Origin of the sequence: Gracilimonas sp., assembly GCF_031581265.1 — a bacterium.
Taxonomy (GTDB): Bacteria; Bacteroidota; Rhodothermia; order Balneolales; family Balneolaceae; genus Gracilimonas.
The window spans coordinates 1-48,666 of the sequence record NZ_JAVLBQ010000022.1 but is presented as its reverse complement, the minus strand read 5'-3'; the positions used below and the strand labels follow the sequence as shown (position 1 = coordinate 48,666).

The following is a 48,666-nucleotide window of genomic DNA, read 5'->3' as shown; positions in this document are numbered from 1 at the left end:
AGTATCTTTTTCAGCTTTGGCACCGGAAGTACCTTAGATGCAATGGCCACAAACGATTACGAAGCCACAATGCTAAACGCCAATACCAACTATACAGAAGATCCGCAGCTAAGAGGAATCTCAAGAACCGTAGATGGTGGACTTGATCCTCGACCTGCTTCTGATGCTCCTGTATATGGTAAGGCTGTAAATCTTGACGATAGCTGGTTCACTAATGTGAACTATGTTGGAGCCTTTGACGGTTCAAACTGGCTGGCAGGATGGACTGCCCTTGATGCTTATGGTTTCTTGGGTGAAGGACTTGTAACCGATATTGAAGATGTTGTGACTGAAGTACCAACGAGTATTGAGTTGAAACAAAATTACCCGAATCCATTCAACCCAACTACACAAATCAGCTTTACTCTGCCCCAGGCACAGCAAGTAACGCTGAAAGTGTATGACATGTTGGGACGGGAAGTAGCAACGCTTGCTAACCGTGAGAATTTCTCAGCCGGTAGTAACACCATCAACTTTGATGCTGCGAATCTGTCAAGTGGTATTTATATCTACCGATTGACTGCAGGAGATATTTCAATGACAAGACAAATGACTTTGATTAAGTAGTTTGTAGCTTTTTAGTCAAAATATACGTCTCACATCACTGTGAGGTGTGCTGATCAAGGAGAGCCCCGAGGAATTGGGGCTCTCTTTTTTTTGATCGCAGATTTTTGGGATTGCACAGATTTCACTGATCATATATCAAAAAAATCTTCCGGCAATGTTGATTATAAATGGAAAGAGCCATATATTTATCGTATAATTACGATATACGATTATGGCAATTACAAAAGCAGATTTATTCAACGAAAAACAAATTAAAGCAGCAGAGTTTGCGAAAGCTATTGCACATCCGGCAAGGATTGCGATATTGCAGATTTTAGCTAAGACCAATGCCTGCTATTGCGGAGACATTACCGAAGAACTACCACTTGCTCAGTCAACGGTATCTCAACACCTGAAAGCATTGAAATCAGCCGGCATTATAAAAGGTGAGATCGAAGGAATACGTACTTGTTACTGTTTTGATGAAGAAAATCTGGCTGAATTTAAATCCGTGATGGAAGCTATGATTGATGAAATTTCAATACCGGACGCTAATTGTTGTTAATGTTATTAGAACCAGCAGATCAGGTATGTATGTATTCCACATGGAATGTTCGCAACAACAATAACTGGAAGCAGGAGCCTGCCTTTGTTGGCAGACAGGCTTTCAACTATGCATTACCCAGCGGAGCTTGGTAACGAGTAACATCGAGATTAGAATTCAATCAATACATTTTTCAAAATTAATACCAACTTAGCTATGAAATCCCAAGTAAAATCACCCGAAGAACTCAAAGAAACCGTTCGTAAAAAATATTCAGAAATCAGTGAGCAAGGGAAAGATTATAATGCCCGTAGCTGTTGTGGTACCGGTGGAGAATCCACCAAAGTGTATAATATAATGACAGATGACTATAGCGAAATGAAAGGCTATAACGCTGATGCAGATCTTGGTCTGGGATGTGGACTTCCTACCCAATTCGCAAAAATCAAAAAAGGAGATTATGTGATCGATCTGGGTTCCGGTGCCGGTAATGACTGCTTTGTAGCCCGACATGAAACGGGCGAGAAAGGAAAAGTGCTCGGAATCGATTTTGCACAACCCATGATAAAAAAAGCCAGGGAAAATGCAGATAAACTCGGATTCAACAATGTGGAATTTCGTTTTGGCGATATCGAAGACATGCCTGTTTCCGATAACGTGGCAGATGTAGTGGTAAGTAACTGCGTACTGAATTTGGTACCCAATAAACCCAAAGTGTTTACAGATATTTTCAGGGTACTTAAGACGGGCGGTCATTTCAGCATCTCAGATATTGTATTGGAAGGAGAACTGCCTGAAGCTCTCCGCGAAGACGCTGAGATGTATGCAGGTTGTGTAGCAGGAGCCATTCAAAAAGAGGATTATCTGAAGCACATAAAAAAAGCAGGATTTGAGAACATTACCATCCAAAAACAGAAACCAATTGAGATCCCGAATGACATCTTGAGTATTTATTTGGATGAGCAAGAAATGGCTGAATTCAATGAAGGTGGGCCGGGTATCTATAGTATTACGGTGTTTGCTCAAAAGCCGGGCGGTGCAAAGGATAAAGTAACTATGCTTGGGTCTGAATCCGCGGGAATCTGTGAGCCCGGCTCAGGATGTTGTTAATAGTGTGGAAACCAGCGGTTCCATCATGTATTTCGAATGGGATGTTCGGAATGAGCCTGAAAGTCTCTTTGATGAGGTTTTTAAACAGGCTGTGTGATTGGTAACGGGAGGATCGGAAGGAGTTTAACTGGAAGCAGGAGCTTCCCAATATGCGTTACCAAGCAGAGCTTGGTAACGAGTAACAATGAGAATATTAATGAGTAGTATGTATCCAAAACTAAAAACATGCATCGATGAGGTGGAATTAAATTTCGATTCTGTTCCAACGGAAAGAAAAGAACAGCTTAGGGAGGTAGCCAATTATATTCATTCCAAAATTGAGAAAAATGAAATAGCTAAACTCAACTTTATCTGCACGCATAACAGCCGTCGCAGCCATCTGGCACAAATTTGGGCGGCAACAGCGGCTCAATATTGTGAAATTGAAAACATCGAAACATATTCAGGTGGAACTGAAGCCACGGCTTTCAACCCCAGAGCAGTAGCAGCTATTGAAAGAGCGGGATTTAAGGTAGAAAACCCGGGTGGCAATAACCCGATGTATGAAATTTCATTTAGTGAAGATGTTGCTCCCATAGTCTGTTTTTCAAAAAAGTTTGATGATGACTTCAACCCAAACAAAAACTTTGCTGCTATTATGACCTGCTCAGATGCCGACGAAAACTGTCCGTTTGTGCCGGGAACCGAATTTCGAAAACCAATCACTTATCGCGATCCAAAAGAAGCAGATGGAACCGATCGGGAAGCTGAAACTTATGATGAACGCTGCAGGCAGATTGCCACGGAAATGTTTTACATGATGAATGAAATTCAATCCAAGAAATAATAACCTAATGAGGTTAAAACCATGAATACCCAAACTTTTATAAACACCTTAGTTTCCAATACCAACAAAAACCTGTCTTTCATTTTACCCGATGATACCCGTCTTTCAGGCGACCTGCATATCACAGAAATTCAAAATCATAAGGTAGATTCTGTAGATTGCGGAGGAAATCCTCATCAGTATGATGAAACAGTGGTTCAGCTTTGGATCAACGAAGCTTCGAAAGATGTAGCAGAATGGAGAACCGAGAAAGCACTGAAGATCTTTGAGATTGTTGGCAAGAAAATTGAGTATAAATATGATGCAGAACTCTACATTGAATTTGGAGATTCAGATCACCCAACCATTCGCTATTCAGTTGGGCGTATTGTAAAAACATCACAGGATGTAACTATTATGCTCAAGGTAAAACCCACCGTTTGTAAACCCCGCATTGATACCACCGGGGAATTGGCCGCCTGCTGTTGATTTTTAGGCTAAGGCAGTTCGTATTTATATTTTCTTAAAATTAGGATTGTAATTTATATACAACGTTCACAATCCAACTGTAGGAGGTTCATTATGAAATTTACTCACGCAATGCTTGCCCTGGATCTGTCACCTTCCAGTGATGATTTAGTCCACGGCATATCAGATCTTAAAGAAATTGGTATTCAAAAAGTGACTCTATTTACGGTAGTCACCAAAGAATATCCAAATGGAAGAGAAAAGTTTGAAAAAGCAGCCTATGAAACGAAGTTAGCTGCCTATGCCCAGAAACTTCAGGAAGAGGGTATAGATGCGGAATGGAAATTAAAAGAAGAAATGGGCTCTTTTGAACCAAAAGAAATACTCTCTGAGGTGAAAGGAGTTGGCGCAAACTTTTTAGTGATCGGTAACAAAGGACACAATTTATTAGCTGATATGTTGCTGGGAAGTGTAGCCTCAGAAGTTATTCACAGTGCCGATGTTCCGGTACTATTGCTACGTATTTCTGATAAACCCGGTACAGGAGATGTATCCATTTGCAAAAATGTTCGGAGAAATATTTTGCTGCCCATTGATTTTTCGGAAGCAGCCGATGGGGCGATGAAAGCTTTTGAACAAAAGGAGTTGAGGGAGTCTACAGTTACTGTATTTAATGTTCAAACTATGCCTAAAGAAGCTGAAAAAGATAAACTTCAGGAAAGAGTGGATTATCTCAAACGCATAGGTGTGAAAGAGGTTAACAGCGAAACTAAACACGGTAATATCTGGATTGAAATCACGGAGTATGCTGACAAAAAAGACATGTCTATGATTGTGATGGGATCACAGGGAAAAGGATATTTGGAGGATGTCTTTATAGGCAGTAACAGCCTTCGTGTAGCCCGACATACTTCAAAACCACTTCTATTAATGCCATTCCAAAAATAAATACCAATAGAATAACTATAGAAACAACTCTAAAATATATTAATGGCTGATAAACAAATTGCGTTCTTTGAAAAATATTTAACCCTGTGGGTGTTGTTATGCATTGGCATTGGAATCGGGGTTGGTTATGTAGCGGGTGATTCTATTCAAATCATAAGTGACTGGGAGGTTTATAAAGTAAACATCCCGGTGGCCATCCTCATTTGGCTGATGATTTACCCCATGATGCTTCAGGTTGATTTCGCCTCGCTCAAAGAGATTGGGAAATCTCCAAAAGGGGTAGTTTGGACTGTTATCATCAATTGGGCTATCAAACCCTTTACGATGGCCTTTTTTGCATGGATCTTTTTTGATCAGATTTATGCAGCGTGGTTATCTCCCGAACTGGCCGACCAATACATTGCCGGAGCCATTTTATTGGGAGCTGCTCCCTGTACCGCGATGGTATTTGTTTGGTCGTATTTGTCGGATGGTGATCCAAATTATACCTTGGTCCAAGTTTCGGTAAATGATATTCTAATTCTTATCCTTTTTATTCCAATTGTGGGATTGTTATTGGGTATCACCGATATTACCATTCCCTGGAATACGCTGGCAGCCTCCATTATTGTTTTTGTTGTGATTCCTTTGGTTGCAGGTTATTTAACGCATAAAGTCGCTATTCGTCAAAAAGGACAGCAGTGGTACACCAAGACATTCCTCCCAAAATTTAAGCCGGTTTCTATTTCAGCATTATTAATCACGCTTATCTTATTATTTGCTTACCAGGGTGAACGTATAATCGATAAACCTATTGATATTCTGCTAATTGCCATTCCGCTAATCATACAAACCTATTTCATCTTTGCACTTGCATGGTATGGAGGAAAGAAGATCGGGTTGCCGTATCAGGTATGTGCCCCAGGCTCTATGATTGGCGCCAGTAATTTTTTTGAGTTGGCCGTAGCGGTAGCGATAGCTTTATTTGGCCTTCAATCCGGAGCAGCTTTAGTAACGGTTGTAGGAGTGTTGATCGAAGTGCCGATCATGCTCTCGCTGGTGAGTTTTGCGAATAAAAGCAGACTAAAATATTAAGTAAGAATTCAGAATTCAGAACTCAGCGAAGCCCATCTGAATTCTGAGTGGTGACTCCTGAGTTCTCTAAATAAAAAAACTTTCCACTTGCAGAACTGTTTATAATTTCTAAATGTTAGGCTAATCAGAAATCCAAACAAACAGGCTGAACCATTGATATTTGTAACACGAAGAGCTCACTTTAACGCTGCTCACCGACTTCATAATCCCAATAAAAGTGATGACTGGAACCGGGACACCTTTGGGAAGTGCAATCTCCCCAATTGGCATGGTCATAACTACGTAATTGAAGTTACAGTAGTAGGCGAGCCTGATCCTGAAACCGGTTTTGTGATTGATTTGGGACAATTGAAAGCTATCATCAAAGAAAAGATTTTGGATCCCTGTGATCATCATAACTTGAATCTGGATGTGCCTTTTTTGAAGGGAATAATTCCCACTACGGAGAATTTGGTTCGGGCTTTTTTCGAACAACTTAGACCTGAAGTAGAGCAAGCTTGTACAAACGGGGGGAAACTTTATATGGTGAAATTATTTGAGACGGAACGAAATATTGCAGAATACTGTCCATATAGAAGAATTTAAAAGACTATTCATTATCCAATTAGCAGTAAGAGAAGACCTATGATCGCAAATGAAGTACAGCGTTTTTACGACCCCACATTTACGGTAACCCCCGAATACAAAGAATCTTTACCAGATCTGCAGAACGGTCCGGCCTCACTCATCGAAGGAGCAAATGTGCCCATTCAACAAGTGGGTATTTCTAATTTTAAGCTGCCGCTGAAGTTTAGGCGAAGGGAAGGAGACCCCATCACCCTTGAAGCTTCTGTAGATGGCTACGTAAGCCTTGAAATGGATAAAAAGGGTATTAATATGAGTCGTATTATGAGGACCTTTTATAAATTTCAGGATAAGGTTTTTCATCTCGACCGACTTGAAGAAATACTAAAAGCTTATAAAGAAGATCTTGAAGCACAAGAAGCTTTTCTGCAAATTTCTTTTAACTACCCAATGTTGATGGATAGCCTTCGCTCTGACATGAAAGGCTACCAATATTACCAGGTGAAGTTTGAGGGGCGGCTCGATAACTACAATCAGTTCCACAAGCACATGCACCTCGATTTTGTGTATAGCAGTGCATGTCCTTGCAGCTACGAGTTGGCAGAACATGCCCGGGAAACCAGAGGGGTGGCTTCAATCCCGCACAGCCAAAGGAGTGTAGCAAACGTAACGGTTGCCTTAAAAGATGAATTTTTTGTAGAAGACTTGGTCCAAATTTGCCGAAACGCTTTAAAAACGGAAACCCAGGTTATGGTAAAGCGCGAAGATGAACAAGCCTTTGCCGAGATGAATGGTGCCTATCAAAAATTTGTGGAAGATGCCGCGCGCCTGCTTTACGATGAACTCGACAGCTACAACAGCATCCGGGATTTTGTGGTACGTTGTGTACACATGGAAAGCCTGCACAGCCATGATGCAGTAAGCAGAATTTGCAAAGGACTGCCCAACGGCCTGAGATAAGCTACTTCACCATTCGATCTATTGACTTGTTGTTCACTCGTAATTCAATTCCTTTGAGGTGCGATGGCACGAAAAATTGTTTGCGATCATGGGTTGATAAACCATGAAATGCTACCCGGCTGCTGCCTGTTGAAATAATGAAGATTAACAAAGAAACTTCATTTATGGAAAAGCAAGAAGCACCCATTAGAAACACTCCATTCTCAGAAAAAGAATTAGATCACTTTCGACATTTGCTCGAAGTAGAAAGAAAAAAAAGCCAAGAGAAAGTTGAAAGCTATGAATCTCAATTAGAGGATATGGAGAAGAATTTGGATGATACCAGTTCTTCAGCATCTCATCATCAGGGCAATATTGGAACGTCAGAGGATGAACGGGAAAAGTATTATATCATGATTGAGAAAGAAAAAGAAAAACAAGAAGAGATTAACATGGCATTAAATAGAATTGAAACCGGTAATTACGGAATTTGTAAAGTGACCGGTAATCCTATTCAAAAAGAACGACTTGAAGCCAAACCCTATGCTAAATACAGCATTGATGCCAAAAAAGGGGACAATTAAGATTTCTCATCCCTCAAACATTATTATTTAAGGATTATATTAGAGCCCTGCAGATTTAGCAGGGTTTTTTCTTTGTAAAACTTCCCGTTCTGTTTCGCACATGGACAGTAAAAAGCCTAACTTCAATTTTTTACAAAATATTTATAAAACCAATCTATGAGAAATCTCTACTATTCATTTCTGACCACAATTGTACTACTCTTAACTTTCGATGCCGCCCATGCCCAACTCTTCGAAGATTTTGAAGATGGAAGCAAAGGCAGTTATGCCGCCAGCTCGGTCACGCTTTCCACAGGTGATTGGTACATGGAAGAAGCACTTTTAGGAAGCTTGCCCAACGATAAATACAATGGCAGTCAGGGAGTCCGGATGGACCGTCGGGATGGCATCGCTGCGAATATTTATATGCAGTTTGATAAGCCTAATGGCGCCGATGAGGTTTCTTTTTACTTGGCACATTATGGAGACCTGGCTGAAGATGCCGCTTTACAGGTTCAGTATTCCGTGGATAGTGGATCAAGTTGGACCAATATTGGGGACGAAATAACTGCACCTGAAGAGCTAACTGAGTATTCCATTCCAGTAGAAATAGATGGAGATATTAGATTTAAATTTATTCAGTCATCCGGAACTGATCGCATGAATATCGATGATATTCGCATCACCGATTATATAGAACCGGCTGATGATGCGACAATTGCAGTGACTGTTGATGGTAGCGGAGCAGAAGCAAATGCAACTATTGATTTCCCTACTACAACAATTGATGCTGAAAACTCAAAAACACTGGAAATTAAAAATGTCGGAAATGAATCACTGAACATCTCAGAAGTATCAGTGAGCGGAGCCGGGTTTACGGTGTCAAATCTTAAGGATTCTTCTTTAGCATTTAATGAAACGACTGAGCTAACCCTCACTTTTTCACCGGGTAGCGAAGGTGCTTTCCAGGGAAGTGTAACCATTGAAAGCAATGCAGTTAATTCTTCCTCTTTTGGATTAAATTTACAAGGTAACGGCATAGCTACTGATGAGGTAATTCCTATTGCTGAAGCCCGGGAACTTTCTTTTGGTACACGAGTTACGGTAGCCGGACGGGTAACCGTTGCAGATGAGTTTGGGGGACCTGCCTTCATCCAAGATGGTACGGCGGCAATTGCGGTTTATTGGACTCCTTTGCACGCAGCAGCTGAAAGAGGAGATTCCGTGGTTGTAACAGGCCCGCTTACGGAATTCAATCCGGTGGACGGTCCCGAAGGAGATTTCCTGACTCAAATTGCAGAACATGAAGGGGATGATGATATCAGTTACGAAATTATTGACACTGAAAAACGCGAGATTGAACCGGCAGTTATCACCATTTCACAAATGAATGCAGGTGGATTCGAAGCTGAGTATGTATTAATTCAAGATGTAAGTATCGATCATTCCGGAGCATTTCAGGGCGAGCAAAACTATGATATTTCTGATGGAAGCGGACAGGGAACTATCCGAATTGATGGAGATGCTGAAAGCTTGGTTGGTACGTCAGCACCTGACGGAACCGTAAACATTGTTGGAGTTATAGACCAGTTTTTTGGCACCTATCAGTTAAAGCCAAGAGATGCGGATGATTTAGGAGTTGAAGAAGTCACTTTTCCCGGTGAGGATATATCTAAAGATCAAACCTTTGAAATTGCTACCTGGAATATTGAATGGTTCGGCTCAACCAGTAATGGACCTGAAGATGAGGAAACACAATTTGCTAATGTAAAACAGGTTATTGATAGCGTAGATGCTGACCTTTATGCTTTCCAGGAAATTTCAAATGCTACTCAGTTCGCTGATCTTGTGGCAGAGTTGGAAGAATATGGTGGTGTTATTGCCGACTTCTCCCAGTCGCAAAAAACCGCTTATCTATTTAAAAGAGCAACGATAGATTCTCTTGATTCAGATGTAGTAACCGGAGATTTCTTTACCCAACAATACTGGGCCAATGGGCGATATCCGCTTATGTTTCAATTTAATGCAACGGTAAATGGAAAAAGCCGGGAAATGTATGCATTTAATATTCACGCCAAAGCTTTTGATGATGCCGGATCTTACAACCAGCGCGAGAATGCTGCCCGGGAATTAAAAGGTTATTTAGATAATCTGCACTCTTCGGATAACGTCATTTTTATTGGAGATTATAACGATACAATTACAGGGTCTATTACCGCAGGAGAAGAGTCACCTTACAGCGAATTTGACAGTGATCAGGACTATACCATTATCACTAAAAATCTGGAAGAGAAAGGATTTGATTCTCAGTCTTCAGGGTCTATGATTGATCATATCACTATTTCAGACGAGTTAAACGATGAATACATCCCTGGAACCGAGAGGGTGGAAAATACATCCTACATCGGCAGCTATATAAGCAGTACTTCAGATCACTTCCCAATTTGGACTCGATTACAGTTTGAGACTATCGTGACGAGTAACGATGAGGAATTGGCTGCAACACCACGTTCTTTTGAGCTGGAACAAAACTATCCGAACCCTTTCAACCCAAGTACAGTGATCAGTTATCAGTTGTCAGATAACAGTACTGTGACGCTGCAGGTTTTTGATATGCTTGGAAGAAAAGTGGCCACCCTTGTTAACAACGAAAGAGTAGCATCCGGAAGCCATGAAGTGACTTTTGATGCAAGCAATCTCTCCAGTGGAATGTATATTTACCAACTCTTCACGGACAGTGGCTTACAGCTGACGAAGAAGATGATGCTTATCAAATAAAATGAAAAGGCTTTGCGAATAATTACTTATTTGTAAAGCCTTCTTTCATATGTATAAACTCTATTCAATAATAGATTTTATAATCTGTACTGAACAGAAACAAAGGTTCCTACCGAATATAATTTCACATTTCCCCAACCAACATTTTGGACGGGCACTTTAATGAAAGGTTCTGCACGTAAACTGAAGTTTTTGTGGATATCCAGTTCATAACCCAGTGAAAAACCGATGTTGCTCATGAAATGAGCTTTCCCTGATTGCACTGTTTTTTGCTCAATTTGGCCGGGATTGGGATAGTCATAATTAAACCGGTAATCCTCATTGAGCATGATATAGGTAGAAACACCGGTTTTGAGAAAAAATCTGGAAGAATTAAACTCCCGAAAATTATACTCCAGGTTGATCGGGATATCTAAAATGATGCATTCAGCAAAAAGCTGACTTGGGTTACTCCCATTTGTTGGAACAGAGTATGGATCATAGCCTTGTGAATTTACATTGTATCGGACTTTGGATTGAATGATACCGGTGGATATGGTGAATTGACTATTGATTGCGTATCCTACATTCAACCCAAATTTATATCCCGGCTGGTCAAAGTTGGAGAGTTTGCTTACTGTACTCAAATCAGGCGAGCCGGTAATTCCTATTGAAAAGCGGGAAGATGTTCTCCTTTGCACTGAAGAAAAATCCTTATCAAGTTTTTTGGTAAAATGGGGCAAGTAATTAGTATTGGCAGAGGCATTTGCAATCAGTTGATTTCTGCGGACCGGGTTGCTGTTATCTGAAGAAATTTTTTGAATTTCAACCTGCTTAGTGAAGAGATCTTGGATAAAAGCTTCGGCAATTTGTGTATCAGGAACCTCCTGCGGCAGCTCGTTTTTGTCTGTAAGCTGATCAACATCAGCAATTGTGGTATTTATGGTATCATCACTTTCAATTGATGAAGAATCAGCGGTGGGTTTCGCAGGCTGATGTTCAGCAATATCATCAAAGTCATCTTCATTCGGAACTATCGGGATATTATTACTACCAACAGATGAATCCTGGGTAGTTTCAGTTGGCTTAACCTGACTTATTTGTCGATTCAGGTCATTGATCTTATTGGCATTGTTGTAGATAAAATATCCCAAAACTGAAAAAATCAGGAAGGCTGCTGCTGCGGCAAGCCGTGTTTTTCTCTTGTAGGAAAGGATAGTTTGTTTATGGTCTAATCGTTTTTCAAGATCTTGCCAATCCTTTTCCCTGAATTCAATATCAAATTCTTCTGCTTTATCGCGGAAGAACTGCTCCAATGGGTCATTTTCATTATTCTTGTCAGTCATGACGATCAGGTTGGGTTAAATTTTGTTCCAACAAATCTCTTAGGTTACTTTTTGCTTTATGAAGGTTCGATTTTGAAGTTCCTTCCGATATCTCAAGTTTTTGCGCGATCTCTTTATGTGTGAAACCTTCAATCACAAAAAGGTTAAAAACGGTTCTATAAGCCGGACTTAATTTTTGCACCATTTCAATCAGTTCATCATAAGAGATTCCGCTTATGATCTTTTCTTCGTTTCGAAGTGGTTCTTTATCGGAAATGGCATCTGTTAGCTCCCGGCGTTTTTTATTTTTATGAAATTTATTGATGGCAGTATTAATGACAATACGGCGAAACCAAGGCTTAAAAGATCGATTCGTATCAAATGTCTTGATGTTATCAAACACTTTCATGAAAGCATCATTTAGAGTTTCAGCTGCTTCATCTCTGGAATCAGCATACCTGAGAGTGATACTCATTCCATATCCATAGAACATTCTGTAAAGTTCTTTTTGGCTTTCCCGGTGTTGCTTGCAACAACCATGTATAATTTCGTCCAGCAAAAGAAGATTATTTTGGAATAACTATTATGATTGCCTGTATAGAGTTATACCATTTCTAAAATTTTATATCAAAACTATTTTTTGGCAGATATAATTATAGGTCAATTTCTGCCTAAACCGTAAACACGATGAATATTGAATCCAAACCGGAAACTACCTTCCCAAAGTTTGTCACGGTTATTGGCCATAATAAAAGCTTCGTTGTGCCATTGGGAACTGGCAAAAAACAGCTGAAAAATATGTCCGCCTGTATCAATATTTAATGCTAAGGCCATAGCATTTTCAGATAAACGGTTTCGCTCTCCTAAAACAGGCAAGTATTCTGCACTTAACGCATACCTGTTGTTCAATTCATAGTTTAAGAGCATCCCAATTCCAAAAAGCTGATCGGGGTTACCGATCGATGGATTATTAAAATGAGCTATCATCGGAGATAATTGTACACTTAAATGGTCAAATTTTTTAGCTGCCATGACTGAAGCAAAGTATGTGAGTCGATCATTGAATGTGAGTCCAACTCCTGAAAGCGTACTTATATTAAGGGAAGTCTTGAGGGCAACATCGACCGGTATATTTTCTGATCTATTTTGCCGAAGCAGGTTTACTTTAGTGCGAAAGTCAACAACTTTGTTGAATGTCATTCTGCCAATGCCAACCGACCAACGATCATTGATACCATAATCCAGGCTGATTTTAGTGTTGGCCCCATCATCCATCCCAAAGAAACGATCGATACCACCTTCAACCAATCCAAAAGTATGAATCACAGAGCTGCGAAGATTTTGTCCATCCACGTTAAAAACGGTACCGAGTCCTACATTCGTAGGCGCCCAAAACGTACGTTCTATCACAGTATTTTCTTGAACACGTTCTCTTGGAAGTTGAGCTTTTGCGTCAACGCAAAACTGTAAAAGTAAAAAGGCGGCAACGTATATGAGGTATTTCATAATTAGTAATAGATTTTGATTGAAACTGACTCATTGATCAGAGTAGAATGCTTCTTTTGATTGAGGCTTTAGTTCGATATTCAGCGAGATTTCTTGAATATCATCCACCTTGTAAAAGAGGACACCTGGTGGTTCGATGTTATAGTCGCTGAGTAAAAGTGACCACCCGGCTTCCAAAACAAGGTTTTCGTTTATCCAACTTAAAGCACCATCAATACTTACAGTCTGGGTTTTTCCATTGATCGTAAACTCACCAACAGTTGTTACCGGTTGCTTATCGGAAATATTTCTGAATTCGAGATCTTTGAAAGAACCTGTAAATTCCGCAAATGGATGATCTTGGGTATTTAGGGTTTCGTACATATCCCTGTCACGTTTTCCAATCCCGGTTTTAAGAGTGTTTAAGTCAATGTAGAAGTCAATCAGATTTTCCTCAAAATCAATCAATCCGGTTAAATGGTTTGATTCTCCGGTAAAAGAGTGAAGCGGAACATTGGAAGAAAATTCTACATATCCTGAGTTTGAATAATAGAGGGTATCGGTGCTGGTGGTATCAGGATTTTCAGCAACTAATACTGAAAGACACAGTAGCAGGGCTTTAATAATCATTACTATCACTATCTGATTCTACAACGGTGACTGTTCCAACCATTCCATTGTTTACATGGGGTCTGCAGAAGTAATCAAAGGTACCAACCTCTTCAAAGGTATAAGAGAATTCTTCATTCTCAGCAATATTACCACTGTCAAATATTCCATCGTGATCTCCATTGGAGCCACTGGTTACCGTATGAATTAAAGTGCTTTCATTCACCCATGTAACGGTAGTTCCAACTTCAACTTCAATATTCTGTGGGGAGAAAGACTGTCCAACCATTTCAACCTCGGTACCGGAAGGCTCGCTTCCTCCATTACCATTTCCATTGTTGTTATTATTGTTATTTGTTGTGCCTGATGAGTTATCACTGCATCCAATCATTGAGAAACTAATCAAAACAGTAAAAATGAAAAGCAGTAATGGATTTTTATTTATTGATTTCATGGCTAAAAATATTTTATAGTTAATGCTCTATTTTTTAGCCAATACAGTGTAAAAAGCGAAAGGGTTGCCTCGGTTATAGAGATTTCTAAATTACTTCAACCAACAGTTTTGTATTCCTGAGTTTGATAGTACTTGGGAGTGGAGTCGATACGGGCATGCAGCCAAAAAACGCCCAGCCCTGAGGTACTCAGCCATTTTGGTTCTGAACCGATTTCTTTTACCATTTCCTGTCCAACCATTTTCCAAAACTCCTGGATTTGTGATTCGGGAGCCTCCCTCACAAAATTTCCAATCTGTGTGTAAGTAGAATGGTCTGAAAAAGGACAGGGGACAACGAGTTTTGCATCTCCACCTAAATTTGGAAAAGTGACTACTTCTTTATCAGACTTGAAATATGAATTGAATGTATTTGAGTCAGGTTGTACGGTGGATAAATGATCGCTTTTCACCAGGTTACACTCGTACGGTTCCTTTAGATGCTGTTCTGTGAAAGGTTTGTTTTCCCAAAAGAAAGCATCGAAAGTACATTCAACTAATTGCTTGTTATAAAATTCTACAAAATTGTCGTTATCTCTTAAAAGCGATAGAAATTTTTTATGACTGATTGTTGATTTCTCTTCGAAGACTTTAAATCTAAAATGATTAGAAGAAGAGGAGATCTTCTGAATAGTCCACATAGCCTGATCGGAGTTTATCCTTGCGTTAAAAGCACCAGGCTGTCTTCTAAAGCAGCTACAGAATGTTCAACTTTAGCAGGGATATCAATTTCATCAAACTGCTTTAGCCGCTCGTCTTTTTTGGATTGATGATAAATGACCTCGCCTTCAAGCACTAACAATTTTGTAGGGTGATGAGCAGTATGATCATCCAGCTTCATGCCTTTTTTAAAACCGAATACCAACACTTTAAAGTGATCTCCGGTGTGAAATGATTTTGCAATCGGACGATCTGCATTTTCAAGTTGTTCTTTGATAGCTTCTACGGTCATACTCATAGGATTTATTTAGTGTTTGCTATATCCTACAAAATTCAAAGCACTTTTGCAGAATGAGAGATTTAACTCCCTGCCGGTTATCAAGTTATTCCCCTTTATAAATTTTTCCACCCTTCATCACGAAAGAAACATTCTCAAGCGTGCTGATATCTTCCAGGGGATTGGAATCCGTAGCTACAATATCCGCCATTTTTCCGGCTTCAATGCTGCCGATCTGATCCTGCATCCCTAAAACGGTAGCTGCCACAGTAGTGGCACTTTTAAGGGCTTCCATGGCCGGCATTCCAACTTCCGTCATATAGCCGAACTCTTTACCATTGAGTCCATGTGGGAAAACGCCTGCATCCGTCCCAAAAGCTATGGGAACGCCGTATTCGTACGCTTTAGCAAAAGTATTTTGAATTTTGGGGCCAATTTCCAATGCTTTTGGTACTACGAGATCCGGATAATACCCTTCTACTTTAGCTTTCTCAGCCACCCATTTACCGGCAGAAATAGTGGGGACATAATAGGTTCCATTTTCAATCATTAAATCCATGACTTCTTCCGTCATATGCGTGCCGTGTTCAATAGTAAGTACCCCGGCTTCAACAGCTCTTTTCATTCCTTCGGCACCATGGGCGTGTGCTGCTACATGCATTCCATATTCATTGGCCGTTTGTACGATCGCATTTAATTCATCCATGAAAAACTGTGGTGCATCACCCGACTTAGCTACACTTAATACGCCACCGGTTGCGGTTATTTTGATGTGATCAGCTCCATTTTTGTATCGTTGGCGAACCGCTTCACGCGCTTCAGCTACTCCATTTAACACTCCATCAACAGGATCGGGACTGCCCATAAGGTCGTTTTTCCATCCGTTGGTAGGATCTGCATGTCCGCCCGTAGTAGCTAAAGATTTACCTACTGTGATGATTCTTGGCCCGTCTACAAACCCTTGGTTGATTGCGTTTCTCAATGAGATATTGACGCCTGATCCACCAAGTTCACGAACAGTCGTAAAACCGGCCATCAGGGTGCGTTTGGCATAAGCAGTAGATCGGAGGGCAAAATCAGCTTCATTAAAAGTGTATTGTTCCAAGTATTTTTGTGGATTGGTTTCACTCTCAAGATGAACATGAAGATCAATAAGGCCGGGAAGAACCGTTTTGGATGTAAGGTCGATAATCTCATCATTCCCATTTCCGGTAATATATCCATCCCGAATGCCAGATATTACTTGGTCTTCGATAATGATACTTACCTGATTTCGGGCTTCATCAGAAATACCATCTATTAAAGTTCCGGCGTGAATGATGGTTCGTTGTCCAAAAGCAGAAAGGGAGGTCAGAAAAACAAAACTTAGTAGTAGGAATAATCGCATTTTCATGGTGCTGGTGAATGAAGAGTTAAAGATATGTGATGAATATAGTGAAATGAAGTTAAATATCACGATCATCAAAAATCACGAAAACAGTGAAAAAAATCTTTGCTAAAAAATTCATTTACAGTTTTAATTATCATAGTTTTGAGCTTTTAAAAGTGACCAACAGATATCAATGATATTAAGTTTTTTATTATTCATAGCAGGATTGCTCATATTAATTGGGGGAGCAGAACTTTTTCTAAAATCAGTAGATAAATTTGGTGTTGCATGGAGTGTGTCGCCGGTGGTAATGGGACTAACCGTTGTTGCTTTTGCCACTGGTGCTCCGGAATTAGCGATCAGTTTGCAGGCGGCTGTTGATGGTAAACCTGACTTGGTGGTGGGTAACATCCTGGGAAGTAATATTGCAAATATCTTATTGATTTTGGGGATAGCTGGATTGGTGAGCCCCCTAAAAATAACCAACCGTATCATCAAAATTGATGTGCCTATGGTCATCGGGGCAAGCGTTCTTTTGTTTCTGTTGGCTCGAGACGGATTACTTTCTCCCCTGGATGGCGGTATCATTTTAGTTGGTTTGATTCTCTACTCGTTGTTTATGTATTTCCAAATCCGCAAAGACCGGGCAGATAATATTTTACAAAATGGGGGGGGAGTTGAACTCAAAGAGCCGGTTTCAACAGGTTTTTATGTGAAGTATGTTTTGATACTGCTTGGGGGGTTAATCATGATTGTAGCCGGATCTCGGTTTATGGTGCATGCCGCAGTAGAAATTGCCGGCACCCTTGGAATTTCTGAGCTGATTATAGGACTTACTATTGTCTCTATAGGAACTTCCCTTCCTGAAGTGGCAACTTCAGTTTCTGCGGTAAGGCGGGGTGACTCCGACACGGCCGTAGCCAATGTTATGGGGAGTAACTTATATAATATTTTACTTACTCTAAGTCTTACCGTGCTGATTGCTCCCGGCGCCATTGACGTTTCTGCTGAGGCCATCAAATTGGATTTTCCATTTATGATTATTGTGGCAGCCGGTTGCTTGCCGTTGTTTTGGCCGGGAAAGGTATTGGGAAGACCGGAAGCCTTTGGGTTTTTAACGTACTATGGTTTGTATCTGGGATATTTGGTACTCATTGGACTCCAACACCCATTCAAAGAACAGTTTGAGGGCATCATGGTTTGGGTGGTGATTCCAATAACCATCTTGTTGATTATCATTAAGTTTGTGCTGGATTATAAGAGAAAGCTGCTGTAGGTTCTAACCTGAGTTTGAGTTATACTTAGTATTTGATTGTCACCCTGAGCGCATTTGACTTATATTAGGTTTTACTGTATTCCGCGACCCCGAATGCTCTGGGCAAAGTTCTAGATATCCGGTAGTGTTAAACATTGAGACCCTTCGCGTTCAAGAAAGGTGATATTTTTTGCTTTTTTAAGCGCTCAGGGCAACAGGTTCAGAGAGCTTTTATCTCAAGCCCAGGTTTTTATATTCTTCCGTCATAACAAAACTTGCAACAATGAATCTAAGCCATATAAAATGTAGCGCCCTTCTGCTATTTGCTGTAATTGGGTTTTTAATCAGCTCTTGTGGAAATAACTCCTCCCAAAATTCAGCACCTGATATTGATGATATTCTATCCTTCGAAGCACAGCTCATACATTCTTTTGATCATACCGGAGATCGATATTTTGATCATTTGGGGTATGACAGTGTGGTTTTAGAAAATGGGAATATTGCTTTTGCAGATCGTGAACTATCCAACATATTTATTGTAAATAGTGAAGGGGAGCTTCAGAAAGTGATAGAGAAAGGGAGAGGGCCGGGCGAAGTATTAGATGCATATAGCTTCACCAAAACGAAAGAAGGTCACGTTTTTACATATGATCAATTCAACGATAAAATTCTTCACTTTGATTCAAATTTTGATCTTTTGGAAGAATGGATTCCTCAGAAGAATAATAACTTTTCAGTAACAAAAATCTTTTCACTGGAAAATGAGCAATATGTTTTTGAAATGAGTTCTTATGATTTTTTGAGAGATGAAAATAAAGAACGTGAAAAAATATTTTCAAAATATTACCCGGATCAGGAAGAATATGGAGAATCATGGGTTTTAAAGGCCAAGCCCTTTGCATTGATGATTATAGATGGTGGAAATGTAGGAGGGGCCGGACCGATACCTTTTTCTTTTGATCTGCTGACAGCATATAATGCTGAAGGGCAAACTATCTTTATTTTTGATACCAGATCTTCCATTGTAGCAGAGGTAATTTCAAGTTTTGATACGCTTTCAACTACGCAAATCAATTTACCTACCGAACGTGTTAGCAGTGCGGAGTTAGATTCATTACAAGATGACTTCGGAGAGAATGATGTTACAAATGGTGACTTTTGGAATAGAGTAGAGGATCAGATTCCAGAAATAAAATCTCCGGCTTCAAAAATGATCTACCATAAAGAGAATTTTTGGCTTAAATCAAATCTATCCGGGAGTTATGAAAAATGGTTTGTAGTGAATATGAATGGAGAGATTAGTCATGTCGTAAATCTCCCTAAAGAAAGCATGCTCATGCATGTTTCAGATTACCACCTCGGTGTGCGCCTCGATGATGTGACTTTTGCTTTGTTCACCAACCCCAAGCCGGAAGGATTATAAAAGGCTAAAATTGAATTAAGACTTAGGAAATTTTGAAAATTGAGTTGACCAAAATTACTACGACCTTAGAAAAATAGCGCCTGTCGCGTACACTTAATGTCGGGGGTTAAGAAGGTGACGGAATGGAGAGTATTGATATTCTGTCAATCGTAACCCATCCATCACCCCGCTCTAGTTGAATAAACCCATTTCACACTATCAAAACGAGCGGAAAGATGGATTCACTATTTTTCAATTTTTATACTTTTTTCAGTTTTTAAAATGCTTTGCATAATTAACATCCAAAATGTCCAATCTTTCAAAGTGGGTTTGCAGTCGCATCTGAAATTCCAGCCAGTTTTTATATTCAACCGGAGTCCAAAGCACTTCTGATAAAGCCGTAGCTCTTGGGTATGCCATATATTCTACTTTATCCCCGGAGTGGATGTATTCCGACCAAACGTTTCCTTGTGAACCCAGCACATGCTTGGCTTCTTCCTCTGAAAGTTCTTCCGGAACAGGCTCATAAAAGTACACATCTTCGACGGTCGTAAAGCCGCCTATTGCCAAAGGTTCAGTTTCGGGATTTGCCTGGTAATGATCAAAGTAATTGGAACCCCAGGGTGTCATAATCACATCATGGCCCATTTTAGCAGCTTCAATGCCGCCCGCTTCACCCCGCCAGCTCATGACGGTTGCTTGTGGAGCCAATCCACCTTCAAGGATTTCATCCCAGCCTATAATTTGTCGGCCGTGACTGTTTAAAAATTGCTCGATCCTGCCAATGAAATAACTTTGGAGCTCATGCTCATCAGCTAATTCTTCTCGTTCAATGACATCCTGGGCAATCTGACTTTCTTCCCATTGTGCTTTAGGTGCTTCATCCCCGCCAATGTGAATATATTTGCTGGGGAAAAGCTCCATCACTTCAGTAAGAACATCTTCCAGGAAGCTAAACGTTTCTTCTTTAGGGCAATAAATATCTTCAAAAACGCCCCAGGTGGACTGCACATGATATTCCTTTTCAAAACACCCAAATTGAGGATAGGCTGCCAGTGCCGCACTTGAATGACCGGGTAGCTCTATTTCAGGAATTACGGTTATGTGTCTCTGTTGGGCATATTCAACCACTTCTTTTATTTCTTCCTGGGTATAAAAACCACCATATCGAACATTGTCGTAGGTACCGGTTCCGTAATGACCAATCAAGGTTGAATCTCTCCACGCCCCAACTGATGTGAGCTTTGGATATTTCTTAATTTCGATCCGCCAGCCCTGATCTTCGGTAAGATGCCAGTGGAAGCGATTCATTTTATGCATAGCCAGTAGGTCTATATACTTTTTGACGAATTCGACAGGGAAGAAATGTCGTGCCACATCCAGGTGCATTCCCCGGTATTCAAACCTTGGGTAATCTTCAATCTCAATAACCGGCAGACTCCAATCCTGATTACTTGCAGCCATGGAAGGCAATTCGTGCTCTATAGCCGGAGGAAAAAGCTGTCGGAGGGTTTGAATCCCGTAAAAAAGTCCGGCTGTTTCTTGGGCAGAAATTCGGATTTCCTTTGGGGTGATGGAAAGCATATATCCCTCGGGATGATCCACTCCGATATCAGTATTCAGATCAAGAATAATTTTAGCATTCGTATCTTCTTCTGCCGATTCCATGCTCAGTATGTCATGATGCATCCAGGTGGCAGAGTAGATTAAATCAGCTACATATTCACCCAAGAACTGCATCTCCCCGGTGTTTTCAGAAAGGTAAATATTCGACTTTGAATCAATTTCAAACGTTCCTTCACCTGCATTGAAAGCAACCGGTTTTGGGATCACTTTTATGGGATAAGCCGTCTGAAAAGCAAAGAGAGAGCTTGTGAACAAGAGAAGAAAAAAAGTAAGGCTGAAATAGGTTTTGCCATTCATATAGTTGGAATATTGTTTGGATTGCCGTGGAAAATATAATAGTTAAATACGAGCTTTGATGATTTTTTATCTGCGTTCAGATGACAAAACAAATAGCCAATAAAGTACATGCACTATCATGTGAAGCAATTGCTGTAATTACTTATTTGAACAATCCGTGATTGATACATTCACAAACTTCGTTATTGGTTGATGGAATAATTAAAAAAGATCACCTGAAATACCTAAGAATCACTATCATATAAACTCCGAAATAACATTCCAAACTGTCATACAACTTTAATATCTTTGATACTCTGTAAACCCGATAGAAAATTAACTTAATGAGCACTATTGCCAACGAAAAGTATGAGGCGGTAATTGGCCTTGAAGTTCACGCACAGCTACTAACCGAAAGTAAAGCTTTTGCTCCCGTAAAAACTGAATATGGAGGAGCACCAAATTCACAGGTAACGCCTTTATGTCTGGGGCATCCCGGAACGTTGCCGGTGATTAATGAAAACCTGGTTCGATATATCATTAAGATGGGATTGGCTACGAATTGCAGCGTAGCAGAAAAATCCATTTTTGCCCGTAAAAACTATTTTTATCCCGATCTTCCCAAAGGATACCAGATCTCTCAGTTTGAAACACCAATTTGCCATGATGGATATATCCATATTGAGCTGGAAGATTATGACAAAAAAATTGGGCTAACTCGTATTCATATGGAAGAAGATGCGGGAAAATCCATTCACGATCAGGATCCTTATAATACACTGGTTGATTTAAATCGTGCCGGAACGCCGTTAATTGAAATTGTATCGGAACCGGATCTCAGAACTCCCCAGGAAGCTTATGCTTATTTATCTAAGATCAAGCAGATTGTGCAGTACCTTGAAATCTGTGACGGAAACATGGAAGAAGGAAGCCTGCGATGTGATGCAAACGTATCTGTTCGTCCGCGTGGACGGGAAAAATTCGGTACGCGAACCGAGCTCAAAAACATGAACTCTTTTCGAAATGTAGAACGAGCTATTCAATATGAAATTGATCGCCAGATTGATTTAATCGAAGATGGCGGAGAGGTAGTACAGCAAACTCGTTTGTGGGATGTTACCAAGAATCAGACGCGAACCATGCGTTCCAAGGAAGAAGCGCATGATTATCGGTATTTCCCTGAACCGGATTTGCCTCCGATTATTGTAACTGATGCCATGCTTAATGAGATCAAAGAAGAATTACCCGAGTTGGCTGATGTCCGCAGAAAAAGATTTATTGAAGATTACGGGATGAGCGAAGATGATGCTGTTACCATTACGGACAGTAGGTATCTCGCAGATTACTATGAAGAGGTAGTTGACCATTTAGGGAATCCGAAAGCAGCATCTAACATAGTACTAAGTGAGGTATTGAGAGTATTAAATGAACAAAGTATTGATATCAGAGAATTTTCAATTTCAGCAAAAAGAGTATCGGATTTAGTTAAGCTCAAGGAATCTGACAAAATAAATTCGTCAGCTATGCAGGAAATTTTTAATGCCATGCTTGAGGAGGAAAAAGAACCGGAAGTATTAGCTGAAGAAATGAACCTTGTACAGGTGTCAGATTCCGGGTTTCTTGATCCAATTGTTGATCAAATTATAGAAGACAATCCCGATGAGGTAAAACGTTATAAAGAAGGTAAAAAGCAATTAATAGGGTTCTTTATAGGACAGGCCATGCAGGCTTCAAAAGGCAAGGCCAATCCTAAGTTGGTAAAAGATCTAATCACCAAAAAATTAAACGACTGATAACAGTCATACTAATCATGAGAAACATTGCAATTATAGCTGTTTTAATGTCATTGACGTTAATAGCGGCTTGTTCCGATAAGCCTGAAACCATGAATACAATGGTTAAGGGTACAATTACAGTCGCTGATTCTGTGGATGACAGTGGAGACTTCTCAAATATTGAAGTTACTATTATAAAACAAGATTCAGTGAATGCTGCAATCGATACGGTATTCAATTCATTAACTGATATAAATGGTTCTTTTAGTGGGACAGCAAATTTTCCCCGAAAGAACTTCTATCCAATGTTGATTAGCCGAAATGACAATGATATAGCAAGTCTACGGGTAATATTAGCTGAAAATGATACCCTTACTGTAAATGCAGAACTTCCGGAAATAAGGGAAACAATTTCTCTTGAGTCGAGAGAACACAACGCAATGGAAGTTTTCAGAAGGGTTGACCGAAGTTTTCAAAGGGTGGGAGCTTTCATCAACAGTGGAACCCTCCCTGATTCACAGGTTGTGGATGAAATCAGCAAATGGACGGATCTTTATTGGGAAGTGTATCAGAAGCATGAAAATACCATAGCTTCGTACATGGCTGCTGAAAAAGCGGCTGAGCTTGTTGGAGTATTGGACAAAACTGAGATGATGGCGAAAATTGATGAAGCACTACCCGCTGATTATATGGTATCTGTGGCATTGAACCTTGGTAAGCCCTATGTAGCAGAACAAGAAGGATTTGATGCTGCTTCAGCTTATCTTGATTCACTTTCTGAAATATCTCAGTCAGAATCCGCTAAAGAAATTGTGATGCGCGATAAAATCAGAATGTATTTCGACAGCTCTCGTGTAAAAGACGCCAAGCAACTGCTTTCAACATATGAGAATGAATTTAGCTCTCCCTCATCCGAAAGGTGGGCTAAAACTATACGATACGATCTTAATTATTTAGCTCCCGGTGTTGAAGCGCCCGATTTTACATTTGTGACCATTGAAGGAGATACAGTCAGTAAAAAAAGCCTGGATGGAAGCACGTATATTCTGGAAATTTCACCTCTTGCCAATTACGAGTATCAGGATGATTATGATCGCACCTTGGTTATTCATGAGATCTACAAAAATTATGGACTCAAGATATTCACAATTCCTCTCGATCAAAGCGAAGTAACGGTTAACGCATTTTTTGAGGAGCGCAGAAAGGCCTGGCCGGTAGCTCAGTTGGGTTCTTTTGATGTGCAGGAAATCATAAAGAAATTTAATGTCGTTCAAGTTCCTACTCGGTTACTCATTGATAAAAACGGAGAGTTAATCCGCAAATATGAAAGAGATGAATTCGATGAGGTGATTCAAGGACTAAACAGGGCTTTAAGAAATTCAAATTCACCAAGCTAAACCAACTACTCCATGAGAAAACTACTGATAGCCGGTAACTGGAAAATGAATTGCGGACCCTATGATGCTGCTGAATTATTGGAAGGCCTTATATCTCAAAAATCAGAAGTTGATGAAAATGTAGATGTTCTTGTATGCCCGCCGTTTGTTTCTATTGGGATGGCTGTCAAATACTTGTACGATACGGACATCCAGGTAGGAGCTCAGAATATACACTTTGAAGAAAATGGAGCTTACACCGGCGAGATTAGCGGGAGCATGTTAGCTGAAAGCGGTTGTAACTATGTGATTGTCGGCCACTCGGAACGCAGGCAATATTTCGGCGAAACTGATGAAACCGTTAATAAGAGGGTGAAAAAATCGCTGGAGCACAAATTAGCTCCTATTGTTTGTGTGGGTGAAAGCTTAGATCAACGAAAATCTGATACGCATCATGAAGTGGTCGAAAACCAGATTAAAGCTGCATTAGAGCATGTTTCAAATTCAGAGATATTGGATGTGGTAATTGCCTACGAACCCATTTGGGCTATTGGAACCGGTGAAACGGCTTCTCCCGAGCAAGCCCAGGAGATGCATAAACACATCCGAAATATTTTGACGAATCTGTATGGAGATGAAGCCGCTGAGGCCATCAATATTTTATATGGAGGCAGTATGAAACCCGCGAATGCCCGTGATCTGTTAGATCAAAAAGATGTAGATGGCGGTTTAATAGGCGGTGCCAGCTTAGATGCAGAAAGCTTTTCAGAAATCATCAACATTGCAGAAGACTTAGTTTAAGCCATGGAATATAACGTTCTATTACTGGGAAGTGGAGGCCGGGAACATGCGCTTGCCCGTGCCATATCTAACTCTCCTTTGCTAAAAAATTTATTTATAGCTCCCGGTAATCCGGGCACTGCTGAACTGGGTAAGAATGTTAACATTTCTATATCTGATTTTGAGGAAGTTTGGGAATTCATTCGAAAAAATGAAATAGACATTACTGTAGTAGGCCCGGAACAACCCCTTGTTGATGGTTTGGCTAACTTCCTGGAGGCCAAGAACCACCCGGTTTTTGGACCCAGACTACAGGCCGCCATGTTAGAGGGGAGCAAAGAATTTGCCAAGGAATTCATGCAGCGCCATGACATCCCCACGGCATCCTATCAAACATTTGATCAAGAGAATTTTGACAAAGCAGCCGCTTATATCCGAAATAGAAATAAATATCCGGTCGTTTTAAAGGCTGACGGTCTTGCGGGGGGGAAAGGTGTTTTTATCCCCGAATCTGAAGCAGAAGTTATGGACGTGCTGGAGGAACTCAAAACCAGTGAATCTCTGCAAGAGGCTGCCAGTAAATTGGTGATTGAAGATTTCATGATAGGTGAAGAAGCTTCGGTTTTTGCCATCTCTGATGGAGATTCTTACAAGATAATCGGAAATGCCCAGGACCATAAACGCATCGGGGAGGGAGATACGGGACTTAATACCGGCGGAATGGGAGCGTATTCACCAGCACCCGTGGTTACGGATGAAATCTTAAGAAGAGTAGAAATTGAGATTATTGAGCCTACTATTTCCGGTATGAAGGAAGAAGGAAATCCCTATGCAGGCATATTATACTGTGGGCTGATGATTACCGAAGAAGGACCTAAAGTTGTGGAGTATAACTGCCGCTTTGGTGACCCTGAATGCCAGGTCATTTTACCCCGAATGAAAACCGATCTATTAGAGATAATAGTGGCATGTGCAAAATCAGAATTGGCAACTGTCGATATTGAGTTTGACGATGAAGTAAAATGCTGTGTGGTATTGGCGTCCGGAGGTTATCCTGAGCAATATGAAAAGGGAAAGGAAATTACTGGTCTCGAAAAGATCAAAGATGCTATCGTGTTTCATGCCGGGACCAAGGCTGAAAATGGTAAAATATATACCAACGGTGGAAGAGTACTGAACATCGTAGGATCAGGAAAAAATCTTGAACAGGCCATTAAAAATACCTACGAAGAAGTAAAAGAAGTCTACTTCGATAAGCTCTACTACCGATCCGATATTGGTGCTAAAGGATTGAAGCATTAAATAACAATAGCCTGCTCAGAATCAGGCTGAAAATAGGTGACATTGAACAGATATGGCAGAATATCGAAGCCTTTTAAATCTGTGATCTTGTGCGTACAAGATCTGAGGATTCTTTGGATTTCAATGGGAGCTTTTCTACTGCTGATTTTATTCTCTTGCTCGGGTTTTGCCCAAAGTCCAGCATTACTGTATTCAAACCTTCAAAACGCGACTTCATTTTCGGTCACTCAAAATTTTGTTTATGTAGTTGAACAGGATCAAAACAGGATATTGAAATTTGATCATGAAGGGGTTTTGGTGGAAACCGTTGGCGGTAAAGGATCCGGAGATTATCAATTTAGCCGTCCCGTCGATATTGATGCTACCAACGGACTCAAAATATTCATCACGGATTATAACAATAGGCGGGTACAGGTTTTTGATCGCAGGGGGCAGTTTTTGAGCAGTATTTACAGGGGGGATACTTTTGGCAGTTCAAGACGATATAATCCCACCCAAATTTCAGTAAATAGTTTGGGAGAAGTTTTTTTTGTGGATGAAACAGAAGATCAGATTTACCGATTTGATGTGGATTCTAATTTGATGGACGAATTCAGAATATCTTCCGAAATAGCCTCAGTTGATGAAATGTTGGCAACCTCAAAAGAAATTTTAGTACTGGATAAAAGAACAAAAACTATACATCGGTTGGCCTTGAATAGCAGTTACCGTGGATTTTTACCTGCAGATGGGGTATCTGCCTTTCACAAAAATGAAAGGGGATTTTGGAAAGTATATAGAGATCGACTGGAGCTTGAAACGGAGACAGGAAATAGTTCAAGCTTTCAATTTGATGAGGAAATTTCTCCGACAGGAATAAAAGCGATAAACAACACAGCCTACATTCTCACAAGTACCCAATTATTCAAAATAACCGTGGAATAGTGATGCTGTCTCACAATTTTATTTTTGATAATTCCATTCCGTTTAAAGAAAAAGCAAGACGGGTATTTGAGCTTCAGAAAGAACATAATCTTGTTTATCACCGTTTCTGTAAGGCAATGGGTAGTGAAGAAATTGCATCGGTTAAAGACATCCCTTTACTGCCAATAGAAGCTTTTAAAGAAGCAGAAATAGTAACTCCGAAAAAGGAGAATGGGGAGCTCCCGGATGTATGGTTTCAAAGCAGCGGTACGAGCAGAATGGTACGCAGCAAACATTTTATTTCAGATCCCGGTCTTTACAGAGGATCGATTCTAAAGGGGATGAACCAATTCTATGATTTAGAAGATTATGTGATTTGGGCTTACACACCGAGGTATAATGAAAACCCGCATTCTTCTTTGATATGGATGCTGAGGACTTTGATTGAGGAAGACCATACAAGACTAAGTAAATTCCTGGAACTGGATAAACCACTTGATGAAAAATCACTCAAGGAAATAACAAAGTCCGGAAAGAAACTGATGCTATTCGGTGCAGCCTTTGGATTTTTAGATTTGATTGAAATGGCTGATCAAAAATTACCTCCTGATACTATAGTAATGGAAACAGGAGGAATGAAAACTCATCGCCTGGAGATTTCAAAAGTGGAATTACACCAAAAGCTTGCAAAAGGATTTGGGCTTCCAAAATCTCAAATTCACTCAGAATATGGCATGACCGAATTATTGAGTCAGGCTTACAGCTTTGGGGATGAATGGTTTGCCTGTGTGCCCTGGATGAACGTGAGCATACGAGATCCCAAAAACCCAATGAAGGAAGTCGATTTTGGAGAAGAGGGGTTAATAGGAATCATTGATTTAGCCAACTTGTATTCCTGTTCGTTTATGCTGACGGGTGATAAGGGTATTCACCGAGAAGATGGAAAATTTCAGGTTTTGGGGAGATGGAATCCTAAGAATCTAAGAGGGTGTAATTTTTTAATTGAAAGGGATTGAAAGAGATCAGTACACATATCGATTTGGTTAAAGAAGCTTTAGAAGAGTGGCTGAGTTCCGAAAATGCGTCTTTACAAGAGTCAAAAGAGAAAACCATATCCGAAGGTTTATTCAGTCTTCAGGATGTGGAGCATCAACTTTCAGTATTCCGTAAGAATCTGGCATCCAATGATATTGAACAATGGATTGACCGGGCCGGATTGAACGACCAATTAAACGCCAGGGGACAAAAAGTACTTTGTCTTCACGCCGGAAATTTGCCTTTAGTAGGATTTCAAACAGCAGTGGGAACCATACTTGCCGGGGCCGATTATTATGGGAAACTTTCCCAAAAGGATCCTTACCTGTTAGCTTCATTTTTGGATGAAGTCAAAAAGCAAAACCCTAATCAAGAAATTCAGTTTTCAACGGACCTGGAATCTTTCAGAAATTTGGAGGCTGATAAAGTGGTATTTGCGGGTTCTGATGAATCGGTTCCTGAAGTAAAAGAAAAAATCAGGGAATTTAATGCTGCTACATCATCTGCAAAATATATCGTCCGTACCGCAAAATATTCTGTCTGCTTTCTGGGTAAAGTAAACACCGCTAATATTAAAAAGCTGACGGAAGCCATGCTGCGTTATGGAGGGAAAGGATGTCGTTCTGTAGCAGCGGTAGTATCGGAGCACAAATTGGACAAGGTAAAAGGAGAGTTGGAAAAATCTATTCAAGAATATTGGAAAGAAAATCCACAGCACAAAAAACCCGGTCCAAATTTGAGATATAAGTATGCCTACAATTATGCATTAGACAAGTCTCAATTATGGCTTCAGGATTTTCTTATTCAGGAATCGGAGGGAATGCCGGGCTCAGATTTTACTGTAAACTGGATGCAAGGTGACCTGAAAAAGATTGAACAGCTCAAGCAGCGATATGGAGCCAAAATTCAATCCATTTATACTGCAGGAAAAAAGGTATCCGGTTTTGATGTAGAAGATTTAAAATATGCCCAAAGTCCATTTCTGTACTGGAAACCCGATGGCATGGATACAATTGAGCAACTGATAGAAGAAAGTTCGTGAAAAATAAAAAAGCCCGGCGCTTAACCGGGCTCAATTACTAGGATCAATAATTAATTACGCCTCAGCCATGAAATTTTCTGGCTTCCAGCATTCTTGCGTATTGGTGACCGCTTCATCGGCTATATGCTTAATATCCAATTCTTCAGCCACAACATGTGGTATTACTTCACTTGTCTGAGTGATCAATGCTGCGATCGTAGTCAAACTTTCTTTAGTAAAGTTTGATAACTCTTGATTATCTGCACCCAGAGCGGCTGTATGTAACATAGTATATCCGCTTGCAATCATACTTAAGGCCGTGTAATCATCCCGAAGCATTTTTGAAACCGCATCACTGCGTTGGGTATCTAAAGCTCCGGCAATTGCCCCGGAAAAGGCTGCAAATGTTTCTTTGATAGTGCTTTTTGTGCCGTTATTCAGAATTCCTTGCATACCTTCAAATGATTGAAGCTGAGCTGAAAGGGCAAGGTCAATATCATGTAGTAAGTTACTTGCTTTATCGTTCGTGAGCTTACTTGATGTTTGTTGCGACTTAACCGCCTTATGAGTATGCTTGATTAACGTAAAAAGATCAGTTGAATAGGTTTTTAATGTCTCTTTTTGCATAATCTTGATGAATTAGTTTGGATTCACCAACTACAATGAGTGACAAGTTCTTATCGTTTCAAATTATGGCCTATTGCCTTAAAGAAAGGCAAATAGGGAACAGAACTCATAATTTTTAGATCTTGCTTTAAGTTAGTTTCCTCTCCTAAAAATCTAAAAATTTCATCCAGACTGTTCTTTTTAAACAGAGAATGAAAAACCTTTAGGCTTTCTTCGGTTGAATTTGAAAGTATATGTAACAGAAGCAGGTCATAATAGCGGTATTTTAATTTAGAGGGTTGAGGGGGGAGTGGATCAAAACCCTGAATTAAATTACGTGCAAGTTTCTGGGTGTAGTCCTGAATGCGGGTAAACGTATAACCGGTACTTGGTTTTGTTTGACCACCTACAGAACCCAGGTTGTAAATATTCTTTTCATAAAGGGGAATATGGGGCCTGTCTTCCATAGGAATTTCACCATACTCCTTTCTTTTTATTTCATAATGGTCTTTATCTATACCAAACTGGTGGTAGAGATAATGTTTAATCTTCTTTTTATAGATTTTTTTAGGAAGTGTTTCTTCAGAAAAAACAGTGAATTCAAGAAGTGCTTTTTCCTGAGTGAACGGCAAAACATACATAAAGCCAACTCCAGGACTGAAATCTTCATCAAAATCCATGATTGTAAATGTTTCAGAATCAAACGTAGGCTCGGTGGTATGCACTTCCCAACCAAGGAAATGTTGAATGAGCGGATATTTAATACTTGAATCATCTAAACCCTTAGGCTTAAAAACACTTTGAAAAATGTGATTCGCCAGGTAGCTATCTCCATTTTTAGTAAGTAATACGGCTTTATTTTTATTAGAGGAGAAATCGAGAATGTTTTCTTCAAGGAGGTCGAAGTTCTTGTATTTCCTTAATTCTCTAAGTACACATTCGCGAAAATCTCCACTTCTGATGCAGTAATAGCTGTATTCATTCATGTAACGGAAGGTGCTGTAGTCCAATACTGAAACCCAGGTCTTATTCCATTTTTTATAAATTATTTGTTTGAAGGGGGGCTCGTGGGCCGTCCAAAAGCACCAGGTTTTATCATTTGTGGGAGCAAAGGTAGAGTCAACCACCAACACGTTTCCCTTATAGTCACCTTTTGCTAAATACCAGGCAAGGCTTAAGCCCGAAAGTCCGCCACCGGCAATAATAATATCGTACTTTGCTTCAACCTTCAAAAGAGGCTACCTCCGGGATAATTTTCAGGATTAAGCTGCGTATCTTTTTAAAGAATTTTTTCATGAATAATGGTGTAATAGTTATGTTCGCTTCAGCTATTGATTATATTCCAACTAAAGGAAAAAGCAAAATAAAACTATGATTGATTTACGAAGCGATACCATAACACAACCGACACAATCCATGCTCGAAGCAATGATGGAAGCGAAAGTCGGGGATGACGTATTTGGGGAAGATGAAACAGTAAATGCTTTTCAGCAAAAAGTAGCTGAAATGTTTGGTATGGAAGCCGGACTTTTTGTGCCCAGTGGAACCATGAGTAATCAATTGGGGGTAAAGGTATTAACCGATCCCGGGGATGAAATTTTGATTGATGCAAAAGGCCATATTTTTAATTATGAAACCGGGGCGGCTTCGGCATTATCGGGTGTGCAGGTGCGAACGCTTGATGGGAAAAATGGGAAATTGGAAACTAAAATTCTCCGGCACACAAAACGTGGTCACTTCGATTGGGAGCCGCGCACTAAAGTCATTTGCCTCGAAAATTCTACCAATAAAGGCGGCGGTGTGTGCTATACCAAAGAAGAGTTGAGCGATATCAAGGCATTTGCTGATCAGGAAGATTTGTTAATTCATTTAGATGGAGCCCGTATCTGGAATGCGATTACGGCTACTGAAATAAAACCAGAATTTTTTGGAGAGATTGCAGATACTATCTCTGTATGTTTTTCAAAAGGACTTGGAGCACCTGTGGGTTCTATGCTTTTATCCTCAAAAGAAAATATAGCAAGAGCTCGCCGTTTTCGGAAAATGTGGGGCGGAGGAATGCGGCAGGTTGGTCTTTTAGCAGCTGCAGCAGATTATGCTTTAGATAACAATTGGGATAAACTCAAAGAAGATCACCGACGAGCTAAAGAAGTAGCACAAGTTATTTTTGACAGCAAGTTTTTAGCCGTGGACCTAAAGAAACTGCAAACCAACATAATATTATTTGATACGGTGAAGGAATTGGCTGAATCGGTAGTTAAGAAATTAATGGAAAAAGGAATTCAAATGATTCCTTTTGGACTGAATACCATTCGTGCCACCTTTCATTTTCAAATTACGGATGAAGATGTGGAGGAAGTAAAAACAGCTTTGGCTGAGATAGGAGAGTGAGGAGTGATAAAGTAATAAAGTAAATCTTAACTTATTCACTTTATTACTTTTCAACTACTGCCAACAATTTGTTCATTTCATCAATGATATTCTTCCGAATCGGGAATCCTTTTTCAAAGATCATTTCCTGCTTTTGCTTGTATTCCTTTCGGCCGGAATCCGTTTCAATTTTGATGGGCTCCAATCCCTGTTCACGTAAATCATAGGGACTGGCTTGCATATCTATGTAACGAGCTTCAACCGCCAACTCGAAGGCTTCGAGAATAGGTGAGCTTGGTATCCAAGGGTATAATTTGAACGCCCATTTGTAGAGGTCCATGTTGGAATGAATGCAGCCCGGTTGTTCGGTTTCGTGAAATTTTTCACGGGAAAGCTCGAAGCGGTTCAAGGGCTTGGCCGGCTTGGTGAAAAACCGGAAAGCATCAAAATGAGTACAAAGCAAGGGACGCGATTCCACAAATGCCGCGAGTTCATCAGGCTCCATTCGCATCGGCAGCTGATTATGTCTGGGATTCTCAGATTTATACACCATCGCCCATTCGTGCATCCCAAAACATCCAAAAGAAGGCCGGTTTTGCTGGGTATTTTTCAACATCTTAAGCATCCATTTCAAAGACGAAATTCGTTTATCGGGAAATAGATTTGGATCTACGAAGGCAATGTTATCTTGCACGGTCATTTCCGAAATTTCTGGAAGCTCATTAAAATCAGAAAAGGAGAGATTCACCTCAATACCAGGCGACCACTTTCGAAGATTAGAGGGTCTAAAAGCGTAATATTCAAACAAGAAGTCCATAACCGGGTTTTTCTCTTGACGCGAGCGAGCTTCGAGGTAGTCGTTCAACAAAGCATCAACGTGATCTTCGTGTGCTTGTTTTTCACCCAACCACTTCTCCTCAGGAATAATCGTTTTCTCTTTGATATGTTCAGCTTTTATCATATGACAAAGGTAAGACTATGAAACGATAACGTGCAATAAAGAATAATAGGACAAAGAGTTTAGAGGCTTATTTATCTGAAAAATATTGCCATTTATGTCTATATTTATTTGTGGGTCTTTAATAATTTGTATTTCATATACTTAAAGATTGTGATGGCAAGTTGTTGTCCTTTATTAACAAAATTTGGGAGTGGTATATACCACTCCCTTTAAAATTACTTATGAAAAATCTATTAGTTGGCACTGTAATTTTACTAATTGTTGGTACTGCATGTAATTCGGAAAATGGTGTTAAAGAAACTTTACCCAAATTGGTAAAAGTGGATTCGTTAATTCTTCAACCAGATTCCCAACATCTATTTGGTATGTTCTATGAAGATTTCAAAATAAATGAACAGGGAAATAATCTTGCTTTCTATGATCGTATAAAAGAAAAAGTGTTTGTATTTGACAGAAAAGGGCGATTTGTACAGGTATATGGAGAGAATAACAAAGGACCTAATGGAATTTTAAATGTTGCTGGGTATGACTTTATCTCAAATGGAAACATAGCTATTTTAGATATGCAGCAGCGCTTACTGAAAATCTTTGATCAAAACGGGGAAGTAATAAAATCATCACCTGTTTTTGAAGATGAGAAGTTCTTTTATTCTGGTCTGGAATTTCTGATATACAAAGATGAAATTTATCTACCCATTATAGATAGCAAGTATTACAATAACCCTAATCCTGATTCTTCTTCCTTAATTGGAAAGTTGGATTTAAATGGAAATTTCACAAAAACGTTTGGGAAATATGACCCATTTTTGAGCACTGATAATCAATATATGTTGGATAGTAACTTTGATATAACAAATGCAGGTATTATTTATACAAATCTTAGCAGTTCTTATGGTATTAGATACTATGACCTCAATGACTACAGCTATTTGGGATCTTTTGGGGTACAATTTCCAAGTTTTTCACTCCCTAAAAAAGAGGTAAAGCTTAATCTGCCGATTTCTGAGATAACCAAGCGCATGACGGGTGCTTCCACAACTTACTCAATTCATTCTACTGAAAACTATTTTGTTCAGCACGTGCAAGTCCTTACAGAAGAATGGTTTGAAAATGTGAATAATGAAAACAAGGAAAATCTGTTGGTGCTCTAAGATATGGAAACCAAAGAATTTTTGGGTGAAATACACACTCCTTACACTCTTGGTACTGTTCATAAAAATCAGTTATACATGATTGAAGATTTTAATCCAGACAATTTTATCTTAGGTATTTATGAATTGGTTGAAAATGAGTAATAGCAGGTACAGAGGCTGGTATTGATAGCAGAAGCTTTTAGCATTCCACTTATTACAAAGCTCTTGACATTTATATATATACATATATATTGTTCGTGGGATCTTAAAGAATAAGTATTTCCTGCTCTTAATAGAGCGATGGGTTTCCATCAGTAAATTTAGAATTAACACGAGGTACTAAATATGAAATCAAGAAAGAAGATTGCCTTCACTACTATTCTTTGCTCATTATTTTTAATTCTTGGACTCACGTTCTCTAATTCACCAACAATTGAAGCTCAAACAAGTCCTAATTGTACATACAATTAGGACGATTATGATTGTGAAGATGGTGTAATTGAGAATTGCTACTGTATAACATGTACAGAGGGCGAAGACACTTCAGAATGTGTTGAAAACGAGTTGGAATAAATAATAATCATAAAGTGGGGTGATAAATTATCACCCCACTATTTTTAGGGGGAGCAATGAAATACGCTACTTGGATACTACTAATTTTGTTGATTTTTAGCTTAGCCTGTAGCTCAGATAAGATGGAAACAAGATCAACTATTGAATTAGTTAAAGTTGATTCTCTTACGTTGAAACCTGATAGTTTAAATCTGTTTGGTACCTTTTATGAGAACTTTAAAATTAATAGAACAGGAGATAAATTAGCTTTTTATGATCGTGTTAAAGATAAAGTTTTTGTATTCGATGAAGAGGGGGATTTCATACAAGCAATAGGCGAATATCATAAAGGCCCAAAAGGTATTATAAGTGTAAATGGATATGATTTCACTTCGGATGACAAGATGGTAATTATGGATCTGCGTCAAAGGCTTTTGAAAATTTTTGATTTAAATGGGGAAGTGATTAAATCTTCTGCAGTTTTTGAAAGTGATAAAGTATTTGTCCCCGGGGGAAGAGTTTTTTACATACATGATGATGCAATCTATCTACCAATTATTCAGATGAAATTTGTCAATGATCCAGATTCATCAGATTTAATAGGAAAAATGAATTATGATGGTAGTATTATTAAAACTTTTGGGAAATATGATCCTTTTGTAAATGAAGATTTACAATATTCAATGAATAATAAATTCAGTATTTCTGAGGATGGGATTGTATATACCATTTTAAGAAGTTCATATAAAATTCGTTTATTTGATCTGCAAGGTCAGAACTATTTGGGTAGTTTTGGTATTGAGTTCCCAAGTTTTTCATTGCCTCAGAAAGAAATTCTAGGACAACTATCTATACCAGAAATAAATAAAAGAAGCATAGGCACAACAACTACGAATTCTATTCATTCTACTGAAAACTATTTTATTCAACACGTACAAGTTCTTACAAAAGAATGGTTTGAAAATGTGAATTATGAAGACAAGGATAATCTATTGGTGCTCTATGATATGGAAACCAAAGAATTTATGAGAGAAATACACACTCCTCATACTCTTGGTGCAGTATATGAAAATCAACTTTACATGATTGAAGATTTTAACCCCGACAATTACACCATAGGTATTTATGAATTGGTTGAAAAAGAGCGATAAGCATGTACTGATATTGGTAACAGCTGTTGCTTTTGGTATTTCTTCCTGCTCCGAGGGAAATAAAAAGTACTTGAAACGTACTGCTTCAAACTGGCAAAAATATGTCAACGAGATTAGCGGTAAGCAACCGAAACTAACAAATACCGTACTTTTGGTATTGAAAAGTAAGGAATGTGAACCATGTATTGAGGAAATTGATTGGTGGAATAATTTTATTACTGAATCTTCCACATTAAATGTGTACATGATAATTATTGAAAAGTATGAAACTACCTTTACAACTTTTTTAGATCATAATGAATTTGAAATAAATGCTTTTCGGGATGAAACTGGATTAGTATTAGAGCAACAGTTGGTACCTAAAACACCTGTTAAATTATATATAGATAAAAAGGGGGATGTGCGGTTTTTAGAGTCAATAAATATTAATTCAAATCCTGAGAATTTTTATAATAAAATATCTCAAATTATCGATTGAGGGACTTTAACAATTTTAAAGCAATTACTTTAGAGGTGTTTTCTGTTGGAGTTGCTAAATTGCACACATAGTTCGATTATCAACCATGCTAAAACAACTTCTAAACTTCCTTATCCACCTCCGACTGCACTACCAATTCTTCATCCTTTCAGGCGGATATTTATTGGCAGCTTTGTTTGTAGAAGATGTTAACTGGACTCAATTCTGGCTTCAGTTCCTAAATGTGCATGTGTTATTATTTGGTGGAGCCACGGCCTATAATTCCTGGTGGGATAAGGATGAAGGTCCTATTGGCGGACTAAAATCACCCCCAAAAATGACCCGCTGGATGTGGCCGGTTTCTATGGGGATGCAGTATGTTGGTCTGGCTTGGGCCCTATCTGTGGATTGGAATTATGCGATAATTTATGCTATTAGCATGCTGTTCTTTTGGTTGTATTCAACGCCACTGGCAAGATGGAAAGGAAAACCCATTTTAGGTTTAATCGCAATCGGGGTCAGTACGGGAACTAATTCGTTTTTGCTGGGCTTTTTAGCAGCCGGTGGATATCCGATTACTTTTTTTGAAGATATAATTGCACTCGGGGTGGCATTAATTTTACTAAGTCTGTACCCGGTTTCGCAGGTATTTCAGATACAGGAAGATGCTAACAGAGGCGATGAAACATTTGCTGGAAGATTCGGATTGAGAGGAGTAAAATGGCTGTTCACAATATTATTTCCAATGGGCTCAGGTATATTAGGATGGGCATTAATGCTTCAGGACGGGTTGATCGGGTTTGTATTTATCGGATTAAATATAGCGGTTTTTATAGGATTATTATTTTTTGTGTGGAACCTGAAGGGGAATCAAAAAGAATATCGAGTAGTGATGAATATAAAACTGTCGGCGTCTTTCTTTTTTGTGCTATTTATACTTGCATCATTGGTTTATAAGAAATTGATTTAATGTTAAAAGTTTTAATAGAAACATTATTTAAAGTTTTTTGGGAGTATTCCTTCTTAGTTTTTTGTTGGACGGCTGAACAACCATGCACAAAAACTATTGAAAATGACAAAATGTGTTATAGCGGCAGTATCGATACTATTTCTCTTTACCAATTTATCTATTGCACAAAATCAGCAGGAAACCGGTGATCAGAATGGCATCCAAAAGATCAAAGTATTTTTGGATTGTTTTAGATGTAACAGTGACTATATACAAGATGAGATTAAATTCGTTGACTTTGTGAGGGATAAGGAAGATTCGCAAGTTCACTTAATCATTACAAGAGAACGTTCAGGTTCAGGCACGGAGTTTACTTTGCAAGTGATTGGAAGAGAGGAGTTTACAGGAGAGGGTAAGTCTCTTACTTACTTCAGCTATGGCTCCGATACGGACGATGAGGAAAGAAGGGGACTGGTCAGATATGTTAAAGCAGCACTTTTCAACTATGCCTCCACAACCGAAGCAATAAACAGTTTAGATATATTATATACACCACAAGATGAGACTGAAACGGAGGTACAAGAAGATCCGTGGAATAGTTGGATTTTTGAATTGGATGGAAGAACATCTATGAATGGTGAGGAGTCCAGAAAATCGGTTGATTTTTCAGGAGGAGCTTCTGCTGAAAGGGTGACCAATAGTTTGAAAACAGAATTTAATTATAACTATGATTACAACCGCCGAAAGTTTTCCGATATTGATTCCGAAGGAAATGAAGAAGAGTCGGTATATATCACCAGAAGCCATCGTTTTTGGGGAAATCAGGTTATGGCGCTAACGGAAAATTGGTCAGCGGGTATATTTACGAGGGCTACAAACTCTACAAGAAACAATTATGATTTGAATTTGCAGGGAAGTGCAGGTGTAGAATACAATATATTTCCTTATGAGGAATATTCGGAAAGAGAGATCTCCTTTGTATATACAGTAGGAGCAGAGTACCGCGACTACACGGAAACTACCATTTATCTCGAAGATGAAGAGATGCTTTATGGTCAGGAAATTCGAAGCAGAGTGGAATTTACCCAACCATGGGGTAGTATTTCGGGAAGAGCAGATTTCAGAACGTTATTTAATGATCTACAAAAAAACAGGCTGAATATTGATATGAGAATCAATTTTCGGATATTCAGAGGCTTGGAGTTAAGTCTTAACGGTGAGTATTCTATCATTAATGATCAACTAAACATACCGGCCGGAGATATAAGTGACGCTGAACAACTCCTTGATCTGCGAGAGCAATTCACATCTTATTCGTATGAATTATTTATCGGTTTAGAATATACCTTCGGTTCGATCTTTAACCAGGCTGTAAATCCACGTTTCTAAAGGATCAAAACTAAGACTGCAAACTTATAAGTAGGATCAAAGTTTATCTTGAAGGTAAATTATTTGGTAAGAAAATCGGTTTGCACATACTCCAATGCAGGCTAATAAACAGAAGTTAAAAAGGAGTAAATTATAGTGCCCAGTAAGGATATTATTACCTCAGAGTTAATCAACGAAGCTGTAAATTACGATACTCACCATGAGCAGATCGCTGATTTATTTGAGCGGGGAAGAACTACCAATGAAGACAATCGGCCCAATATGCTGCATTATACAAAAATGTATCTGCAGCGAGCAAGACGCTGGGAAAAGCGGGGAAAACTGAATGTTGATTTGATTGAAAAATTAGAATCCTTTCCCCGGGAAATGATTTGGTTGGTTCTCAATGAAGGTTGGTGTGGAGATTCAGCTCAAACCCTTCCATTCATAAATAAAATGGCAAAAGTTTCAGATAAGATTACTCTGAAAATTATTCTGCGAGATAAAAATCTTGATATTATGGACGAGTTTTTGACCAACGGTGCCCAATCCATCCCCAAATTGATTGCCCTTGATAAAGCGACACTAAAGGTAATAGGAACTTGGGGACCTCGACCTGAGGAAGCCTATAAAATGTACAAAGCTCAGCGTACTAATCCGGATATACCAAATAAAAAAGCAGTAGAAAACCTTCATATCTGGTATGCAAAAGATAAAGGGAAATCTATTCAGAAGGAGTTTATGGAGTTGTTGGATGAGTGGAGAGATGATAGTTGAAAAGTGTGAATACCTGATTAGTCAGTTCTCATTCTATCAACTATCAATAAAGATTTCTTACCTTTGAGCGAACTAACCCAATTCTTGTGTTAAATAAATTTTTAAACCACATAGCTCAAACCAGTGATGCTCCTATTGGATTGGAGGTTAACCATGCTGAAGGACCATTTATCTATACCAAAGACGGAAAACGGTTTGTGGATTTTATATCCGGCATAGCAGTCAGTAGTTTAGGGCACCGTCATCCAAAAGTGGTTCAGGCTATTCATCAACAGGTTGATAAGCATCTGCATGTGATGGTGTATGGTGAATTTGTGCAAAAGCCTCAGGTAGATTTCGCGGAACTGTTGATTTCAAATCTCCCGGCTAAATTAGAACAAATTTATTTAGTGAATTCAGGAACGGAAGCAACAGAGGGAGCACTCAAGCTCGCTAAAAAATACACAGGCCGAACCAAGCTCATAAGTTTCAAAAACAGCTATCACGGCGATACGCATGGTTCTCTCAGTGTAACTGGAAGAGACATATACCGAGAACCATATTTGCCATTACTGCCGGATGTTCATTTTCTCACATTTAACTCATTTGAGAAGTTAGATCTGATCGATGAGAAAACAGCAGCTGTAATTATGGAACCTATTCAGGGAGAAGGGGGAATCATACCGGCTGAAAAAGAGTGGCTGAAAGAAATCCAGAGACGATGCGATAAAGCCGACGCGTTGCTGATCTTTGATGAGATTCAAAGTGGATTTGGCCGAACCGGAAAATTGTTTGCATTTGAAGAGTATGAGGTGGTTCCTGACATCCTCTGCATGGCCAAAGCGATGGGAGGAGGAATGCCGATTGGTGGATTTGCCTCGTCAAAGGAAATTTTCCAGAGCTTTAAATACGACCCGCCTTTAAATCATGTAACTACGTTTGGGGGGCATCCGGTTTCAGCTGCTGCGGCTCATGCCAATTTAAAAGAGCTTTTATCCGGAGAGTATTTAAGCCGGGCCTTGGAAATTGAGAAACAAGTGAAAGCCAAACTTCAAGGTAAAGGAATTGTTGAAGTTCGCGGGAAAGGGGCCATGCTGGGACTTCAACTTGAGAGCTGGGAGCTAACCAGAAAAGTAGTAGAAGAATGCTTCGAAAAAGAAATCTTGCTTGGATGGACACTCCATTCCAATACATTGGTTCGGCTGGCTCCACCACTTATCATTGAGGATGAATTGTTGAATGACGTTCTGGATTCGGTTTTGGAAGCCATTGGAAAGCATTCGTAATGGAACGCGGATGAGGCGGATTGTGAGAATAGTTACGGATTTATTAAATAAAGTCCTGCCCCGATGGTCGAGACTCAAGCGCTAAGAGAGACTTTCTATTCATGCGAATCTTTCAATCCTTAAAATCATGGTTCACGGATGTTGGCAATATAAATTCGGAATTCCTACACTCCATCAACCGTTTAAGTGATAAAGCAATTCAAATAATTATAAGGTTATGAAAACCATCAATCCTGCTACCGGAAAAGTCCTCAAGGAATATAGCGAAATGAAGATGGAGGAAATAGATTCCATCATCCAAAAAGCAAATACGTCACAAAACAAATGGAAGCGAAAAAGCTTTGAGGAACGAGCTGAATATCTTCGAAGGATTGCGGAAATATTGAAAGAGCGAAAACACGAATTGGCAGAATTAATGGCCAAGGAGATGGGCAAACCCCTATCACAAGGTGTAGGAGAAGCAGAAAAATGTGCCTGGGTTTGTGAATACTATGCCGACAATGCAGAAGATTTCCTTGAAGATGATGTGATTGAGACGGATGCTGCTAAAAGCTATGTTACCTTCAATCCTTTGGGAGTTGTGTTAGCCATTATGCCCTGGAACTTCCCATTCTGGCAGCTCTTTCGATTTGCTGCACCGGCTTTAATGGCCGGCAATGGAGCCATCCTTAAGCACTCCGAAAATACTACGGGTTGTGCTATCGAAATTGAAAAAATCATCCATGAAGCAGGAATTCCTTACGATTTATTTCGAACGATAGTGCGTGATAAATCCGGGATGAAGGAAGTTATCCAGCATGAGGGCATAGCAGCTGTGACTTTAACCGGAAGTACGCGAGCCGGAAAAGCAGTAGCGGCTCAAGCCGGAGAAACACTAAAGAAAACCGTGCTGGAACTCGGTGGAAGTGATCCCTATATAATCCTGGACGATGCCGATATCTCAAAAGCGGCAGAAACGTGCGCTACCTCCAGGCTTATCAACAGTGGCCAAAGTTGTATTGCAGCCAAAAGATTTATTGTTACGGAGAAAGTGTATGATCAATTCCTGGAAGAGTTTACCCGAATCATGGAATCCAAAAAAGTCGGTGATCCGTTTGAGGATGATACCGATATTGGTCCACAGGCCAGGGAAGATTTACGAGATACCTTGCACGAACAAGTGGCAGAAAGTGTAAAAAAAGGAGCTAAAATTACACTCGGAGGACAAAAACCTGATGAGAAGGGAGCTTATTATCCAGTCACCATTTTAGAGAATGTAAAAGCGGGAATGCCGGCATATGAAGAAGAATTGTTTGGGCCGGTTGCCGCCATTATTAAAGTGAAAGACAAAGATGAAGCCATTAAAATTGCTAACGATACCAAATTTGGATTGGGAGCTGCGGTTTTTTCTCAAGATGAAAAACGTGCTGAAGAAATTGCCGCCAATAAACTCGCAGCCGGATGCTGTTTCGTGAATGAATTCGTAAAATCCGATCCAAGATTGCCTTTTGGAGGAATCAAACAATCCGGCTATGGACGTGAACTTAGTTTATATGGAATTCGGGAGTTTGTGAATGCGAAGACAGTCTATATAGGCAATTCAAAATGAAAAATTCAAAATTAAAAATGGGAGTGAGTCTTTTTTTAATTTTGGATTAATGGTAAAGCAATTCTTAACTCTGTTCTATACTCCTTATCTTAAAATTTAATCAAATAAAACTACACCGTGCGCATACGACTTGAACAACTAAATCCAACCATCGGAGATCTTTCCGGGAATAAGGACCTGATCCTGAAAGCCATACAAAAAGCTGAACAGGATGGAATTGAACTTTTGCTGCTGCCGGAGCTTATAACTTGCGGATATCCGCCGATGGATTTATTGGAGCGAGAAATATTTCGGGAATTACTGTATGAATTGAATGAGGAAATTATTGCGGCAACCGGCGATACTACGGTGATCTTCGGCTCCATCACTAAAAATATGAGCGGGATTGGACGGAAGATATATAACTCTGCTATTGTTGCACAGCATGGCGAGGAAATGGCCCGAGTTCACAAAGCACTGCTACCTACTTATGATGTGTTTGATGATCTTCGCTATTTTGAACCGGGAACCGAATTTGAACCCGTTATAATCAATGGATTTCCTTTTGGGATTACCGTTTGTGAGGATATTTGGTACAACGATAATGATATTCAATATCACATCTATGATAAGAATCCGGCTGATATTTTAGCAAAAAATGGAGCACAGGCGATAATCAATATTTCTGCCTCGCCGTTTAATAAAGACAAGCCTGTAACGCGAAAAAACATGCTCCAAAAACATGCTAAAAATTTAGGATTACCACTTTTTTATGTGAATTCAGTGGGCGCACAAACCGAACTTATTTTTGATGGTGACTCTCTCGCTTTTGACGGAGCAGGTTCAATGAAAGCCCGCTCTAAAAGATTTGAACCGGATGCTTTTGATATCAATTTCAACCCGCAAAGTAATGAAGTAGAAACGATAACGGATGTAGAAGCTAACTTCGAGAACCCGTCTAAAGAACAGGTAATGTTTGAAGCTCTCGTATTGGGAGTACGGGATTATCTGCAGAAATCCGGAGCGGCTGAAAAAGTGATATTGGGATTAAGCGGTGGTATTGATTCGGCATTGACGGCTGTTATAGCGAAAGAGGCTCTTGGTGCTGAAAATGTTATAGCCGTGACTATGCCTTCAGAATTTTCTTCAGAAGGAAGTGTAAGTGATTCGGAAAAGCTGGCTCACAATTTGGGAATCGAATTGAAAGAAATTCCAATTAAAGAAATTTATGAAGCTTACAATAGTGCATTGGCTCCACATTTTGAGGGAACAAATTTTGGTGTTGCAGAAGAAAACCTGCAAAGCCGTACCCGTGGAGATTTACTCATGGCATTAGCCAACAAATTTGGGTATATGCTGCTGAATACCGGCAATAAATCTGAAATGGCGGTTGGTTATTGTACTCTTTACGGTGATATGGCGGGTGGTTTGTCGGTAATATCAGATGTTTATAAAACTGAAGTTTATGAGATTAGCCGGTGGCTGAATGATGAATATTATAACAAAGAGGTTATTCCGGAGAGTATTTTAATTAAAGCCCCAAGTGCCGAATTAAGGCCCAATCAAAAAGATTCTGATTCTTTGCCCGATTACGAAACGTTAGATACTATTTTGCAATACTATTTGGAGGAGCAGTGGTCAAGACAAGAAATAATTAATACCGGTATTGATGAACAGGTTGTTGACAAAACTTTTCGGCTTGTAGATCTAAATGAACATAAAAGAAACCAGGCGCCTCCGGGACTTAAAGTTTCTGCCAAGGCTTTTGGTTCAGGAAGAAGATGGCCAATTGTTCAACAATGGACCGGACAGGAAATGAACTTAATACAATCTGTAAAAAAGGAAAATAAAGGGCGCTAATCTTCGGTTATTTTCGTTCGCAATCTTGTGTTATAAGCATTCCCAATTAAATTCAATAATTAGTACTTTATATAAAATTTAAAATCATCTACCCATATGCTTCAAAAGTTACAAAAAGCGCCTATTGTATTAATGTGTGTTTTATTCATAACACCAAATATTGTAGCTCAAGATTCTACTGCTATCCTAAAAGAAAAAGAAATGCCTCTACGACTTTTGGATTACAAGGACCCGTTTCAGAATTTAGATCTGAAAGAAGGTGTGAATGAACAACCGGCGGTGCAGGAGCTTGATAATTTTCAGAAAGATGTAATGAGCAGAATTTCCGATATCTACCGGGTGCATATCGAGTCTATGGAAGCACAAGTAAATGATGATCCATTGGAAGCGGAAACCAAAATTAATGATGCTCTCGCAGCTACTCAAAGTTTGTTAGATGATTATCCTGAAATTTCAGGTGATCGCCGTTTCACAGAATTGTATAGAACGGTTATCTCTGAATACCGGGAATTTTACGGTATCACCGAAACCGGGAATGAGCCCGAAGGGGAAATTTTTGCGATACAGGAAGAGGTGTTTACTTCCGATGAAAGCTGGACTGAAGCCGAATATGATTTTCCTGAAGACGTAAACCTGAAAAAGACCGATGTACCGCTTATCACAAACGAGCATGTTAACAGGCACTTAGTGTATTACACATTACGGCGCCCCGAAGTGATGGAAACATGGCTAACCCGGGCGGTTAAATATCAGCCTATGATGAGAAAAATTTTCAGAGAAGAGGGAGCGCCTGAGGAATTAACCTATTTAGCCTTTATTGAAAGTGGTTTGAACCCTAATGCCAGAAGTTGGGCTGCGGCCGTTGGAATGTGGCAATTTATCAGAGCTACAGGATCGGTATATGGATTGGAAGTAAACTGGTGGATCGATGAACGCAGAGACCCGGAAAAAGCGACTCGTGCTGCTGCTCGCCATTTAGTTGATTTATATGAAATTTGGGGTGACTGGCATCTTGCTATGGCCAACTATAATATAAGTCCACGAGGATTGAAAAGAGCTATAAACAGAGCCGGAGGCGTAGAAGATTATTGGGTTGCATATCCTTATTTACCCCGTGAAACCCGTGGATACGTACCCGGCTTTATTGCTACTACCATGATTGGTATGAATCCGGAAGAGTTTGGGTTCCAAAGCAGCTATGAAGGGGAACCATACGCTTATGAAGTTGTAGAAGTAGAAGGACTGATGGAGTTGAGTGATTTAGCGGAAGCAGCAGGGGTAACTACTGAAGAGCTGAAAGACTATAATCCTGAATTACTTCGCTGGGCTACTCCTCCGGGAGGTAAGTACCCCTTAAAAATTCCGGTTCAAACCAAAGAAGAGTTTTTGGCTAATTATGATGACATCCCCAAAGAAAAAAGAAGCCAAAATATTACTATGCATACCGTTGAAAGTGGAGAATCATTGGGTATTATTGCTCGTAAATATGGAACCACGGTAGCAGGTCTATATGGTTCAAATGAAAATCTTTCAAGTACTATATACCCAGGACAAAAAATTGTCGTTCCTCTGCCAAGGGGCAGTGCGCAGCAGATTTCTGCTAATCAGCCTTCTAATCAGCAGCGAAGTGTAAATACCAGCAGATCTTCATCACAGACGGTAAGTAAGCCGGCAAATTCTACCGCTGTTACTTATAAAGTGAAAACCGGGGATACTGTTGGACATATTGCTGAGTGGTACGATGTTAGAGCTTGGAATATCAGGTCTTGGAATGGAATTGGGAATACTATTCGTGTAGGCCAAAATTTAACGGTCTATGTACCCAACACCCGTAAAAATCATTATGAGAAGATTAATGAGTTGAGCTATGCTGAAAAACAGCAAATTGAGAGAAAACAGCGACAAGGTGAAAATATATTCATAGCCGCTGCCACCTCAACCGACGGAGAAAATTTTACGACATATACGGTTCAGTCTAATGACACACTTAGTGAGATAGCTGAAAGTTTTGGTGTTAGTTTAAGTGAATTGAGAAGACTCAATAACATCTCCGGAAATCGAATTTATGTAGGACAAACATTGCGTATTTCCGCAAATTAATATGTTTAAAAAGAAGAAATATAGGGTAGGAATAGCTGTTTTAGTTGTTGCGTTAGCATCGGCAGGAATTGCCGCGCAGCAAACAGATATCTATTTCCAGATAAAAAAAAACTTTAGCATTTTCAGCAAGGCCTATGAAAATGTAGCATTGGAGTATGTGGATGAAGTAGATCCTGAAATATTAATGCGGAATGGCATTGATGCTATGCTTGAGACGCTTGATCCCTACACGGTCATGTTCAACGAGTCGCAAAATGAACAGTCCGAACTAATGCAGAGAGGAAATTATGCAGGGATAGGTATTGAGGCCGGGTACAGAGACGGTGAGGTTGTAGTAGTAGCACCAAATGAAGGTGGTCCTGCCGAACAAGCCGGTATCCGTGCAGGAGACGTTATTATTGCTGTGGATGGCGTTTCTACTGAGGGGTTGCAACCTGAAGAAGTAAACGTGCTGACAAGGGGTGAAGTTGGGTCTGAAGTTACTATCACAATACGCAGGTTTGGATTAGACCAGCCACTCGATTTTAATTTAGAACGGGCACGTATTGAAGTTTCAAATATTTCCTATGCGGGTTTTATTGGTGAAACAGAAGATGCTGGCTACATTCGCTTGAATCAGTTTGGGAGTAATGCCGCGGAAGAAATCAGAGAAGAACTTGAAAAACTAACGGAGCAAAAAGAGATATCCGGATTAGTACTTGATTTGAGGGACAACCCCGGTGGTGTTCTACAAGAAGCGGTAAAAATTATCGATAAGTTTGTAGAACCGGGAATCACGGTGGTTGATATCAGAGGTCGGATTCAAGAGTATAACCAGACTTTCACGACAAGTGAGCCCGTTATGTTTGACAAACCCATCACAGTTTTAATGAATGGGGGAAGTGCGAGTGCATCTGAAGTGGTTGCAGGTGCACTACAAGATTTAGATCGCGCTGTAATAATTGGTGAGCAAAGTTTTGGGAAAGGATTGGTACAGATTGTAAAACCATTACCTTATAATACCTCTCTCAAGATGACCATATCCCGTTATTATATTCCAAGTGGAAGAAGTATTCAGTCCGTACAATATACCCATCAGGGCAAAAACTCTGCTGTTTCTGTAGCTGACTCGAGTAAAAGAGAATTTAAAACAAGGAATGGCCGTACAGTATATGAAGGCCGTGGTATTCAGCCAGACATAGAAACAGGAAAAGAAGCCCCCAGTATTCTGGAAGTAGCGCTGATGCAGCAAGGAATGTATTTTGATTTTGCTACGAAATTTGAATCTCAAAATGCTTCATTCGATTATAGTGCATTACCAGATAATGTATTTAATCAATTTAAGCAGTATTTGGAAGAGCAAGACTTTTCATACAGTACCGATTCTGAAAATCTGTTATCAAGTTTAAAAGAAGAACTGAAGGGAATTCAAGCTGCTGAATCACAATTGGAAGCTTTGGAACAAGCTACTGAAATTGAAAAAGAAACGTTGTTTGAAGAAAAAAGCCCGGATATAAAGCGCAGGTTGTATTTAGAATTAGTATCCCGGTATCAAGGACAATCCGGCAGAGTTGAAGCTGGCTTGAGATCCGATGGGGATGTGTTGAAGGCTCTGGAGTTGATTAAAAATGAGACTGAACGCAATAAAGTACTTTCGGGAGACCAATAATGCCTCAAAAGGCAGATCTGCACATACATACAACTTGTTCAGATGGAAAATTGACTCCCAATCAGGTAATTGAAGTTGCCAAAGAAAAAAAACTCAGCTGTATTTCAATTACCGATCATGATACCTATAAAGGATATTTACCTGCCAAAGAAGCAGCTGAAGGACTTGATATCGAGTTAATCCCCGGGGTTGAAATTACGTCCATGTTTAATGGAAAAGAATCTCATATCCTGGCTTATAACTTTGACCCAACTACCAATTACCTGGAAGATTTTTTAAGCCGACAGCGAAATGCTCGAAAAAACAGGATAAAAAAAATAATCAAAAAGGTTCAAAAAGAAGGATTAAATGTAGACTATGATGAAGTGTGGGCAGAGGCTAATGGAGCGAACATCGGTCGCCCCCATTTGGCTCGGGTGTTAACCCAAAAGGGCTATGTAAGTAGCCCAAAAGAAGCTTTTATTCGGTATTTGAGTAACCAGAAACTTGGCCCGATTGATAATACCTATCCGGATTTCAGAGAGGTAATAGAGATTATCAAAAACGTAGGTGGAGCTTGTGTATTGGCCCATCCGGGAA

The 48,666-nt window shown here is 39.7% G+C and carries 46 protein-coding genes and 1 pseudogene; 35 read left to right on the top strand and 12 right to left on the bottom strand.

What is annotated here, in order from left to right; translation table 11 throughout:
- The 12 genes from RI561_RS09120 to RI561_RS09065 all read left to right on the top strand — a co-directional run.
- Nucleotides 1-606 (top strand): T9SS type A sorting domain-containing protein (locus RI561_RS09120; RefSeq protein ID WP_395079928.1); only part of this gene is annotated, 606 nt, incomplete at its 5' end.
- 211 nt (nt 607-817) lie between these two features.
- Nucleotides 818-1,150, top strand: a complete 333-nt coding sequence (locus RI561_RS09115; RefSeq protein ID WP_395079927.1) for an ArsR/SmtB family transcription factor — start codon at nt 818-820, stop codon at nt 1,148-1,150.
- A complete protein-coding gene (locus tag RI561_RS09110; RefSeq protein ID WP_395079926.1) occupies nt 1,150-1,284 on the top strand; it encodes a hypothetical protein in 135 nt (44 codons plus the stop codon). The genes RI561_RS09115 and RI561_RS09110 overlap by 1 nt, the downstream gene beginning before the upstream one ends.
- Nucleotides 1,285-1,345: 61 nt before the next feature.
- A complete protein-coding gene (locus RI561_RS09105) occupies nt 1,346-2,239 on the top strand; it encodes an arsenite methyltransferase (RefSeq protein WP_395079925.1) in 894 nt (297 codons plus the stop codon).
- Between the two features lie 205 nt (nt 2,240-2,444).
- On the top strand, nt 2,445-3,065 hold the full coding sequence (locus RI561_RS09100) for a low molecular weight phosphatase family protein (protein WP_395079924.1): 621 nt from the start codon (nt 2,445-2,447) through the stop codon (nt 3,063-3,065).
- Nucleotides 3,066-3,086: 21 nt separating this feature from the next.
- Nucleotides 3,087-3,533 (top strand): DUF6428 family protein, encoded by a 447-nt coding sequence (locus tag RI561_RS09095; RefSeq protein ID WP_395079923.1) that lies wholly within the window; start codon nt 3,087-3,089, stop codon nt 3,531-3,533.
- A 93-nt stretch (nt 3,534-3,626) separates the two neighbouring features.
- The gene (locus tag RI561_RS09090) at nt 3,627-4,460 is read left to right on the top strand and encodes a universal stress protein (protein ID WP_395079922.1); all 834 of its coding nucleotides are present in this window, start codon (nt 3,627-3,629) and stop codon (nt 4,458-4,460) included.
- A 42-nt stretch (nt 4,461-4,502) separates the two neighbouring features.
- Complete coding sequence (gene arsB / locus RI561_RS09085; protein ID WP_395079921.1) at nt 4,503-5,534, top strand: ACR3 family arsenite efflux transporter; 1,032 nt, start codon at nt 4,503-4,505, stop codon at nt 5,532-5,534.
- A 153-nt stretch (nt 5,535-5,687) separates the two neighbouring features.
- On the top strand, nt 5,688-6,119 hold the full coding sequence (locus tag RI561_RS09080; protein ID WP_395079920.1) for a 6-pyruvoyl trahydropterin synthase family protein: 432 nt from the start codon (nt 5,688-5,690) through the stop codon (nt 6,117-6,119).
- A 39-nt stretch (nt 6,120-6,158) separates the two neighbouring features.
- Nucleotides 6,159-7,058 carry a GTP cyclohydrolase FolE2 gene (gene folE2 / locus RI561_RS09075; RefSeq protein WP_395079919.1) on the top strand — a complete coding sequence of 300 codons (900 nt, stop codon included), beginning with the start codon at nt 6,159-6,161 and terminating at the stop codon, nt 7,056-7,058.
- A 164-nt stretch (nt 7,059-7,222) separates the two neighbouring features.
- Nucleotides 7,223-7,621 carry a TraR/DksA family transcriptional regulator gene (locus RI561_RS09070; RefSeq protein WP_395079918.1) on the top strand — a complete coding sequence of 133 codons (399 nt, stop codon included), beginning with the start codon at nt 7,223-7,225 and terminating at the stop codon, nt 7,619-7,621.
- 156 nt (nt 7,622-7,777) lie between these two features.
- A complete protein-coding gene (locus RI561_RS09065) occupies nt 7,778-10,378 on the top strand; it encodes a T9SS type A sorting domain-containing protein (protein ID WP_395079917.1) in 2,601 nt (866 codons plus the stop codon).
- 77 nt (nt 10,379-10,455) lie between these two features.
- On the opposite strand, the gene RI561_RS09060 is transcribed toward RI561_RS09065, so the two are convergent.
- The 8 genes from RI561_RS09060 to RI561_RS09025 all read right to left on the bottom strand — a co-directional run bounded on the left by RI561_RS09060 (nt 10,456) and on the right by RI561_RS09025 (nt 16,590).
- Nucleotides 10,456-11,703: an outer membrane beta-barrel protein gene (locus RI561_RS09060; RefSeq protein WP_395079916.1), complete on the bottom strand. Its 1,248-nt coding sequence runs from the start codon at nt 11,701-11,703 to the stop codon at nt 10,456-10,458.
- Nucleotides 11,696-12,241, bottom strand: coding sequence for an RNA polymerase sigma factor (locus RI561_RS09055; RefSeq protein ID WP_395079915.1), 546 nt, complete (start codon nt 12,239-12,241; stop codon nt 11,696-11,698). Before RI561_RS09055 ends, RI561_RS09060 begins: the two co-directional genes overlap by 8 nt.
- A gap of 101 nt (nt 12,242-12,342) precedes the next feature.
- A complete protein-coding gene (locus tag RI561_RS09050) occupies nt 12,343-13,188 on the bottom strand; it encodes a DUF5777 family beta-barrel protein (RefSeq protein ID WP_395079914.1) in 846 nt (281 codons plus the stop codon).
- Between the two features lie 30 nt (nt 13,189-13,218).
- Entirely contained in the window at nt 13,219-13,797 is a 579-nt protein-coding gene (locus RI561_RS09045; RefSeq protein WP_395079913.1) for a YceI family protein, read from the bottom strand.
- A complete protein-coding gene (locus tag RI561_RS09040) occupies nt 13,787-14,230 on the bottom strand; it encodes a plastocyanin/azurin family copper-binding protein (RefSeq protein ID WP_395079912.1) in 444 nt (147 codons plus the stop codon). The genes RI561_RS09045 and RI561_RS09040 overlap by 11 nt, the downstream gene beginning before the upstream one ends.
- A gap of 95 nt (nt 14,231-14,325) precedes the next feature.
- Nucleotides 14,326-14,907 carry a DUF6940 family protein gene (locus tag RI561_RS09035; RefSeq protein WP_395079911.1) on the bottom strand — a complete coding sequence of 194 codons (582 nt, stop codon included), beginning with the start codon at nt 14,905-14,907 and terminating at the stop codon, nt 14,326-14,328.
- A 14-nt stretch (nt 14,908-14,921) separates the two neighbouring features.
- A complete protein-coding gene (locus RI561_RS09030) occupies nt 14,922-15,224 on the bottom strand; it encodes a hypothetical protein (RefSeq protein ID WP_395079910.1) in 303 nt (100 codons plus the stop codon).
- A gap of 85 nt (nt 15,225-15,309) precedes the next feature.
- The gene (locus RI561_RS09025) at nt 15,310-16,590 is read right to left on the bottom strand and encodes an amidohydrolase family protein (RefSeq protein WP_395079909.1); all 1,281 of its coding nucleotides are present in this window, start codon (nt 16,588-16,590) and stop codon (nt 15,310-15,312) included.
- A 175-nt stretch (nt 16,591-16,765) separates the two neighbouring features.
- Here RI561_RS09025 and RI561_RS09020 point away from each other — a divergent pair, with 175 nt between their 5' ends.
- Together RI561_RS09020 and RI561_RS09015 are read left to right on the top strand one after the other, a co-directional pair.
- On the top strand, nt 16,766-17,848 hold the full coding sequence (locus tag RI561_RS09020; protein ID WP_395079908.1) for a calcium/sodium antiporter: 1,083 nt from the start codon (nt 16,766-16,768) through the stop codon (nt 17,846-17,848).
- A gap of 262 nt (nt 17,849-18,110) precedes the next feature.
- The gene (locus RI561_RS09015; protein ID WP_395079907.1) at nt 18,111-19,250 is read left to right on the top strand and encodes a hypothetical protein; all 1,140 of its coding nucleotides are present in this window, start codon (nt 18,111-18,113) and stop codon (nt 19,248-19,250) included.
- 249 nt (nt 19,251-19,499) lie between these two features.
- Here the strand turns inward: RI561_RS09015 and RI561_RS09010 are convergent, their stop codons facing one another.
- On the bottom strand, nt 19,500-21,152 hold the full coding sequence (locus tag RI561_RS09010; RefSeq protein ID WP_395079906.1) for a beta-N-acetylhexosaminidase: 1,653 nt from the start codon (nt 21,150-21,152) through the stop codon (nt 19,500-19,502).
- 323 nt (nt 21,153-21,475) lie between these two features.
- On the opposite strand from RI561_RS09010, the gene gatB reads away from it, so the two are divergent.
- From gatB to RI561_RS08975, 7 genes are read left to right on the top strand one after another with little or no spacing between them, the layout of a single operon-like run.
- A complete protein-coding gene (gene gatB, locus RI561_RS09005; RefSeq protein WP_395079905.1) occupies nt 21,476-22,924 on the top strand; it encodes an Asp-tRNA(Asn)/Glu-tRNA(Gln) amidotransferase subunit GatB in 1,449 nt (482 codons plus the stop codon).
- Nucleotides 22,925-22,941: 17 nt separating this feature from the next.
- A complete protein-coding gene (locus RI561_RS09000) occupies nt 22,942-24,303 on the top strand; it encodes a peroxiredoxin family protein (protein ID WP_395079904.1) in 1,362 nt (453 codons plus the stop codon).
- Between the two features lie 12 nt (nt 24,304-24,315).
- Nucleotides 24,316-25,083, top strand: a complete 768-nt coding sequence (gene tpiA / locus RI561_RS08995; protein ID WP_395079903.1) for a triose-phosphate isomerase — start codon at nt 24,316-24,318, stop codon at nt 25,081-25,083.
- Between the two features lie 3 nt (nt 25,084-25,086).
- Nucleotides 25,087-26,364 (top strand): phosphoribosylamine--glycine ligase, encoded by a 1,278-nt coding sequence (purD, locus tag RI561_RS08990; protein WP_395079902.1) that lies wholly within the window; start codon nt 25,087-25,089, stop codon nt 26,362-26,364.
- A 36-nt stretch (nt 26,365-26,400) separates the two neighbouring features.
- Nucleotides 26,401-27,288 carry a hypothetical protein gene (locus RI561_RS08985; protein ID WP_395079901.1) on the top strand — a complete coding sequence of 296 codons (888 nt, stop codon included), beginning with the start codon at nt 26,401-26,403 and terminating at the stop codon, nt 27,286-27,288.
- Between the two features lie 2 nt (nt 27,289-27,290).
- A complete protein-coding gene (locus RI561_RS08980; protein WP_395079900.1) occupies nt 27,291-28,283 on the top strand; it encodes a hypothetical protein in 993 nt (330 codons plus the stop codon).
- Entirely contained in the window at nt 28,280-29,344 is a 1,065-nt protein-coding gene (locus RI561_RS08975; RefSeq protein ID WP_395079899.1) for an acyl-CoA reductase, read from the top strand. The genes RI561_RS08980 and RI561_RS08975 overlap by 4 nt, the downstream gene beginning before the upstream one ends.
- A 54-nt stretch (nt 29,345-29,398) precedes the next feature.
- Here RI561_RS08975 and RI561_RS08970 read toward each other — a convergent pair whose 3' ends face one another.
- Both RI561_RS08970 and RI561_RS08965 read right to left on the bottom strand, forming a co-directional pair.
- Complete coding sequence (locus tag RI561_RS08970; RefSeq protein ID WP_395079898.1) at nt 29,399-29,950, bottom strand: hypothetical protein; 552 nt, start codon at nt 29,948-29,950, stop codon at nt 29,399-29,401.
- A 50-nt stretch (nt 29,951-30,000) separates the two neighbouring features.
- On the bottom strand, nt 30,001-31,161 hold the full coding sequence (locus tag RI561_RS08965) for a lycopene cyclase family protein (RefSeq protein WP_395079897.1): 1,161 nt from the start codon (nt 31,159-31,161) through the stop codon (nt 30,001-30,003).
- Nucleotides 31,162-31,300: 139 nt separating this feature from the next.
- Between RI561_RS08965 and RI561_RS08960 the strand changes: the two genes are divergently transcribed.
- The gene (locus RI561_RS08960; protein WP_395079896.1) at nt 31,301-32,320 is read left to right on the top strand and encodes a threonine aldolase family protein; all 1,020 of its coding nucleotides are present in this window, start codon (nt 31,301-31,303) and stop codon (nt 32,318-32,320) included.
- A gap of 43 nt (nt 32,321-32,363) precedes the next feature.
- Here RI561_RS08960 and RI561_RS08955 read toward each other — a convergent pair whose 3' ends face one another.
- Nucleotides 32,364-33,260: a 3-methyladenine DNA glycosylase gene (locus RI561_RS08955; protein WP_395079895.1), complete on the bottom strand. Its 897-nt coding sequence runs from the start codon at nt 33,258-33,260 to the stop codon at nt 32,364-32,366.
- A gap of 221 nt (nt 33,261-33,481) precedes the next feature.
- Between RI561_RS08955 and RI561_RS08950 the strand changes: the two genes are divergently transcribed.
- The 13 genes and pseudogenes from RI561_RS08950 to RI561_RS08890 form a co-directional block, all read left to right on the top strand.
- The gene (locus tag RI561_RS08950) at nt 33,482-34,411 is read left to right on the top strand and encodes a hypothetical protein (protein ID WP_395079894.1); all 930 of its coding nucleotides are present in this window, start codon (nt 33,482-33,484) and stop codon (nt 34,409-34,411) included.
- Between the two features lie 3 nt (nt 34,412-34,414).
- Nucleotides 34,415-34,555, top strand: coding sequence for a hypothetical protein (locus RI561_RS08945; RefSeq protein ID WP_395079893.1), 141 nt, complete (start codon nt 34,415-34,417; stop codon nt 34,553-34,555).
- Nucleotides 34,556-35,022: 467 nt separating this feature from the next.
- Nucleotides 35,023-36,096 carry a 6-bladed beta-propeller gene (locus RI561_RS08940; RefSeq protein WP_395079892.1) on the top strand — a complete coding sequence of 358 codons (1,074 nt, stop codon included), beginning with the start codon at nt 35,023-35,025 and terminating at the stop codon, nt 36,094-36,096.
- Nucleotides 36,071-36,574 (top strand): hypothetical protein, encoded by a 504-nt coding sequence (locus RI561_RS08935; protein WP_395079891.1) that lies wholly within the window; start codon nt 36,071-36,073, stop codon nt 36,572-36,574. Before RI561_RS08940 ends, RI561_RS08935 begins: the two co-directional genes overlap by 26 nt.
- Nucleotides 36,575-36,659: 85 nt before the next feature.
- Nucleotides 36,660-37,523 (top strand): UbiA family prenyltransferase, encoded by an 864-nt coding sequence (locus RI561_RS08930; protein WP_395079890.1) that lies wholly within the window; start codon nt 36,660-36,662, stop codon nt 37,521-37,523.
- 102 nt (nt 37,524-37,625) lie between these two features.
- Nucleotides 37,626-38,891 (top strand): hypothetical protein, encoded by a 1,266-nt coding sequence (locus RI561_RS08925; RefSeq protein ID WP_395079889.1) that lies wholly within the window; start codon nt 37,626-37,628, stop codon nt 38,889-38,891.
- Nucleotides 38,892-39,026: 135 nt separating this feature from the next.
- Nucleotides 39,027-39,647: a thioredoxin family protein gene (locus tag RI561_RS08920; protein ID WP_395079888.1), complete on the top strand. Its 621-nt coding sequence runs from the start codon at nt 39,027-39,029 to the stop codon at nt 39,645-39,647.
- A gap of 86 nt (nt 39,648-39,733) precedes the next feature.
- Nucleotides 39,734-40,912: an aspartate aminotransferase family protein gene (locus RI561_RS08915; protein WP_395079887.1), complete on the top strand. Its 1,179-nt coding sequence runs from the start codon at nt 39,734-39,736 to the stop codon at nt 40,910-40,912.
- A 214-nt stretch (nt 40,913-41,126) separates the two neighbouring features.
- A pseudogene (locus RI561_RS08910) lies at nt 41,127-42,500 on the top strand (NAD-dependent succinate-semialdehyde dehydrogenase); the annotation flags it as partial.
- 117 nt (nt 42,501-42,617) lie between these two features.
- On the top strand, nt 42,618-44,339 hold the full coding sequence (locus tag RI561_RS08905; RefSeq protein ID WP_395079886.1) for an NAD+ synthase: 1,722 nt from the start codon (nt 42,618-42,620) through the stop codon (nt 44,337-44,339).
- Nucleotides 44,340-44,435: 96 nt separating this feature from the next.
- On the top strand, nt 44,436-46,439 hold the full coding sequence (locus RI561_RS08900) for a LysM peptidoglycan-binding domain-containing protein (protein ID WP_395079885.1): 2,004 nt from the start codon (nt 44,436-44,438) through the stop codon (nt 46,437-46,439).
- Between the two features lies 1 nt (nt 46,440).
- Nucleotides 46,441-48,087 carry a S41 family peptidase gene (locus RI561_RS08895; protein ID WP_395079884.1) on the top strand — a complete coding sequence of 549 codons (1,647 nt, stop codon included), beginning with the start codon at nt 46,441-46,443 and terminating at the stop codon, nt 48,085-48,087.
- On the top strand, nt 48,087-48,666 hold a 580-nt coding region (locus RI561_RS08890; protein ID WP_395079883.1), incomplete at its 3' end, for a PHP domain-containing protein. The genes RI561_RS08895 and RI561_RS08890, both read left to right, overlap by 1 nt.

Coding starts and splice junctions, on each gene's coding strand:
- RI561_RS08955 (WP_395079895.1), bottom strand. CDS start 33,260: ATGATAAAAGCTGAACATATCAAAGAGAAAACGATTATTCCTGAGGAG.
- RI561_RS08900 (WP_395079885.1), top strand. CDS start 44,436: ATGCTTCAAAAGTTACAAAAAGCGCCTATTGTATTAATGTGTGTTTTA.
- RI561_RS09105 (WP_395079925.1), top strand. CDS start 1,346: ATGAAATCCCAAGTAAAATCACCCGAAGAACTCAAAGAAACCGTTCGT.
- RI561_RS09030 (WP_395079910.1), bottom strand. CDS start 15,224: ATGAGTATGACCGTAGAAGCTATCAAAGAACAACTTGAAAATGCAGAT.
- RI561_RS09110 (WP_395079926.1), top strand. CDS start 1,150: ATGTTATTAGAACCAGCAGATCAGGTATGTATGTATTCCACATGGAAT.
- RI561_RS09015 (WP_395079907.1), top strand. CDS start 18,111: ATGAATCTAAGCCATATAAAATGTAGCGCCCTTCTGCTATTTGCTGTA.
- RI561_RS08980 (WP_395079900.1), top strand. CDS start 27,291: ATGCTGTCTCACAATTTTATTTTTGATAATTCCATTCCGTTTAAAGAA.
- RI561_RS09025 (WP_395079909.1), bottom strand. CDS start 16,590: ATGCGATTATTCCTACTACTAAGTTTTGTTTTTCTGACCTCCCTTTCT.
- RI561_RS08895 (WP_395079884.1), top strand. CDS start 46,441: ATGTTTAAAAAGAAGAAATATAGGGTAGGAATAGCTGTTTTAGTTGTT.
- RI561_RS08935 (WP_395079891.1), top strand. CDS start 36,071: ATGAATTGGTTGAAAAAGAGCGATAAGCATGTACTGATATTGGTAACA.
- RI561_RS09065 (WP_395079917.1), top strand. CDS start 7,778: ATGAGAAATCTCTACTATTCATTTCTGACCACAATTGTACTACTCTTA.
- RI561_RS09010 (WP_395079906.1), bottom strand. CDS start 21,152: ATGAATGGCAAAACCTATTTCAGCCTTACTTTTTTTCTTCTCTTGTTC.
- RI561_RS08930 (WP_395079890.1), top strand. CDS start 36,660: ATGCTAAAACAACTTCTAAACTTCCTTATCCACCTCCGACTGCACTAC.
- RI561_RS08945 (WP_395079893.1), top strand. CDS start 34,415: ATGGAAACCAAAGAATTTTTGGGTGAAATACACACTCCTTACACTCTT.
- RI561_RS09070 (WP_395079918.1), top strand. CDS start 7,223: ATGGAAAAGCAAGAAGCACCCATTAGAAACACTCCATTCTCAGAAAAA.
- purD (WP_395079902.1), top strand. CDS start 25,087: ATGGAATATAACGTTCTATTACTGGGAAGTGGAGGCCGGGAACATGCG.
- RI561_RS09060 (WP_395079916.1), bottom strand. CDS start 11,703: ATGACTGACAAGAATAATGAAAATGACCCATTGGAGCAGTTCTTCCGC.
- RI561_RS09100 (WP_395079924.1), top strand. CDS start 2,445: ATGTATCCAAAACTAAAAACATGCATCGATGAGGTGGAATTAAATTTC.
- gatB (WP_395079905.1), top strand. CDS start 21,476: ATGAGCACTATTGCCAACGAAAAGTATGAGGCGGTAATTGGCCTTGAA.
- RI561_RS09045 (WP_395079913.1), bottom strand. CDS start 13,797: ATGATTATTAAAGCCCTGCTACTGTGTCTTTCAGTATTAGTTGCTGAA.
- RI561_RS09020 (WP_395079908.1), top strand. CDS start 16,766: ATGATATTAAGTTTTTTATTATTCATAGCAGGATTGCTCATATTAATT.
- folE2 (WP_395079919.1), top strand. CDS start 6,159: ATGATCGCAAATGAAGTACAGCGTTTTTACGACCCCACATTTACGGTA.
- RI561_RS08950 (WP_395079894.1), top strand. CDS start 33,482: ATGAAAAATCTATTAGTTGGCACTGTAATTTTACTAATTGTTGGTACT.
- RI561_RS09000 (WP_395079904.1), top strand. CDS start 22,942: ATGAGAAACATTGCAATTATAGCTGTTTTAATGTCATTGACGTTAATA.
- RI561_RS09050 (WP_395079914.1), bottom strand. CDS start 13,188: ATGAAATACCTCATATACGTTGCCGCCTTTTTACTTTTACAGTTTTGC.
- RI561_RS08970 (WP_395079898.1), bottom strand. CDS start 29,950: ATGCAAAAAGAGACATTAAAAACCTATTCAACTGATCTTTTTACGTTA.
- arsB (WP_395079921.1), top strand. CDS start 4,503: ATGGCTGATAAACAAATTGCGTTCTTTGAAAAATATTTAACCCTGTGG.
- RI561_RS08925 (WP_395079889.1), top strand. CDS start 37,626: ATGACAAAATGTGTTATAGCGGCAGTATCGATACTATTTCTCTTTACC.
- RI561_RS09090 (WP_395079922.1), top strand. CDS start 3,627: ATGAAATTTACTCACGCAATGCTTGCCCTGGATCTGTCACCTTCCAGT.
- RI561_RS08960 (WP_395079896.1), top strand. CDS start 31,301: ATGATTGATTTACGAAGCGATACCATAACACAACCGACACAATCCATG.
- tpiA (WP_395079903.1), top strand. CDS start 24,316: ATGAGAAAACTACTGATAGCCGGTAACTGGAAAATGAATTGCGGACCC.
- RI561_RS08940 (WP_395079892.1), top strand. CDS start 35,023: ATGAAATACGCTACTTGGATACTACTAATTTTGTTGATTTTTAGCTTA.
- RI561_RS09035 (WP_395079911.1), bottom strand. CDS start 14,907: ATGTGGACTATTCAGAAGATCTCCTCTTCTTCTAATCATTTTAGATTT.
- RI561_RS09115 (WP_395079927.1), top strand. CDS start 818: ATGGCAATTACAAAAGCAGATTTATTCAACGAAAAACAAATTAAAGCA.
- RI561_RS09040 (WP_395079912.1), bottom strand. CDS start 14,230: ATGAAATCAATAAATAAAAATCCATTACTGCTTTTCATTTTTACTGTT.
- RI561_RS09095 (WP_395079923.1), top strand. CDS start 3,087: ATGAATACCCAAACTTTTATAAACACCTTAGTTTCCAATACCAACAAA.